46 protein-coding genes and 1 pseudogene are annotated in these 51,866 nt (G+C 44.6%); 26 read left to right on the top strand and 21 right to left on the bottom strand.

All coding sequences use genetic code 11. The annotated features are described in order from the left end of the window. Positions 1-167: 167 nt before the first annotated feature. Positions 168-677: an aminoacyl-tRNA deacylase gene (locus JUE95_RS10790; protein WP_203651470.1), complete on the bottom strand. Its 510-nt coding sequence runs from the start codon at positions 675-677 to the stop codon at positions 168-170. Between the two features lie 159 nt (positions 678-836). Between JUE95_RS10790 and JUE95_RS10785 the strand changes: the two genes are divergently transcribed. The 7 genes from JUE95_RS10785 to JUE95_RS10755 all read left to right on the top strand — a co-directional run bounded on the left by JUE95_RS10785 (position 837) and on the right by JUE95_RS10755 (position 10,592). Next, entirely contained in the window at positions 837-1,565 is a 729-nt protein-coding gene (locus tag JUE95_RS10785) for a GntR family transcriptional regulator (RefSeq protein ID WP_203651469.1), read from the top strand. Positions 1,566-1,698: 133 nt separating this feature from the next. Further along, positions 1,699-2,670 carry a nucleoid-associated protein gene (locus tag JUE95_RS10780; RefSeq protein WP_203651467.1) on the top strand — a complete coding sequence of 324 codons (972 nt, stop codon included), beginning with the start codon at positions 1,699-1,701 and terminating at the stop codon, positions 2,668-2,670. 355 nt (positions 2,671-3,025) lie between these two features. Further along, the gene (locus tag JUE95_RS10775) at positions 3,026-5,404 is read left to right on the top strand and encodes a phosphoketolase family protein (RefSeq protein ID WP_203651465.1); all 2,379 of its coding nucleotides are present in this window, start codon (positions 3,026-3,028) and stop codon (positions 5,402-5,404) included. Between the two features lie 447 nt (positions 5,405-5,851). Further along, a complete protein-coding gene (locus tag JUE95_RS10770; RefSeq protein ID WP_203651464.1) occupies positions 5,852-6,508 on the top strand; it encodes a MarR family winged helix-turn-helix transcriptional regulator in 657 nt (218 codons plus the stop codon). 24 nt (positions 6,509-6,532) lie between these two features. Further along, complete coding sequence (locus JUE95_RS10765; RefSeq protein WP_203651462.1) at positions 6,533-8,329, top strand: ABC transporter ATP-binding protein; 1,797 nt, start codon at positions 6,533-6,535, stop codon at positions 8,327-8,329. Between the two features lie 152 nt (positions 8,330-8,481). Beyond that, entirely contained in the window at positions 8,482-9,375 is an 894-nt protein-coding gene (locus JUE95_RS10760) for an ABC transporter ATP-binding protein (RefSeq protein WP_203651460.1), read from the top strand. After that, entirely contained in the window at positions 9,372-10,592 is a 1,221-nt protein-coding gene (locus JUE95_RS10755; protein WP_203651458.1) for an ABC transporter permease, read from the top strand. Before JUE95_RS10760 ends, JUE95_RS10755 begins: the two co-directional genes overlap by 4 nt. A 16-nt stretch (positions 10,593-10,608) precedes the next feature. Here JUE95_RS10755 and JUE95_RS10750 read toward each other — a convergent pair whose 3' ends face one another. Further along, on the bottom strand, positions 10,609-11,523 hold the full coding sequence (locus tag JUE95_RS10750; RefSeq protein ID WP_203651456.1) for an RluA family pseudouridine synthase: 915 nt from the start codon (positions 11,521-11,523) through the stop codon (positions 10,609-10,611). Between the two features lie 62 nt (positions 11,524-11,585). Continuing rightward, positions 11,586-12,056: a universal stress protein gene (locus tag JUE95_RS10745; RefSeq protein WP_203651454.1), complete on the bottom strand. Its 471-nt coding sequence runs from the start codon at positions 12,054-12,056 to the stop codon at positions 11,586-11,588. A gap of 265 nt (positions 12,057-12,321) precedes the next feature. On the opposite strand from JUE95_RS10745, the gene JUE95_RS10740 reads away from it, so the two are divergent. From JUE95_RS10740 to JUE95_RS10705, 8 genes are all read left to right on the top strand, one after another. Beyond that, a complete protein-coding gene (locus JUE95_RS10740; RefSeq protein ID WP_203651452.1) occupies positions 12,322-12,948 on the top strand; it encodes a helix-turn-helix transcriptional regulator in 627 nt (208 codons plus the stop codon). A 156-nt stretch (positions 12,949-13,104) separates the two neighbouring features. Beyond that, on the top strand, positions 13,105-13,380 hold the full coding sequence (locus tag JUE95_RS10735; RefSeq protein WP_203651450.1) for a hypothetical protein: 276 nt from the start codon (positions 13,105-13,107) through the stop codon (positions 13,378-13,380). 241 nt (positions 13,381-13,621) lie between these two features. Then, a complete protein-coding gene (lplA, locus tag JUE95_RS10730) occupies positions 13,622-14,632 on the top strand; it encodes a lipoate--protein ligase (RefSeq protein WP_203651448.1) in 1,011 nt (336 codons plus the stop codon). A 111-nt stretch (positions 14,633-14,743) separates the two neighbouring features. After that, positions 14,744-15,754 (top strand): lipoate--protein ligase, encoded by a 1,011-nt coding sequence (lplA, locus tag JUE95_RS10725; protein WP_203651444.1) that lies wholly within the window; start codon positions 14,744-14,746, stop codon positions 15,752-15,754. A 439-nt stretch (positions 15,755-16,193) separates the two neighbouring features. Then, a complete protein-coding gene (locus tag JUE95_RS10720) occupies positions 16,194-16,646 on the top strand; it encodes a hypothetical protein (RefSeq protein WP_203651440.1) in 453 nt (150 codons plus the stop codon). Positions 16,647-16,657: 11 nt separating this feature from the next. Then, positions 16,658-17,155, top strand: coding sequence for a hypothetical protein (locus JUE95_RS10715; protein ID WP_203651439.1), 498 nt, complete (start codon positions 16,658-16,660; stop codon positions 17,153-17,155). Positions 17,156-17,572: 417 nt separating this feature from the next. Next, the gene (locus JUE95_RS10710) at positions 17,573-18,385 is read left to right on the top strand and encodes a hypothetical protein (RefSeq protein WP_203651438.1); all 813 of its coding nucleotides are present in this window, start codon (positions 17,573-17,575) and stop codon (positions 18,383-18,385) included. A 12-nt stretch (positions 18,386-18,397) separates the two neighbouring features. Next, entirely contained in the window at positions 18,398-18,769 is a 372-nt protein-coding gene (locus JUE95_RS10705) for a DUF1304 domain-containing protein (RefSeq protein ID WP_203651437.1), read from the top strand. Here the strand turns inward: JUE95_RS10705 and JUE95_RS10700 are convergent. The 9 genes from JUE95_RS10700 to JUE95_RS10660 form a co-directional block, all read right to left on the bottom strand. After that, entirely contained in the window at positions 18,734-19,354 is a 621-nt protein-coding gene (locus JUE95_RS10700; protein ID WP_203651435.1) for an endonuclease III domain-containing protein, read from the bottom strand. The genes JUE95_RS10705 and JUE95_RS10700 overlap by 36 nt on opposite strands. Before the next feature lie 199 nt (positions 19,355-19,553). Continuing rightward, positions 19,554-19,982, bottom strand: a complete 429-nt coding sequence (locus tag JUE95_RS10695; protein WP_203651433.1) for a MarR family winged helix-turn-helix transcriptional regulator — start codon at positions 19,980-19,982, stop codon at positions 19,554-19,556. A 291-nt stretch (positions 19,983-20,273) separates the two neighbouring features. Next, positions 20,274-21,065, bottom strand: coding sequence for a tryptophan synthase subunit alpha (gene trpA / locus JUE95_RS10690; RefSeq protein WP_203651431.1), 792 nt, complete (start codon positions 21,063-21,065; stop codon positions 20,274-20,276). Next, entirely contained in the window at positions 21,058-22,272 is a 1,215-nt protein-coding gene (gene trpB / locus JUE95_RS10685) for a tryptophan synthase subunit beta (RefSeq protein ID WP_203651429.1), read from the bottom strand. Before trpB ends, trpA begins: the two co-directional genes overlap by 8 nt. A 17-nt stretch (positions 22,273-22,289) precedes the next feature. Continuing rightward, positions 22,290-22,868 carry a phosphoribosylanthranilate isomerase gene (locus JUE95_RS10680; RefSeq protein ID WP_203651428.1) on the bottom strand — a complete coding sequence of 193 codons (579 nt, stop codon included), beginning with the start codon at positions 22,866-22,868 and terminating at the stop codon, positions 22,290-22,292. A 4-nt stretch (positions 22,869-22,872) separates the two neighbouring features. Continuing rightward, positions 22,873-23,652, bottom strand: coding sequence for an indole-3-glycerol phosphate synthase TrpC (trpC, locus tag JUE95_RS10675; RefSeq protein WP_203651427.1), 780 nt, complete (start codon positions 23,650-23,652; stop codon positions 22,873-22,875). After that, a complete protein-coding gene (gene trpD / locus JUE95_RS10670; protein WP_203651474.1) occupies positions 23,649-24,671 on the bottom strand; it encodes an anthranilate phosphoribosyltransferase in 1,023 nt (340 codons plus the stop codon). Before trpD ends, trpC begins: the two co-directional genes overlap by 4 nt. Before the next feature lie 493 nt (positions 24,672-25,164). Next, positions 25,165-25,773, bottom strand: coding sequence for an anthranilate synthase component II (locus JUE95_RS10665; RefSeq protein WP_203651426.1), 609 nt, complete (start codon positions 25,771-25,773; stop codon positions 25,165-25,167). Further along, positions 25,757-27,232, bottom strand: a complete 1,476-nt coding sequence (locus JUE95_RS10660; protein ID WP_203651425.1) for an anthranilate synthase component I family protein — start codon at positions 27,230-27,232, stop codon at positions 25,757-25,759. Before JUE95_RS10660 ends, JUE95_RS10665 begins: the two co-directional genes overlap by 17 nt. A gap of 1,371 nt (positions 27,233-28,603) precedes the next feature. Here JUE95_RS10660 and JUE95_RS10655 point away from each other — a divergent pair. From JUE95_RS10655 to JUE95_RS10630, 6 genes are all read left to right on the top strand, one after another. Beyond that, the gene (locus JUE95_RS10655; RefSeq protein WP_203651424.1) at positions 28,604-29,470 is read left to right on the top strand and encodes a shikimate dehydrogenase; all 867 of its coding nucleotides are present in this window, start codon (positions 28,604-28,606) and stop codon (positions 29,468-29,470) included. Positions 29,471-29,481: 11 nt separating this feature from the next. Continuing rightward, positions 29,482-30,498: a 3-deoxy-7-phosphoheptulonate synthase gene (gene aroF, locus JUE95_RS10650; RefSeq protein ID WP_203651423.1), complete on the top strand. Its 1,017-nt coding sequence runs from the start codon at positions 29,482-29,484 to the stop codon at positions 30,496-30,498. 1 nt (position 30,499) lies between these two features. After that, complete coding sequence (aroB, locus tag JUE95_RS10645) at positions 30,500-31,576, top strand: 3-dehydroquinate synthase (protein ID WP_203651421.1); 1,077 nt, start codon at positions 30,500-30,502, stop codon at positions 31,574-31,576. A gap of 209 nt (positions 31,577-31,785) precedes the next feature. Continuing rightward, complete coding sequence (locus JUE95_RS10640; protein ID WP_203651419.1) at positions 31,786-32,748, top strand: LacI family DNA-binding transcriptional regulator; 963 nt, start codon at positions 31,786-31,788, stop codon at positions 32,746-32,748. 256 nt (positions 32,749-33,004) lie between these two features. Continuing rightward, entirely contained in the window at positions 33,005-34,420 is a 1,416-nt protein-coding gene (locus tag JUE95_RS10635) for an SLC45 family MFS transporter (protein WP_203651417.1), read from the top strand. Between the two features lie 51 nt (positions 34,421-34,471). Further along, the gene (locus JUE95_RS10630) at positions 34,472-36,730 is read left to right on the top strand and encodes a glycoside hydrolase family 65 protein (RefSeq protein ID WP_203651416.1); all 2,259 of its coding nucleotides are present in this window, start codon (positions 34,472-34,474) and stop codon (positions 36,728-36,730) included. Positions 36,731-36,787: 57 nt separating this feature from the next. On the opposite strand, the gene JUE95_RS10625 is transcribed toward JUE95_RS10630, so the two are convergent. After that, positions 36,788-37,636: an SAM-dependent methyltransferase gene (locus tag JUE95_RS10625; protein WP_203651415.1), complete on the bottom strand. Its 849-nt coding sequence runs from the start codon at positions 37,634-37,636 to the stop codon at positions 36,788-36,790. A 62-nt stretch (positions 37,637-37,698) separates the two neighbouring features. After that, entirely contained in the window at positions 37,699-38,139 is a 441-nt protein-coding gene (locus JUE95_RS10620; protein ID WP_168925263.1) for a helix-turn-helix domain-containing protein, read from the bottom strand. Between the two features lie 152 nt (positions 38,140-38,291). On the opposite strand from JUE95_RS10620, the gene JUE95_RS10615 reads away from it, so the two are divergent. From JUE95_RS10615 to queG, 4 genes are all read left to right on the top strand, one after another. Further along, positions 38,292-39,236, top strand: a complete 945-nt coding sequence (locus JUE95_RS10615) for an alpha/beta hydrolase (protein WP_235995453.1) — start codon at positions 38,292-38,294, stop codon at positions 39,234-39,236. A 45-nt stretch (positions 39,237-39,281) separates the two neighbouring features. Beyond that, the gene (locus JUE95_RS10610) at positions 39,282-39,959 is read left to right on the top strand and encodes a YoaK family protein (protein WP_203651414.1); all 678 of its coding nucleotides are present in this window, start codon (positions 39,282-39,284) and stop codon (positions 39,957-39,959) included. A 54-nt stretch (positions 39,960-40,013) separates the two neighbouring features. Continuing rightward, positions 40,014-41,609: a ribonuclease Y gene (gene rny, locus JUE95_RS10605; RefSeq protein WP_203651413.1), complete on the top strand. Its 1,596-nt coding sequence runs from the start codon at positions 40,014-40,016 to the stop codon at positions 41,607-41,609. A 175-nt stretch (positions 41,610-41,784) separates the two neighbouring features. Next, complete coding sequence (gene queG / locus JUE95_RS10600) at positions 41,785-42,942, top strand: tRNA epoxyqueuosine(34) reductase QueG (RefSeq protein ID WP_203651410.1); 1,158 nt, start codon at positions 41,785-41,787, stop codon at positions 42,940-42,942. Positions 42,943-43,038: 96 nt separating this feature from the next. Here queG and JUE95_RS10595 read toward each other — a convergent pair whose 3' ends face one another. Both JUE95_RS10595 and JUE95_RS10590 read right to left on the bottom strand, forming a co-directional pair. Beyond that, positions 43,039-44,625, bottom strand: coding sequence for a bifunctional metallophosphatase/5'-nucleotidase (locus tag JUE95_RS10595; RefSeq protein WP_203651409.1), 1,587 nt, complete (start codon positions 44,623-44,625; stop codon positions 43,039-43,041). 653 nt (positions 44,626-45,278) lie between these two features. Next, a complete protein-coding gene (locus JUE95_RS10590) occupies positions 45,279-47,519 on the bottom strand; it encodes a cation:proton antiporter (RefSeq protein ID WP_203651408.1) in 2,241 nt (746 codons plus the stop codon). A gap of 470 nt (positions 47,520-47,989) precedes the next feature. Between JUE95_RS10590 and spx the strand changes: the two genes are divergently transcribed. Beyond that, complete coding sequence (spx, locus tag JUE95_RS10585; RefSeq protein ID WP_203651407.1) at positions 47,990-48,388, top strand: transcriptional regulator Spx; 399 nt, start codon at positions 47,990-47,992, stop codon at positions 48,386-48,388. Positions 48,389-48,515: 127 nt separating this feature from the next. Here spx and JUE95_RS10580 read toward each other — a convergent pair whose 3' ends face one another. The 5 genes and pseudogenes from JUE95_RS10580 to JUE95_RS10560 all read right to left on the bottom strand — a co-directional run. Continuing rightward, complete coding sequence (locus tag JUE95_RS10580) at positions 48,516-48,848, bottom strand: ATP cone domain-containing protein (protein ID WP_159459475.1); 333 nt, start codon at positions 48,846-48,848, stop codon at positions 48,516-48,518. A 447-nt stretch (positions 48,849-49,295) separates the two neighbouring features. Beyond that, entirely contained in the window at positions 49,296-49,766 is a 471-nt protein-coding gene (locus JUE95_RS10575; RefSeq protein ID WP_203651405.1) for a C40 family peptidase, read from the bottom strand. A 325-nt stretch (positions 49,767-50,091) separates the two neighbouring features. Next, on the bottom strand, positions 50,092-50,976 hold the full coding sequence (locus JUE95_RS10570) for a linear amide C-N hydrolase (protein WP_203651404.1): 885 nt from the start codon (positions 50,974-50,976) through the stop codon (positions 50,092-50,094). 154 nt (positions 50,977-51,130) lie between these two features. Further along, the gene (locus JUE95_RS10565; RefSeq protein ID WP_203651402.1) at positions 51,131-51,523 is read right to left on the bottom strand and encodes an RNA-guided endonuclease InsQ/TnpB family protein; all 393 of its coding nucleotides are present in this window, start codon (positions 51,521-51,523) and stop codon (positions 51,131-51,133) included. Then, positions 51,480-51,866: pseudogene (locus JUE95_RS10560) on the bottom strand (RNA-guided endonuclease TnpB family protein); the annotation flags it as partial. The pseudogene JUE95_RS10560 and the gene JUE95_RS10565, both read right to left, overlap by 44 nt.

The raw sequence follows: 51,866 nt of genomic DNA, 5'->3' as shown, positions 1-51,866 counted from the left end.
TCTGCCTGATGTAGCCCAATTAGAACAAGGTGCGAAAGCAGGCGTTTAGAGAACGGAGTGTAAGACGACTCTGGTGGAAATCCTGGTTTTGGATTTATACCAGAGTTGACTTACATGCAGTTCTCTGCCTGATGTAGCCCAATTAGTCGATATAGAAGTCAACTGTCTCATTCTTCTTCCAGCAAATCCGTAAACTCACCGTTCACCAGCTTGCAGACTGCTTCAGCGTTCACTTTTACGGAACGGCCAATCTGACCAGAGGAAACAATAATTTCGCCCTGTTCTTTGGCAGTATTATCAAAGTAAATCGGGTACTTCAGTTTTTCCCAGATGCCGATAGGGGTGTTAGCACCGTGTTCGTAGCCGGTGGTCTTGACCAGTTCCTTTAAAGGCACCATGTTGACCTTCTTGTTGCCGGAAGCTTTGGCTAACTTTTTAAGGTCGAGGTGGGTGTCCAGTGGCAGCACACCGACAACAGGACCAGTCGTTTTGCCGGAAGCAACCAGCGTTTTATAAATTGTGTGCTGGTCAAAGGTACTTTCATCGACGTCCATTTGCTGAACGTCACCCGCTTCGTGGGTTGCAAACGATAACTGCTCGTAACTGATCTTGGCTTTATCCAAAATCTGTTCAACTAATGTTTTATGTAATTGACTTTTTTTCTTCTTTTTTGACATAATGACCATTCCTTACTTAAATAATTTGGTGCAGTCCAGAAGAACAATTAATAAGGACCAATTTAATTAATAGTGCGTTTCAATCTATCCGAACACTATAAAATCTGTTATACTCGATTTAATTATAAAATCAGTGAGTTAGTTGCAAGGGAGATTGGAATGACAGATTTAGTTTACAGAAGAGTATTGCACGACTTAAAATCGCGAATTCACGATAATCAGTTTCCAAACAAACGATTACCAGATGAACGCAGCCTAAGTGAAGCATACAACGTCAGTCGCAGTTCAATCAAGCGAGCACTTAGTGTTTTAGCAAATCAAGGTATCATTTTCAAGAAACGCGGTTCTGGCACCTTTATTAATCCATTATACATGAAGAACCAAACGATTTTTCATTACGAAGGTTCAAATTTAGGGATTACAGACAGTTTTAAGAGTGATGGTCAGACTCAGGGCATCAAACTGCTGTCCTTTAAAGTTGTTCCTGCTAATGAAGAAATGCAGCAAGACCTTTTCCTGGAAAAAGGCGATTTCGTGTATGAGATTTCGCGCCTACGGTTATTTGATGATCACCCATTCATGATTGAACGGGGGTTTATCCCAATCAAGATTGCGCCTGAACTATCACAAAAGGTGGTTTCAGGTTCCATCTTTAACTATCTGGAAGACGTTCAAAATAAGGTAGTTACTAAGTCGTTCATGACGATGAAGGTTGCACCTTCTAATGGAGAAGACCAAGAACTGTTGGGCTTAAAGCCTACCGAACCAGTTGCGATTATGGAAGGTATCTTCTTCTTGGATGATGGCACACCGTTTGAAGTTTCAAACATGCGTTTACGCTATGATTACTTCAACTACAATACGTTTGTGACGCTGGATGAAGAGTAGAAAGACGAATATTAAGTAGCTATAAGGGGTTAGGGGCACATGTTGCCACTAACTCCTTTTTGTACCCGTTTAGTTGTGTCAGGCTGATCATTCACGTATGATTGTAAGCAAATAATTAAGCGAAGGTGGTCCCATGAGAATATTAAAAGCAGTCGTCCACGTGATGGATAAGGATTCAGGCAACGTTGTTGTGTCGCATAAGGCAGTTGACCCTAGTGACGTGGTCATGGAGGAGTACCTTCAAAAGGTCATTGAAAAGTTAATGAAGACTGAGTATACGGAAACTAACCTCGATGATTGTCAGATTGTAAAGCAGCTGGTTGATCATCCAGATGATTTTATCGACAATTCAGCTCAAATTAGTCTGGATTTCTTTAATGCAATCAAAGGTGCAACAAAGATTAACGGCGGTGATCTGCTTTTCTTTCGTGCTCAAAATGATGACTTGGTTGAGTTAACTGGAATGGTCAAGCTGGACTACACCGCAAAGTATTTACATTCGATCGAGTACGACGATGACACATTGGTCAATACGATCATTCAAAACAAAACCATTTTGCCGGCTCCGGTTCAGACGGTTAAAGACGGGTTCTTAGTAATGGGAGATACGATTCGAGTTCAATCGAAGAAGTACGATAATAACGGTGAAGACTGGACCTTTGCGCAGAACGTTTTAAAGATGCCGGTGGTTAAAAAAGTTTCTGACGAAATTAAAGTGATTGAAAAAACGGTTAAGGAAACAGCCAAGAAATATACTGAAGCTGACGTATTAACGGTACCAGAGACACATAAAGCCGTGTATGAAAGTATCAAGAAGGACGAAAGCATTGATAGTGACCACGTTGCTGAAACGGTTTTCCAGAATAACCCGGAAGCTAAGATAGCGTTTAAAGAAAAGCTCAAAGAACGCGGCGTTTCGGAGACGGTTCGGGTACCCAACGCACCAATTTTTGAGAAGAAGTATCAAAAACAAAAAATTAAGCTTGGAAATGGCATTGAAATGACGGTTCCAGTGGACGTTTTGAAGAATAAAGACGTGGTTGAGTTTCGCACGAATCCCGACGGTACTATGTCGGTTATTGTGAAAAATGTTGAGCGTGATTAATTGAATTAAAATGGCCAGTTCCGTTAATACGAGAACTAGCCATTTTTGCTATTACTGTTCGTGTTGATCCTCCATTTTAAAAAGATTTTTCATTTTTTAACTGTTTTTGAAAGCAAACTGAGGGCCCTGCTATGATTGCTGTCATCAGCTTTTGAAGCCTTAAAAGTATTCACTTGATGAGGTCTAAGGATTGGACCGTATCAATTTTCAGAGCGGTTGACTTTTATGTAAATGGGACTATCATAAAGTATGTAAATTATCGATACATGTTGTATCTGGTAATTCACGCATCATATTCAACTGCATTGATTACGTCGTGCAGTTATCTTTAATCAATTAAAGGAGTGTTACTCTAATGGCAGAAGATTACGATTCCAAACAGTATTTGGAAGGCGTTGACACGTACTGGCGTGCCGCTAACTATTTATCTGTTGGTCAACTATATCTACGGGACAACCCATTATTGAACCGCGACTTGACTTCAGACGATGTTAAAATTAAGCCGATTGGTCACTGGGGAACAATTGTTTCTCAAAACTTTATCTACGCACATTTAAATCGGGTCATCAAGAAGTATGATTTGAATATGTTCTACATTGAAGGTTCAGGGCATGGTGGTCAAGTTATGGTTTCTAACTCATATCTTGATGGCAGTTATTCAGAAATCTACCCTAATATTTCTCAAGACGAAAAAGGTCTTCAGAAATTATTCAAGCAATTCTCATTCCCAGGTGGCGTTGCTTCACATGCTGCCCCTGAAACTCCAGGTTCAATCCACGAAGGTGGCGAACTTGGTTACTCACTTTCACACGGTACTGGTGCAATTTTAGATAACCCAGACGTAATTGCCGCTGTTGAAATTGGTGATGGTGAATCCGAAACTGGTCCATTAGCTACATCATGGTTCTCAGATAAGTTCATCAACCCAATCAAAGATGGTGCTGTTTTACCAATTATTAACATGAACGGCTTCAAGATTTCTAACCCAACCATCCTTTCACGGATGAGTGATGAAGACTTGACTAGCTACTTCAAAGGTATGGGCTGGGATCCAGAGTTCGTTGAAGTTAAGAACCCTGACGATCACGAACCCGTTCATGAAGACATGGCTAAGGCTATGGACAAAGCCATTGAAAAGATCAAGGCTATTCAAAAGAATGCCCGTGAAAACAATGATAATTCATTACCTAACTGGCCAATGATCATCTTCCGTTCACCTAAAGGCTGGACTGGTCCTAAGGAAGACTTCGATGGTAACCCCGTTGAAGGTTCATTCCGTGCTCACCAAGTTCCGCTACCAATTGCTGCAGGTGCAATGGAACATGCTGATAAGTTAGTTAGCTGGCTGAAGTCATACAAGCCAGAAGACTTCTTTAACGAAGACGGTACGATCAAGCAATCCGTTCGTGATATGGCCCCTAAGGGCGAACAACGGATGGCAATGAACCCTATCACAAATGGTGGGATCAAGCCAGAACCATTGAAACTGCCTGACTACAAGAAGTACGCTATCAAGGTTAAGACGCCAGGTGCTATCACTGCTCAAGACATGATTGTTTGGTCTGACTGGGTTGCTGACACCATGAAACTGAACCCTGATAACTTCCGTGCATTCGGTCCTGATGAAACGAAGTCAAACCGTCTGTACTCAATGCTTGATACTGGTAAGCGTCAATGGGAAGAATCTATCAAAGAACCTAACGATGAAAACATGGCTCCTCAAGGCCGTGTCATTGATTCACAACTTTCTGAACACCAAGCTGAAGGCTGGTTGGAAGGCTATGTCTTGACTGGTCGTCATGGCTTCTTCGCAACTTACGAGTCATTTGGCCGTGTCGTTGACTCAATGTTGACGCAACACATGAAGTGGTTACGTAAGGCTTCAGAACAATCATGGCGTAAGCAGTATCCATCATTGAACTTCGTGGATACTTCAACTGTCTTCCAGCAAGACCACAATGGTTACACTCACCAAGACCCAGGTATGTTAACTCACTTGTACGAAAAGAAGCCAGAGTTAATTCGTGAATACTTGCCAGGTGACGCTAACACCTTGCTTGCCGTTGCTGACGTTGCATTCCGCAGCTATCAGACAATCAACTTGTTAGTTACTTCAAAGCACCCACGTCCACAATGGTTCTCAATCGACGAAGCCACTAACTTGGTTCACAATGGTTTAGGCTACATCGACTGGGCTTCAACTGATCAAGGTCAAGAACCTGACGTTGTCTTCGCTGCCGCTGGTAGTGAACCAACTTGGGAAGTCTTCGCCGCCGTATCATTATTGCACGACGAATTCCCAGAATTGAAGATGCGGGTTATCAACGTTGTTGATCTGTTGAGACTTCGTTCACCAAAGAAGGACCCTCGTGGCCTGAGCGACGAAGAATTCGACCGTTACTTCACAACTGATAAGCCAGTCATCTTCGCCTTCCATGGTTACGAAGACTTGGTACGTGACATGTTCTTTGATCGTCACAATCACAACCTCCGTGTCCACGGTTACCGTGAAAACGGTGATATCACCACACCATTTGATATGCGTGTCTTGAACGAACTTGACCGTTATCACTTGGCAAAGGATGCTTTGTTGAGCATGCCAGAATACGCTGTAAAGGGTGCATACTTCGAACAACGCATGGATGACATGGTTGCTAAGCACACTGCTTACATTCGTGAATATGGTACAGATATGCCAGAAGTCACGAACTGGAAGTGGACACCACTTAAGTAATTTAATTGCTTAAAAGCATTTTAAAAGCACTCCGAGATTTAGTTCTCGGAGTGCTTTTTTGTTGAGTAAGATCGATATTAGGTAAGGGGATTGGTTAAGAGTTCATTTCGTTGCGTGAAACCAGGCAGCTCGTCGTGGCTTGCTCCGGAGCTAGCACTTCGCTTCGCTCAGGGCGGATCTCCTCCGTCTTCGCAAAGCAGTAACCTTCCAAAGGACGGAAGCTAACTGCTTTCGACACCACGAACTGCCTGGTTTCACTCCACTACATTTACTTCATCACGTTTAGTCAGCGGAACGGTTTGGTTGCTGTCGCAAATGGGGGAATATTACTACATAAAATAAATTGTTAGTTTTTATTGACACGGACTAACTAATGAATTATAGTTTAGATCGTTAGTTAATCTTGTATAAAACTAACTAAGTGTTCGGATAAAGGGGATCTTTAAAATGACATACAACTCACAAGATTTATTAAAACAATTTGGCGATTTCATGATGGCTTTTCGGCAACGTGGCTTTTCAACTTTCTCTAAGCGCGGTCAGCAGTTTTGGGCTAAACAGCCGCAACGTGGTCAAATGCGTGTATTGCTGTTGCTTAACGATAAAGATCAGTTAACCAACTCTCAAATCGTTGATGAACTAGACATTCGGCCAAGTTCCGTCAGCGTCATGGTTAAGAAGCTGGAAGAAGAAGGCTTAGTTGAACGCCATGACTCAACTGAAGATAAGCGCGTTAGTTTGATTTCGTTGACTGAAAAGGGTAAAGAAACGATTACTTCATCTCATAACTTCAAAACAGAATTTTCCGATGAATTGTTTGACTCACTCACCAAGGAAGAACAAGAGACCTTGGGCAAATTACTGAATAAACTTACTACTAGTTTAAACGAAAAGTTTGCTAAGTGGGACGACGGTGAAGAACGACCAGACTTTTTGGATAATATGCCAAACGCCTTCTTTAAAGGTCAGAAGCCTCAAGGATGGGGTGGTTTTAAAGGTAATGGGTTCGGCGGCAAAGACCCACGCAACGGTCATTTTGGTCCACGCCCCGATGGTTTTGACCCGCATCAAGGTGGCTTTGACCCAGAACGTAATAACTACTAAATCATAAAAACGAGGCAAATAGATATGCAACGACAAGCTCCACAGGGCGGAAAAGACCCACAAGCAGGCGGCGTTCCTTTCAAACGTCAAAAATTTAACTTCAAAGATTTTGCACAGTTGGTCGTCAAAATCAAACCGCATTTTTGGCAGCTTGGTGTTGGCTTACTATTCGGCCTGATTGCTACCGGGATTCAATTGACCGTGCCGCAGTTAGCGAAGCAGCTGATCAACCAACTTGGTCACGCGATGAATTTTCAGTTAATGTTCTTAGTCATTGCCGCTTTCATTGGCAGTGCCTTGATCAGTGCTTTTTCTGGCAGTATTCTTGGCTTCTTTGGTGAAGACGTTGTCAGCAAGCTGCGTCAGTTTTTATGGGACAAAATTCTGCGGTTACCCGTTGGTTACTTTGATGAGACTCGTTCAGGTGAAATCTCATCACGGCTGATCAACGATACGTCTCAGGTTAAGGATTTACTGGCAAACTCCGTTCCTAACATGGTGACTTCAATTCTGCAGCTGGTTGGTGCTTTAGTTCTGATGTTAGTGATGGACTGGAAGATGACCCTGATCATGTTCATTGCAGTACCTCTAGTGCTAGCCTTGATGCTGCCGGTTATCAAGCAGTCACACAAGATTTCCATTGCACGGCAGGATGCATTGGCTGACTTTAACGGTCAATCCAGCGAGATTCTCAGTGATATTCGGTTGGTAAAATCTTCTACTGCCGAAGACGTTGAGCGCGAAGACGGCCACCAGAAGATTGATAAACTATATCAGATTGGCTTGAAAGAAGCGATTTACGACTCCGTTGCCAGCCCCCTGATGCAAATGATGATGATGGGCATGACGATCGGTATGCTGATCTATGGTGCTAGCCGAGTTTCTCAAGGAACTATGACCTTTGGCACTTTAATCTCATTTCTGATGTACCTGACTCAAATGATCGGACCTTTCACTCAGTTAAGCCAGTTCTTCACTGATATGGCTAAGACGAGTGGTTCGACAGCTCGTATTCAAGAATTACTGCAAGCTGATGAAGAGGACCAGACTTCGGGTGAGAATATCAACATGGATGGTCAAGCACTATCCGTAGAACATGTTGATTTTGAATATGAAAAGGATCAACCGATTTTGCAGGATGTTTCCTTCAATGCCAAGCCAAATAGCGTCATTGCCTTTGCTGGTCCTTCAGGTGGCGGTAAATCAACGATTTTTGGTCTTCTGGAACGGTTCTATAATCCAGATAAGGGTCAAATCAAGATTGGCGATACCGAAATTGACGATGTGAACATGAATAACTGGCGCAGTCAGATTGGTTTAGTGAGTCAAGATGCCGCCATTATGGCAGGAACGATTCGCTATAATCTGACTTATGGGCTGGACGGTGACTATACGGATGACCAGCTTTGGAACGTGTTAAAGATGGCTTATGCCAAGTCCTTTGTTCAAGATATGCCAGACGGTTTGGATACCCAAGTTGGTGAACGTGGGGTTAAGGTTTCTGGCGGCCAACGGCAACGGCTGGCAATTGCCAGAGCGTTCCTCCGGGATCCAAAGATCTTGATGCTAGATGAAGCGACGGCAAGTCTTGATTCCGAATCAGAGATCATGGTTCAAAAAGCACTGGAAAAGCTGATGCATAACCGAACGACCTTAGTGATTGCTCACCGGTTGAGTACCATTGTTGATGCAACCCAGATCTACTTTATCGAACACGGTAAGGTCAGCGGTCACGGGACGCACCAAGAGCTCGTTAAGAATCACCCGCTGTATCGCGAATACGTGGAAAATCAATTTGAGAGCGTGAAACAGGGCGCTTAAATCGTAAACAGCCTGGAAGCTGACGAAATTCTGATTGTAGAATTTTGTCAGCTTTTTAATATGAAATTTCGAACACATTCAAGCATTTACTTCCCCAAGCCATTTGGTATGATTAACTCAACGATGAGCAAGCCAAAATGGGGAGGCACGTTATGCTAAAAATCGAACATTTATCTAAACGGTTTAGCGATCTGACGGCTTTAAACGATGTGACTTACAACGTTAAAAAGGGTGAAATACTGGGATTGATCGGGCAAAATGGGGCTGGTAAATCAACCACTTTCCACAGCATACTGAGTTTTATTCATTACGACGGTCAGATTAGTTGGGACGATCAGCCAATCAATGAACAGGTTTTTGATCAAATTGGCTATTTACCTGAGGAACGCAGTTTGATGCCCAAGATGACAGTTGAACAGCAGGTTCTCTACCTAGCGAGATTGAAGGGTAAGTCCGCTAAGCAAATTAAACCGGCGATTGATCAGTGGATGAAACGGTTTGAAGTTAAGGGCAAGAAGACCGATAAGATTAAATCGTTGTCCAAGGGGAACCAGCAAAAAATTCAGCTGATCTGTACGCTGATCCATCGACCATCGCTGATTATCTTGGACGAACCTTTCAGTGGCTTGGATCCGGTGAACGTGGATATTTTGGAGCAGGCGATTTTAAACGCAAAAAAAGAGGGTGCGGCGATTATTTTTTCCAGTCATGATATGGGAAATGTGGAAGCCCTTTGCGACGAACTGGTGATGATGCGGCAAGGTGAAATGGTACTGCATGGAGAGATCCGCGCGATTCGTGATGAGTTCGGCAAAAATGAAATTTTCGTGACTACTGACTGGTCTACCGCGGCGTTATCGCAATTACCACACGTGGTGGAAGTAACGATGCTATCCCATAACCGGTATCGGCTACGGGTAGACGACCCAGCTGCTGGTAAGCAGATCTTTCAGCGGCTATCAAATGGCGAATACATTGAAGAATTCAGCCAGCAGCCACCGACCCTTGATGAGATTTTTCGATTGAAGGCGGGTGACCCCAGATGAAAAAGATGTGGATCGTAACGCTGACCACTTATTTGCGTCAGGTTAAATCGTGGAGCTTTGTAATTTTGGTGCTGTCACCATTTATCATGTTGCTGGTTTCATTTGGAGTGGGCTTTATTTCTGCTAATTCAGCCACTGATAGTAACGATATTGCGGTCATAGCCAAGCAGCCAACGCTTCGAAAAGGCTACATTCAGGTTGCTGGCAAAGATAATGTGGCTGCCAAACTCACAACCGTGAAAGCAGCTAGGCATGCGCTGAAAGAAAACGACATCAGCGGCTACGTTGTTTTAAGCCAAGGTAAGCAGTACGGTGCAGTTTATCATGGTAAGGAGGCCATGTCAGCTTCCGATAAAGCACAGTTAACGGGTTATCTAAGTAAATTGCAGACACAAAACAACGTTGCTCAAGCTAAGCTATCACGTCAGCAGCTTAAACGGCTATCAGTGCAACCGACCTTTAAACAGGTTGTACAGAAACGTGAGGGGTTAGTTAAGATTGCCCGAATGGTTTCATTTTGGATCTTAGTCTTCATGGTTTACATGATTTTAACGACTTATTCATCAATTACCGCGCAGGAAATTGCCTCTGAGAAGGGCACTAAGGTGATGGAAATGGTCTTTTCCAGTACCACAGCCTCCAAGTATTTCTGCGGTAAGATTCTGGGTGTCCTAATGGTGATTGCAACACAATTGCTAGTGTATTTAATTGGCGGTTGGGCAAGCCTTGTAGCTGCTAAACGAATGAACATGGCGAAACCGTTCTTTGAACAATACGGCTCATTAGTTGATCAAGTCGTGCATAATCTCGTTAATGTCAATCTGCTGTTCCTCTTCTTAGGAGTTATCGTTTATACGATACTAGCGGCGTTTAGCGGGGCGTTAGTTTCGAAAGCTGAAGATGCTTCGAAAGCCGCGTATCCAGCCGTTTATCTGAGTATGATTGCCTTTTTCGCCACGTTTCCATTTCAAAATAACGCGGATGCGTTGTTGGTGAAGATTATGTCCTATGTGCCGTTCTTCTCGTCGTACTTCATGCCGCTGCGGATCATCAATCAATCGGCAAGTCCGTTAGAAATCGGTATTGCGCTGGCAGTGTTGATTCTTACGATTATTGGGCTAACCTGGTATATTAGCAGTATCTATAAGGGACTGATCCTGCAGGCGGATGAAAGTAATTTCTGGCATCGTTTACGTCGTGGATTAGCCTATAAATAAACAGCTTTTCTGATGTTTAATTAAAATATTGCTGTTCAAATTGATGAAAAGTTTCCGGCAAATTCGCTGTTAGCATGATGTGTTTAAACGAAAATGGTAATGGCAAACGTAATTGCCAGCTATGCAGCAGTAAACGCTGCTGTGGCGGATCGCTGGCGTACAGCGGATCGCCAACGATTGGATGGCCCAGGCCGGCGAAGTGGACCCGAATTTGGTGAGTGCGGCCGGTTTGCAATTGAACGGCGACTAGGGTTGCGTTTGGCAGGTGTTCCATCACCTTGTAGTGAGTGATAGCCATTTGCGGCTGATCACCGTATAGTTGCCGCTTTCGTTTATCATTTAAACTGCGACCGATTGGCATGGCAATGATTCCCTGTGGCTGATTGAGCTGGCCATGGACGCAGGTCAGATAAGTGCGCTGAACTAATTTTTCCTTCACTAGTCGAACCAGAACCGGAACGACAGCGGGATTCTTAGCAATCAGCAAAGCACCGCTGGTTTCCTGATCCAGCCGATTAATGACGTAGGGCTGTTGATCCTTGGAGGCTAAATAAGCGGCTACGTGATTCAGCGTTGTACCGACTTCACCAGGCTGATTGGGATGAGTTTTGCTGCCTTGAGTTTTGTTCACCACCAGTAAGTTAGCATCTTCGTACAGCACACTGACAGTGGCAGCACTGTCGGGGGTGACGTTTGAGTACGGGTGTTCAAAATCAGTTGCCAAAAACTTTAGTGTGATCTGATCACCTGGATGCACGTCGAAATTAACCGGCAGGTATTGACCATTCACTAATACCCGTTTACCGCGTTTTAAACTAAAAACTAAGTGTTTCGGCAGGTACCAGTCTGCCATCAGCAGTTGCCGTAATGATTTAGGTTGAAAATTTCGTGGCAAACGTGCTGCAAACTGCCACTCTGTAGCTTGAGCCATTACAATACCTCCAAAAAACACCCTTACCCGATAGTGGGCAAGGGTGTTTAACGTTTAAAAAATTATTTCTTATTTAACTTAGCTAATTCAGCTGGCTTAACGATTAAAACATCGCAGACAGCAGAACGGCTAACGTAGTTGGTAACAGAACCAATCATCAAACGTTCAACGGCTGTTAAACCAGTTGAGCCGATGACAATCAACTGAGTATCATGGTCAGCTGGAAATTCACGGGCAATAACTGGTTTGGGATTACCAAACCGAACGTGAATATCAACTGACTTCACTCCTGCGTCCAAAGCTTTTTGCTTTAATTCAGCCAAGCGTGCTTGCACGTCTTCTGAAAGTTTGTAAATGACATCACCGCTAACAGCGCCACCGTAAGTGTCACTGAATTGGTTAACTTCCAAAACGTTTAAGATATCCAGATGGGTATCGTTTAACTTTGCGACTTCAATTGCTTTGTCTAACACCGGATCAGTGGCCTTTGATCCATCAACCGGTGCGAGAATGTTATTGTATTGCTGGTCCATATACGCCACTCCCTCACAAAATAATAAGTACATGAAAAACCCTTTTCGTAAGCACGCCATGGTTTTGCCCAACAAAACGAACCACTAGTACTCCACACTTTATTTTACCATAATTTAGCCGTTAGTATTAGGAAAATGAAAACTTGTTATCCGTATTACACTTGAATCTTTTAGTTTAAGGAAATCACTTAGAAGTAACTAAGTTAGCGGAACTTTCATAATCACTAACTTTCCTGTAAACTATTTTGCAGGAGGTAAGCGTAGGATGGAACTAAATGAAAAGCTTAAACGGGGAAGAAAGAACAAGGAGTTAACGCAACAGCAGGTTGCTGAGCAGCTTCATGTTTCTAGAAAAACAATTTCGGGCTGGGAAAATGGACGGACGTATCCTGACATTTCGACCGTTGTAAAATTGTGTGATCTTTATCAGGTTTCTTTAGATGATTTACTGCGCGATGATCATCTTTTGGAGCATTACGCTCAACAGGATCAACGAGATACATTAGCGCAAAAACTGTCACAGTTTAGTTATTATTTTGGCTTCGTACTTCTGATGATGTGTTACATGAGCTTCTTTGTTAACTGGGGAGTTTTGACCCAGTGGATTCCTACTCTTTTGCCCATTGATCTCATTATTTTCTATGCCACTTTTTTGGATTGGGCACGGTTTAAGAAAAAGCGCAAACTGATTCTTGCCATTATTGTGTTTATTGTGATCTTACATTTAAATTTTTTCATTGAATTTGGTAACCCTAGTATTTATTCGAAATTTAGCGGCCAAGATACGGCCTATATACTCAGCTTTTCGTTTGCTCGAATTTCACTGATTTTTGTGATGTCCTTTTGTGCGGAAATGCTGCTCTTTTTCCGGCATAAGCGAAGGAAAAAATGAGCGATTTGTCAGCTAATTTAACCTTAATTAGCTGGTTTTTTGATATGTCTTCATTTTAGAGACCGCCCTTGTCTTCGCATTGTAGCTTGTGATTGCACTCAATTGAGATAAATTGACAGTGAAAGCAAATATTTCAATCAAGACAGGAGAGATCTTATGACACAGGAACGGAAAGTAAAATTTGAATGGCTGACGTGGATCACGCTTATTTTATCTACGATAGTAATTAGTTATAGCATAGCCGCATGGGTCGGCTGGAAGCCTTTCGGTGATCAAGAAGCACTGGTGAATTGGATACTATTGCCGCTGGCTGTTGGAATCGATATTTGGCGGGACTTTATTATCGATAGTTATTCGAAGTTAAGTCAGAAAGAGAAACACAGTTATATTTTAACCAACATTATGATCATTGTAGCGGTGCTGATTGGTTAAGGCAAACATGGTTAAATCTAGTTACATAGCTGGCATTTAGGCATAGTCATTAAGACCATTTTTTAAGCAAATTGGTTGCCATTTTACTGTGTTGGCGACATAATATAGGCGTAGAAATGATTGGCGACCAAGGCCGTCATTAAGAGACCGCTGTAATTGGCGTTAAGCTGATTACAGCGGTTTCATTTTGCCTATAATGCGGTAAACTTAGAGTAAACACATTTGAAGGAGCAGCGGGATCATGTACTATTACAACATGGAAACTGAAGATATTGGCTATAATCTGGCCACCGAACAGTATTTAATGAATAACAAAGATTTCGATGAACCGATTCTATTATTTTATTACCAAAAGCCCTGTATTATTGTTGGCCGGAATCAAAATACTTTGGAAGAAATTAATCAGGACTACGTTGCCAAGCACAATATTCAAGTGACGAGACGGCTTTCGGGCGGCGGTGCCGTCTATGATGATCTGGGTAACGTTTCGTTTAGTTTCGTAGTCGATCGTGACGATGAGCGGTTCGGTGACTTCAAGGCGTTCACCAAACCGATTGTTGACGCGCTTAAAGAGATGGGAGCAGCATCTATCAAAGTTTCGGGCCGTAACGATATATTGGTTAATGGCAGGAAGTTTTCTGGTAACGCGATGTACGTGAAGGATAACAAGATGTTTTCTCACGGTACGCTGATGTACGACGTCGATCAGAGCGTGATTGCCCATGCCTTGAACGTCCCAAAGGATAAGATTGCTTCAAAGGGGATCAAGTCTGTGCGTTCACGGGTGACTAACCTGAAGCCGTACTTGAAGCCGGAATATCAGAACCTCACGATTGCTGAATTCCGCGATGCAATTTTGAGGAAGGTGTACGGCGTAGACGACCTCGCAAAGGTTGCCGATAAAGCATACCACCTGACGGATGACGATAAGAAGCAGATTCAAAAGCTTTACGATAATTACTACAATAACTGGGACTGGGTTTATGGCACTTCTCCAGAATTCACGGTTAAGAGGCGTCAGCATTTTGACTCAGGGACGATTGACGCACGGGTATTGGTTGAAAAGGGCCACATCAAGCAAGTGACCTTCTTTGGCGACTTTTTCGGTGAAAAGTACGCGGTTGATTTAGCTAAAAAGCTCAAAGACGTTCGCTACGATCAGCCGTCGTTACGAAAAGCACTGGCCCATGTCAACGTTGGTGATTATTTTGCGGGGATCACCCTCGATGAGTTTGTGCAGTTCTTGGGTTAAAGCCGAAATCAGTGTTTTCCAAGTGCACAAGCTGTAACCCCTTACATGATTATGTTAAAATGAAAACCGGTTACAAGATTGGTTATTAATATTTGGAAGGGAAGTTTGGACATGCGGTATGTTTCAATGACGGCCCATGATATCGGTCGTAACTTAGCTACTGAACAGTATTTAATGAACAATAAAGATTTTGGTGAACCCCTGGTGCTTTTCTACTATGAAAAGCCATGTATCATCGTTGGCCGAAACCAAAATACATTAGAGGAAATTAACCAGAAATACGTTGAAGAGCATAACATTACGGTTACTCGTCGTCTTTCTGGCGGTGGCGCGGTTTATCAAGATCTTGGTAACCTGTGCTTCAGCTTTGTGCTGGACAGTAATTCCGAACAGTTCGGGGACTTCAAGTCCTTCGTTCAACCAATTGTTGACGCCTTACATGATATGGGCGCGAAGTCAGTTGAAGTTTCTGGCCGTAACGACATCTTAGTCGATGGCAAGAAATTCTCTGGTAACGCGATGTACACCAAGAATGGTAAGACTTTCTCACACGGTACTTTGATGCTGGACGTGGATCAAGACGTTATTGCTGACGCCCTGAACGTCCCAGAAGATAAGATTGCTTCAAAGGGTATCAAGTCAGTCCGCTCTCGTGTAACTAATTTGAAGCCATACTTGGCACCTGAATATCAAAACATTACGGTACCCGAATTCCGTGATAAATTATTGAAGGAACTGTTCCATGTTGACAGCTTGGATGAAATCAAGGATAAGGAATACGTGGTTACCCCTGATGAACAAAAAGAAATCGACAAGATCTACGAACAGTACTACAACAACTGGGACTGGGTCTATGGCACTTCACCAGAATTTACGGTTAAGAAGCGTCAGCATTTTGATTCAGGAACCATCGATGCCCGGATCTTGGTAGAACAGGGTAAAATCTCAACAATCAAGTTCTTCGGCGACTTCTTCGGCCCGAAGGATGTCAGCGAACTAGCTGATAAAATGAAGGGTATCCGCTATGATCGTGAAAACCTGGAAAAGGTTTTGGATGATGTGGATATAAGTCAGTATTTTATGGGGATTACGAAGGATGAGTTGGTGGATCTGTTAGCATAAGGTGCGGAACCAAGCGGTTAGAGAGCGGAGTGTAAGTTGACTCTGGTAAAAATCCCGGTCTTGGATTTGTACCAGAGTTGACTTACATGCAGCTCTCTGCTTGGAGTAGCCTGATTTATTCAAGGTGCGTAAACGGGCGTTTAGAGAACGGAGTGTAAGTTGACTCTGGTAAAAATCCCGGTCTTGGATTTATACCAGAGTTGACTTACATGCAGTTCTCTGCCCGTTGTAGCCCGATTCGGCTATGTAAAAGTTGAGTAGCTCTCTGCCTGTTGCAGCCTGATTCGGCTATATAGAAGTCGAGCAGTTCTTCAGCCATCCAAACTCAAAAATCAAAATACAGGGTTGCGCCCAGCACACATTGCCGGACGCAACCCTGTATTTTTTACAGCGAACTATGCTACAATTTGAACTATTAATAACGATTAAGGAGATTTAAATGTTAAAGCAGAAATTAATCACATATGGCATCGTATCGTGGGTGCTCTTCTCCGCTATGAATCTATTGCTGTCCTCTAAGCTGGTCGCTTTAGGGCATAGCTTTGAAATGACAGCGGTAATACGTTCAATTATCATCTCACTGGTACTGTACGCACTGCCAATGATTTGGGGTGCTTTGGGCCATAATTCAGGGTACTATCTGTTGGCTGTGGTGATCGTCATCTATTCATTTGGACTGTTTAATGGTATTGTAACGGTGATGGCGAGTTCAACCGCAATCATGAGCATTAAAGCAGCCGTTATCCTAGCTAATGTTTTAGTGATCGTTTTTAATGGCTACTGGATGGTATTGGCACTGCGGTACCGACACTGGCTTGATAATAAACGCGATAATGATAAGCTGGAAGCACTTAAAAAGATGCAGCAGGACAGACTTAAACAAAATAAGTAATCGAGGTAACTATGGAAAGTTTAGTAAAGGACTTCTTTGAAGAAGTTGAAGCTGAAAAATATGAAACGCAAAATTTCGGCAGCAGTTTAGCTGAAATCAAAAAAAATGGTGCAACTAAGTCGCTTGAACCAATGGTTAATATGATGGTTAAGGCAATTGATGGTAATCAATTAGCCCAAGCGACGTTAACCCTAACGGATACGGATATTCAGGTGCACTTGGAAACCAGTATTGTGAATTTACCGCTGCGTTATCTGAACGCCATGAAGAAGATGTTAGCAGATGATGATACACTGCCTGTCAGCATTTACAGTATTATTGAATCACCGGACATTAATTCGTCTTCTTTGCGAATCGATAAAGTTGCCTCTGCGGATGATTTTGTCAGCCACAAAGGGGATATGGCAGCAGCCATTGCAACCTGGTTAGAGAAACAGTTAGACCAGATCAAGGAGAACCAGGAAAAGAAGGATGAAGACGGCGATAAAGACACCCAAGCTGCCAATTAATGCCTCGTTGATTTGCTTCTGGCTTCGATCCGTGCTATGATGTTTTACATGCGATGAGTCGAGAATATCACGTCGCTAGCAATAGCGGTTTGCGCAAGCAACTAGGTGATTTTTTTGCACAGCAGGCAATGTAACACCGCCGGATTTGCGGCTGCCTTGGTTCAAAGGAAATGTGGATTTTTGAGAACCCATTTAGTTTCGGCTAAGTGGCTGTATGGGCGCCCCAGCAATGGGGCGTCTTTTTATTTGGTCATTAAATGAGAGAAACCCGCTTATCAGTGATTGAACTGATAGACGGACTCTTTTTGAATTTGAAATTGATTCCACGAATAAAATGAAGTATCCCCCTTGCGACCAACGTTTACCTCTGCTACATTTGAGACAAACGTATCATGTATCCGAATGGGGGAGTGTCCAATGAAAAGGGTAATTATGGCATTAACAACGGGACTTATACTAGGTGGTTTAGGAGCAGCTGCAATACCAACGGCTGTGAACGCGGCCACGACTTGGAAAGTAGTGAAGACAAAGAATTATAGTGATGTCGCCTACTACGTAAAAACGACGAAAAACGAATATATGTGGGATTTGAAGCATACTAAGAAGATCCATAATCTGAAACATTATCCGCGAACAACCTGGTACGTCTATAAGCGAGTGAAGCTTCAGCAGGGCAAGAAATCGGGCTATTATTATCAGGTGACGAATAATAACGGTAAAATTAAGGGCTTAGTTTACCGTTCGTATCTAACTAAGGGAGATAATCCTGATGACGCCTTTGCCCACAGTATAATAGTGAAATCCTATGGCGGTGGGCTAGCGGGAATTAAATCAGTGCGTGAAGGCGCTAAACTGCAAGCGGATATTCTCGCGCTGTTTCCAGGAACGATACTGAATACCAGCTATTCTAACGATGCCCGTAATGATCTGAATGCAGGTGTCAGCAAGACGGCCACGTATTCAAAACTCAATAAAAATGCTACAGCAATCGGTATCTTTACGCCGTATAACTGGACTGGCACGACGAGTAAAACGGATTATACCAAATTAGCCACGTCGGTTTTGAATGCACAGGGATATACAGCTTCAAAGCGGGTGAAGTATAAGGGGTATCAAATCGGTATTTATGCAACACCGCACGGGTATACTTCTGATTATCATACTTGGCCAAGCGGCTACGGTTCATTTGGAATTTATCTCGTACCGACTGGGGACTCAAAGCTGTTTTAGGGGGAATTTAGGATGTCAGTGATCAGTACGGTCTTAGTAATGATTGTCGCAGTGGAAGCACTGTTGATTTTAATTTTAGAAATGTTTGGTTCTCAGTCAGCGGCTGCTCAGAAAGCCTTTGGTTTTTCCGCCGAATATCAGCACCGACCTGAAACGAGAACCACGATGGCCAACATTGGCTTATATAACGGTTTTGTGGGTGTCGGCTTGCTGTTCATGCGTTTCGGATTGCCTGCGGATGCAATGACCGCCGGGTGTTTGCTGTTTACTGGATTTGTATTTATTGCCGGTATCTTTGGCAGTCTAACGGTTAACCGTCAAATCATGTGGACCCAGGGAATTCCTGGATTATTTGCCTTTTTGAGTTTGCTGTTTTTCAAGTAAAGCACGGGCTAGAAAGCTGTCATCAAAGGTATCTTCACGTTGGAGGTATTGTTTACCAAATTCATCCAGCTGACCGTGAAAATCCTGTGCCATTTTGAAAGTAAAATTACGGGGTAAAGTGATTTGTGACTTCAGGTGCTGATAGGTGTCAGTTCGCTGGTAGCCCAGATGTTTGAACAGCCGGCGAGTATATGAATCGGCGATGAAAGCTGGCAGATCAAAAATGTAAACTAGGTAGACGTCGGCGGTTTCCTGGCCAACGCCAGGCAGCGCCAGCAGCTGTTTACGAAGCTCAGCTTGAGATGTACTTGAAGCCACGCCAGAATAATCCCAGTGACGGTCATTAAACCACTGGAAAACGTTATGGATAGCTTTAGCTTTATTACGGTAGAAACCGCTGGCTCGAATCAATTCAATTAATTCAGTCTGTGATAACGACAACACCGCTTCGGGATCTAACCCGGTGCGGTGTTTTAAGTTATTTAGACCCACATCAGCATTTTGCCAGGCGGTGTTTTGGACTAAAATGGCGCCAACGATAATATCGCGCTTATCATCTGCAGGCCACCATCCTGATGGTCCCATATGGTTAAGCAAGGTCTGGTATAGCCAATTGATATCGATTGAAATAATGAAGGCCTTCTTTCTGCAAGAATAGTGCTATACCCATATTTTAACTGATTTAAGCAGTGGCGACTAAAAAATACCTCCTTATTCCGGTTATTTCGGAATAGGGAGGTAAATTATTTAAGGTTAATGTTACCCCGGCTGTACACCTGAAAAATCACTCTTGGTTGGCATCGATTTCCTTCTGCACGGTATTAAGTAACTGCGTTAACTTAGTGGCTTCAGCGTCTGACAAAGGGTCTTCTAACAGAATATTCATCTGCGTAAATGCTTTCTGAATGTTTTCAACTAAATCGGTACCCGCCTGTGTCAGTGAGAGAAGTTTCGTTCGTTCGTTTTCCGCTGGAATCGTACGGACGATTAGGTTACGACGAACTAATCCCTTTAATAGGTTGGTGACACTGGCTTCTTGACGGTTGAGGTAGTGTGCAATGTCACGTTGCATACTATCAGGGTGACTAGAAATAAAATTGATAGCCCGCGCCTGATCTGAATTAAGGTCTAACGAGCGAAGTTCTTGGTTCAAATACTGGGTCTCAAAACTTGCAATACGATGAATTAAACTAGCAGTAGTTTTACTATTCAAGGTTGCCCCCTCCTCTGATATTATAATTCTATAATTCGACTGTAGAATACCAGTATATGCTTGCAATCACAACCATAAAGACTTGATTTTGACAAATAAATATCAATCTGTTGACGTTACAACGCTTTAAAAGCCTTAGTTTTAGCGGGTATTAAGCGAATACTGATTATAATATTACAAAAATATTACATTCGAATAAACAGTTCCAACTAAGTGTCTGATTCCCAAAAAGCAGGAATCACAACCCCAATTGTTTGGAAGTGTGATTCCTGCTTGCTCAAACAGTTGTGCTTATCTCACTGGATTAGCATTAACAGCTGTCTTCATTTGTTTGGTGTAGTCAGTTAATTTTGCGGGTGCTTGACGACCGTATTCGGCTACGATGTTGACGCAGGCACTGCCGACGATGGCACCGTCAGCAATTTGCGCCATTTCAGTGGCTTGTTCTGGTGTATGAATCCCAAAACCAATGGCAGTTGGCACATCGGTAACCTTACGGATCCGGTTAACTAGGTCAGCTAAGCCGTTAGCAAATTCGCTTCGTTCACCAGTAACGCCCAATGATGAAACCACGTAGATAAAGCCGGTAGCAGCAGCGGCAATTTTTTCGATCCGGTCACCAGAAATTGGGGTGACCAACGGAATCAGATCCACGTTATGTTTCTCAGCAATTGGCGCTAATTCACCCCGTTCTTCAAGTGGCATATCCGGGATGACTAAGCCGTAGATGCCGAGCTCTTCGCAGCGAGCTGTAAATGCCTCATACCCATAACGGAAGACGATGTTTAAGTAGGTTAAAAAGACTAGCGGAACGTCAGTCTGCTTACGAACTGCTTTGACCATGTCGAAAATCGTGTCCATCGGTAAATCAGGATCTTCCTTTAAGGCCCGCAGATCAGCAGCCTGAATGACCGGACCATCAGCGATTGGATCTGAGAAAGGGATTCCTAATTCAACAATGTCTGCTCCGCCATTAGCCAGGGCAACCACGTTATTGACGGTGCCGTCAAAGTCCGGGTCGTTAGCAGCCACGAACGGGATGAAAGCTTTTTGATTTTTAAAGGCATCAGTTAATTTACTCATCGATATCCACTCCTCTGTATTTAGCAATTGATGCGACGTCTTTGTCGCCCCGACCGGAGAGGGTGCAGACAATGATTTGATCCTTACGCATCTTTGGTGCAATTTTTTCAACGTAGGCAACGGCATGGCAGCTTTCGATAGCAGCGACGATGCCTTCCGTTTTGGCGATGTATTCAAAGGCCTGAACGGCTTCGTCATCAGTGATACCTACATATTGGGCACGGCCAGTCTTAGCCAGGTAAGCGTGTTCTGGACCAACACCTGGATAATCAAGACCAGCTGAAATTGAGTAGACTGGGTTGATTTGACCAGTTTCGTTTTGCAGGAACATGGACTTCATGCCGTGGAAAATTCCATCGGATCCCCGTTCAACGGTAGCGGCGGTGAGTTCAGTTTCAACACCCTTACCAGCAGCTTCAGCACCGACTAATTGAACGCTTGGATCATCGATGTAGTTAGCGAATGAGCCAATGGCGTTTGAGCCGCCACCGACACAGGCAACCACCATGTCAGGTAATTTACCGGTCTTTTCCTTGAGCTGCTTCTTTGATTCTTGACTGATCACCGATTGAAAGTCCCGAACCATCAGTGGGTAAGGATGCGGACCAGTAGCTGAACCCATGAGATAGAAGGTGTCATCCACCCGCTTAGTCCAGTCCTGCAGTGCCGCGTTGATGGCATCTTTCAAGACCATAGAACCACTGGTAACGGGGTGCACCTTGGCACCTAACAATTCCATCCGGTAGACGTTTAGCCGTTGACGGTCAGTATCTTTCTTCCCCATGAAGATTTCGCATTCCATCCCGAAGTAAGCGGCAATCGTAGCAGTCGCCACACCGTGTTGGCCAGCACCAGTTTCAGCAATCAAACGGGTTTTACCCATGTGCTTTGCCAGTAAGGCTTGACCGATCACGTTGTTGATCTTATGGGCACCAGTATGGTTGAGGTCTTCACGTTTTAAGTAAATTTGAGCACCGCCAAGGTCTTTGGTCATGCGTTCTGCGTAGTACAGCAACGAAGGCCGGTTAGCGTAGTCCACTAACAGATCATGGAGTTCGGTTTTGAATTCTGGATCATTCTTGTAATGCTCGTAAGCTTTAGTCATGCGATCCAGTTCGTTCATCAAAGTTTCAGGAATATATTGACCACCGTATTCGCCGTAGCGACCGGAAGTATTTTTGTTAAGTTTCAAATTAAGTTCAGTCATTGATAAGTTTCCTTTCATTAATTAGCATGAGTAGTTGCAACGATTGCGCGAATCTTGTCGGGATCTTTTTGGCCGTTGGTTTCAACACCGCTGGAGACGTCAACAACATCTGGATGAACGGTGGCAATGGCCGTGGTAACGTTGTCAGGGGTAAGACCCCCAGCAAGGATAAATGGTCGCGGTGCTTTTGGTACTCGTGTCCAATCTAGGGCGATCCCAGAACCATTCCCGCTATCCAGCATCACGTAATCAGCTGCAGTCGGGGTAATTTCGGCATTTGGTTTAAAGACTTGAAAGACGGTTGCGCCAGCTGCTTTTAGTGCTTTCACCGTATCTTCGGATTCATTGCCATGCGTTTGGACGATTTGAATCGCACCGCTGCGATAAATGGCTAACATGTTTTCAAGCGGTTCATTAACGAACACGCCAGCAGTAGGAATTGACGGATCAAGCAGTTGCCGGAATTTTAAGGCAGTTGCCAGTGAGATCTGACGGCGACTTTTCGCAAATACAAAACCAGCGAAATCCGGGTGCACTTCATTAACTACCCGCGTATCTTGTTCTCGCATTAACCCACAGATTTTGATTTGCGTCATGTCATCACACTCCCAACAATTGCGTAATTTTGTCAGCTTTATCAGGTGCAGTCATCAAGGCTTCGCCAATCAAGATACCGTTCATATGGTTTTCTTCCATTACTTTCACGTCGTCTCGGGTATGAATCCCGCTTTCGGCAACGAAGGCAATGTTATTAGGAACCAGTTTACGTAGCTTGATGCTGTTATTCAGTGATACGTCAAAGGTTCTAAGGTCGCGGTTATTGACCCCAATCAACTTAGCACCCACATCTACGGCACGTTGCAGTTCCTGTTCATCATGTGCTTCAACCAAAGCGGCTAAGCCCAGTTCATGTGCCAGTTTAAAGTAGTCTTTCAGCTGCTGATCACTGAGAATTGCTACTATTAATAGTACGATGCTGGCGCCGGCTGCTTTAGCTTGATAGAGCATGTACGGATCAATAACGAAATCTTTTCGCAGAACAGGAACACTGACGTTGGCTGCAATTTCTTGCAGGTAGTGAATGTCACCCTTAAAGTAATCGGGTTCGGTGAGCACTGAAATGGCGCTGACACCGTGCCGGTCATAATCTTCGGCAATCTCTAAGTAGGGGAACTGTTTTGCAATCAGTCCCTTAGATGGCGAAGCTTTTTTAACTTCACCGATCAAATGAATACCAGGTGCATTGAAGCGGTCGTATACCGCTTGTGGATCCTTAGTCGGCGTTGCGGCTGCTTTAGCTTTCATGTCGTCAACTGAAACAACTTCTTTTTCACGTTGGAGGCGGCGTTTTGTGGCTGCCACAAGGTCGTCTAGAATCATGCTACCTGTGCTCCTTTCGTTAAGTCGATTAATTCGTTTAATTTCTTTTCAGCGGCGCCACTGTCAATCACTTCAGCGGCTTTCTTAACGGCACCTTCCATGGTTAACTCTGGATGAGCAGTGTAGAGTGCCAAGCCGGCGTTCAAGAGAACGATATCGCGCTTTGGACCAGGCTTGCCAGCCAGGACATCGCGAGTGATCTGCGCGTTGTCAGCAGGTGTGCCGCCAACGATGTCTTGCTTTTCAGCACGCTTCAAACCAAATTGTTCTGGGGTGATGGTGTAAGACTTGAAATCGTCACCACGAACTTCAACCACGTGGGTTGGTGCGGAAATGGAAGCTTCATCTAAACCATCAGTACCATGAATAACTAAAGCATTTTTAACACCTAACTCGTGAAGTACGTGTGCCATTGGTTCTAGAAGCTCATCATCATAGACACCCAGTAGCTGCATTCCTGCGTGAGCTGGGTTGGCTAATGGCCCAAGGACGTTGAATAAGGTTCGAATACCCAGCGTTTTACGAACGGGAGCCACAAAGCGCATGGCCTTGTGATATTCCTGTGCGAATAAGAAGCAGATGCCGATTTGATTTAAGATATCTTCACTGGCTTCTGGTGTGACGTTGATGTTCACACCTAAGGCTTCAAGCACATCAGCGGCACCGCTCTTAGATGAAGCGGCCCGGTTACCGTGCTTAGCAACTGGCGTACCAGCAGCTGCGGCAACTAATGATGAAGTGGTTGAAATGTTGAATGAGTTGGCGTGATCACCACCAGTACCGACGATTTCAAGAACCGGTTCCCCGGCTTTAAAGGTTAAAGCGTGATCTCTCATTGAGTTGGCGGCACCAGCAATTTCTTGCACGGTCTCGTGTTTGACTGTTAAAGCGGTCAGTAAACTTGAAATTTGAATGTCATTAGCTTTGCCATCCATGATCTCGTTCATCACGTCGTTCATTTCGTCAAAGGTTAAATCGGTACGGCCTGCTACTTTAGTAATTGCGTTTTCAATTGTCATTGTCATGGTAAATTCCTCCAGTTTATTGTCAGTTCGTGTTCATCAATTGAGTTGATTCAGCTGAGAGGCTTTGCCATCGTTTCTGGTTATTAGTGTTTGTCATTTTTAAGATCTCCTTTGGGAATAGAAAAATCCGCCCATAACATGAACGCTACGAATAGCGTTTATATTAAGGACGGAGTTTATTTCCGCGGTGCCACCTTAATTTGATGCAGGGACTTTACCCTCGCATCACCCTTAGCGAAATGCGTAATCACATTTCCGACAACTGACGTATGTCTGTACGTGCTCCCGTACTCGGAATCTTTCGGGGCGCCCCTCCGTGGTCCATTTAATTACCTGCGTTCGGTCGCACTCTCAGCTACGGCGGCTCTCTTTACGTGCACGATAATCTTGATCTCCACATCATTGGTTTGTATGAGCGAATTTGTTTGATTGACAATAGATTAAAACTTTATGAAAATATTGTCAACACTTTTTCTTAAATTTAATTTTATGCAAGCTTGCCAAGCGCCATTGCAACGCGAATTTGAGCTAAATAATTTTTTATAATCTGTTTGCCAACTTCAGCGTCAGTCATGATGGATTCGGGATGGAATTGCACACCGTAAACTTGGTTAGCTTCATCAGCCACGGCTTGGATCGTACCGTCGTCAGCTGTTGCTGTTACGGTTAAATCTTCCGGCATGGTCGATGGCTCAATTACCAGCGAGTGGTATCGGGCTGCTTCAAATTGAGTGGGGCAGTCTTTAAACATTTCAGCATGGCCTTGTTGGGTCATGAGTGACGGCTTGCCGTGCATCAGTTTTGGTGCATGAACCACTTGGGCACCATAGGCTTCACCAATGGATTGGTGACCAAGACAAACACCTAGGATGGGTACTCGGCCAATAAAGACGCGAAGAATCTGCATCATATTACCGGCGTCTTCTGGCCGACCGGGACCCGGAGAAAGAATGATACCGGTCGGATGCTTAGCTATCATGTCATCAGCTGTGAGTTCATCGTTTTTAACTACGGTGATGGGCTCCTCACTGAGAGTTCCAATGAGTTGATACAGGTTATAGGTGAAACTATCGTAATTATCAATTAGATAAAGCATGAGCGACGCCTCCTTGATCTGCTGTGTTGATGGCATTAACCACCGCGCGGGCCTTGTTGTTAAATTCCTGATACTCGTATTTGGCGATACTGTCAGCCACGATACCGGCTCCGGAATGAACCACGATTTGGTTACCCTTCCGGTAGGTCAGCCGGATACCGATACAAAGGTCCAAGTCACCGCTGAAATCCAGGTAACCTAGGCAGCCACCGTAAACCCCACGTTTGCGGTTTTCCAGTTTGGAGATGATCTGCATAGCGGATATCTTCGGCGCGCCTGATAAGGTACCGGCAGGTAGAACCGCGTTGACGATGTCCATGGCGGATGCTTTGGGATTAGCGGTACTTTCCACCGTTGAACCTAGGTGCATGACGTTGGCGAACTTCAATAGGTTACGGGTCTTCGTGACCTTTACAGAACCGAATTGACTGACAACGCCTAAGTCATTGCGCCCGAGATCGATTAGCATGTTATGTTCGGATTTCTCCTTCTCGGAAGTTTGCAGTTCATGGGCAAACTTATCGTCTTCTTCTTTGGTAGCACCCCGCCGGCGAGTGCCAGCTAACGGATAAGTGAAAAGGGTGTTGCCACGTTTGGTGATCAGTGTTTCTGGGGATGCGCCCAGCGTTTCAAAATCGCGGTGGTGGAAATAGAACTGATAGGGGCTTGGACTATCCCTAAACAGCGTTGGCGCAACGCCCAGCAAGGAACCGCTCATTGCAGCCTGTTGCGGATTTGAAAAAATCAGCTGGAAAATGTCGCCGTCCACAATGTGCTTTTGGGCAGTCGCCACCCGTTTTGAAAATTCTTCAAGACTGAATTGGAAATGGAAAGGTTCTGTTAGCGCAAACCGTGGTAATGGTTTCGGTTGAGCGTTGAGAATTAATTGCTGCAGTCGTTTTAAGTCGGCCATGACGCCATCATAGCGCTCAGCGAGTTCGTTAGTCGGAACGATCTGACTGATGGTGACCTTTTGCTGGCGATGGTTGTAGGCAATTACTCGGTCGACCAGCAATAAATCTGCATCATCTAGGTTCATTGGATCAGCCACCTGCTGTTTAAGTGCGGTGGTGGCATACTTGGCATAATCGTAGCTGAAGTAGCCGATCAAGCCACCGGTAAATGGTGGTAAACCAGGAATAAGGGGTGCTTGATGCTGCTTTAAAATATTTTCCAAGATTGGTTTTAAATCCGCTTTTTTAGTGGTTGTTTCGCCACCTTCAACCGTGGTGGTCAGGACACCGTCACGGTAGGTGAAGGTTTGCTTAGGGGCTAAACCAATGAAGGTGTAACCATCTTCGGTCTTCTTGGGCTTCCCGGTCAATAGGAAACCGGGTTCTTGAGCTTTCTTTAAGGCGTTGAATAAGGTTACGGCGTCAAAGGTTGGCAACTGAAACTCTAAAGTAACTGGTGCAGCTGGATAACCTTTAGCGGCGGTGAGCAGTTCGTTTAATGTCATAGTGAATTCCTCCAAATTTTAGTGTTTACTAAGGTCAGATACATTTAATTTTGGAGTTTGCCATCGCTTTTGAATGCGGGTAGTCATGGACAGGATCCTCCTTCGTGAATACATTGCTGAAACGCGTTCGAGAAAACTGAGACCTGCATGTAAGGAACTTAAAACATAAATCCAAGACCGGGATTTTTGTTCCAAGTCCCTTACACTCCGGTCTCAAAACGTTTTTTCTCACGCTCTGCAACAAAAAACTCCGCCCATAACATGAAACGCTACAAATAGCGTTTAAGTTAAGGACGGAGTTTAAATTCCGCGGTGCCACCTTAATTTGATGCAGGGACTTCTCCCTCGCATCACCCTTAGCGAAATGCGTAATCACATTTCCGACAACTGACGTATGTCTGTACGTTTTCTCGTACTTGCCGGCTTCTATAGCCGAAACGTGTTCCAGCTGGCAGAGAGCTATGTGTAAGCTAATTTAAGCATAAATCCAAAACCGGGATTTTCGCTTAAACTAGCTTACACGCCGCTCTCTAAACGCCAGCCTTCACACTCTGATCTTTCAGAGAAACCCTCTGTGGTCCATTTAACTACCTGCGTTCGGTCGCACTCTCAGCTACGGCGGCTCTCTTTACGTGCACGGTAATCTTGATCTCCACATCATCGGTTTGTATGGACGGTGTTTAATTGGCACTTACATTACGCAATAATTTAAAATTTGTCAAGTTGATAGATGAAGTGACTTACGAAATTCTCATAATCATTAATAAAAGATCGTTGCTTTTATCATAAATGCTAAGCATCCCTTTAATGTAAGAATGCATATTCACCTTTATTCATTTAGGAGTTTTAACGGATACATTGCCAGCTAATAAGGAATCATTCATCAGGATACCGTAAAATAGGCGATATCAGCCCTGGATAATATTTTAAAAATTAATTAATGTGTAAGAAAGACCGCTAATATGCAGTTTTAGACGACTTCTTGAAAATTAAATGAGATTAAAATCGGATTAATACTTGACAGAATAATTCTAATAGTTTATTGTTCTATACAACAAATCAAAACAGCAAAGGGAGTTTCAATTATGATACTGAATACGAAAGCATTAAACCGACAATTAAATCGATTTAGCTACTATTGGTCAATGTAGTGTCTACACCGGACAGGTTGCAGGCACGCATCACTGCAATCTGTGCGGCCAATAGTTTTTCAAGTATCATTGCCGGTCACACAGAAAGTTTTCAAAACACTGTGTGACACGGAAAGCTCCGTTGTTATAAATTAGACGTCAAAACGTCTCGCAGTGTTTTGTGAAAACAAAACATTACGAGACGTTTTTATTTTGGTTAGAACTTTAAGAAGGTGACAAATTGGTTGATGCACACACAAGTTTATACGGCTTTATCGCTAAACCCGCGCGGCACAGTTTGTCGCCGCTGATTCACAACACGAGTTTTCAGACGCTAGGCCTCAACAGCGTTTACCTCGCATTCGACGTTGAACAGTCACAGTTCAAAACCGCTGTCCAATCGCTGCGAGCGCTGCCGATTCTCGGTATTAACGTGTCGATGCCATATAAGCAGCAAATTATTGAATTTCTCGATGAGCTGACCCCGGTGGCTAAACAACTGGGGGCCGTTAACACCGTCATTAACCAAGAGGGTCATTTAGTTGGTGACAGTACGGACGGTGAGGGGTTCATTCATGCATTACGGGATGAGCAGATCAATGTGAAAGGTAAGCAAGTAGCGGTATTAGGCGCTGGCGGTGCCGGGCGAGCAGTTATCCTGGCAACGGTCAACGAAGGCGCTGAAGTGACAGTCTTTAAACGGCAAAACAGCACGTTTAATGAATTGCAGCAACGGCTTACCAGCTGGTCAGATCGAATTCGGGTCTTACCCTATGAAGATGAGGTTCAAATGGCAGCAATTCTTCAGGAAGCGGACGTTGTCGTCAATACCACTAATCTCGGTATGGCAGATGATAAGCGTAGCCCAGTTTCACCACCGGTAATGAAGGTCCTTCATTCTGGGCAGATGGTTGCCGATGCAATCTATGCACCGCTTGAAACACCATTTTTAGCCCAAGCTAAACAGCAGGGCTGCCGCACGATGAACGGCCTTGGCATGCTGGTACAGCAGGCAGCGGGTTCATTTAACCGCTGGACGCACCAGCAAATGCCAATTGATAAAGTCAAAGACGCAATTACACAACAACTAGAACACACCAAAAAGTGAGGATGATAATTATGATTATTGTATTAAAAAATGACGACCAAACTACTATTGCAGAACTTCAGCAGCACTTCGGTAACGACCATGAAGTGTTCGTCCATAATAACCGGGTAGCTGTTCAAGGCATCAAGGAAGACGAGTTAACGGCTGGCGAACGAGCTGCTGCCGTGGAATTAATCGACAGTGCCCCAAAGGCGGTTCAAGGCAGCCGAGAGTTTCATCCAGAAGATACTGTAATTAAAACAAAACACAGTATTATTGGCGGCGACAACTTCACCATGATGGCTGGCCCATGTTCCGTTGAGTCGGAAGAACACGTAATGAAGATGGCGGCCGTTGCTAAAGCTAACGGCGCAACGATTCTCCGTGGCGGCGCCTACAAGCCGCGGACTTCACCATATTCATTCCAAGGATTGGGTGAAGATGGCCTGAAGTTCTTGCGCAAGGCTGCCGACCAATACAACATGGATGTTCTGACCGAGGTTATGGATGACGAGCACGTTAAACTGGTCGCTAAATACACAGATATTTTCCAAATTGGTGCCCGTAATATGCAAAACTTCTCACTATTAAAAGCAGTTGGTAAAACCAATATCCCTGTCATGCTGAAGCGGGGGATGTCAGCAACGGTTGACGACATTTTAAACGCTTCTGAATACATTGCTGCTGGTGGTAACCACAATATTATGATTGCTGAACGCGGTATCCGAACATTCGATAACAAATACACCCGGAACACCTTGGATGTTGGCGTTGTTCCTGTTCTCCAGAAGTTGACCCACTACCCAGTAATCATCGACCCAAGCCATGCTTCAGGTCACACTGAGTTTGTGACACCATTAGCTTTAGCTGGTGTTGCAGCGGGTGCTTCAGGATTAGTTGTTGAAATTCATGACGATCCAGCTCACGCGCTTTCAGATGGGCCTCAAGCTTTGAAACCAAACGAATTCAAAGAATTGTCTGATAAAGCATTTGCTATTCGTGAATTATTAACGGAAATGCCACAAGAACAAGCGGAAGCGGGGCGCTAGAATGACAACTGTTTCTGTGACGTTACCAGAGACAAAGTATGATGTATTAATTGACCGCGGCCTGCTAAAACAGGTCGGCGAACTGGTTTCAAAACAGTGGTCAGCACGAAAAATTGCGCTAGTCAGCGATGATAATGTGGCACCGTTGTATCAAAAACAGGTTGCTGAGTCGTTAACGTCGGCTGGCTTCGATGTTCACCGCTACGTTTTTCCAGCTGGTGAAACATCCAAATCACTCACAGTCTTGGCGGATCTAGCGCGTCAAATGGCTAGTGATGCTTTCAACCGTGATGACAGTGTTATCGCGTTAGGCGGCGGCGTTACAGGTGATTTAGCGGGTTTATTGGCTGCGTCATACATGCGCGGGCTGTCCTTTATCCAAATACCGACATCACTGCTGGCGCAGGTAGACAGTTCAGTAGGCGGTAAGACCGCGGTTGATCTGGATAACATTAAGAATATTATTGGCGCTTTTTACGAACCAGATTTAGTGATTGTTGACCCGGATACCTTAGCCACTATGAAACAGCGTGACTTGGTTGAAGGCTACGGCGAAATTGTGAAAACGGCCGCACTGGAAGGTGGTGACTTTTGGCAACTCATCGAGACCATTAATAGTCCAGCTGATTTGATTACCCACTCGCCAGAATTGAGCGCACGTTCGATTCACTATAAGGCGTCGGTGGTGATGGCTGACGAAACGGAAAGCGGTACTCGTCAGTTATTGAACTTTGGGCACACGATTGGCCACGCGGTTGAAGCGTTGGCTGATGGCGGCTTGCGTCATGGCGAAGCAGTCAGCATTGGAACCGTGGCAATTATGCGGGTGTTTGAAAACGCTGGTTTAGCGGAAAAGGGCATCACCGCAAAATTACGCGATCGCTTTGCGGCTGTTGGTTTGCCGGTAACGGATGAGTTATTGACCTCACCGCTTGTGTTAGACAAGGTCAAAAACGATAAGAAGAACCGGCATGGGCACTTGAATTTAGTTTATCTGACGGCCATCGGACAACCTAAGATCAAGTCGATTCCAAGTAGTGAAATTGCATCATTTTTACATTTATCAGTGGCTGATTAGTCGTTGATAACGCGTGGTGACAATGTTTGGGAAGGCATTGTTACAGCGTGAAGGACATTTTGTGAAAATTTGAAATAGTTTAAAAAAATTCTGGGGACTAAATGCCTCAGAATTTTTTAGTGCGCTTGAAAAATGTGAGTTCACCATTCCGCTCAATACGAATCGTTAGTTTTCTGATACAATGGAGAAAAGTGAAGGGAGGGGTCGCCATGGTTACAATTCGAGATATTGCTAAGCGTGCCGGCGTGTCAGTGTCGACAGCGTCCCGTGCGTTGAATAACCATCCCAAGATCAGTCAGAAGACCAGGGATAAAATCAAAGCAATCGCTGATGAAATGGGCTACTTGCCCAACTACAACGCTAAGAATTTAACCAATGGTGTCTCTAACGCGATTGGAGTCGTGTTTCCACCTGGTGAAATGAGTTCAGCTGCTAATCCGTTCTATGTTGATATCTTAATGGGGATTAACCGGGAATTACGGCCGAGAAACGGTGTGCTGTCAGTGGCGATTGCCAATACAATGGCCGAATTATCGGCTAACGTGACGGCGTTAATCACTCAGGGATTGATCCGTTACTTCGTGTTGCTTTATTCCAAGAAAAACGACCCAATCATTAAGCTATTAAGAGCCCAAAAAGTGGCCTACGTAGTCATTGGGGATCCCAACGCTGACGACGAGAAATTTGTTAATAACAATAATCAGTTAGCGGGGCAAAAGGCCGGTGAATATATGCTGAAAAAGTTTAACGCCAGTCGGACGCTGTTTGTAGAATCTGAACCAGAGCAAGGATTTGAGCGCAAGCGGCGATTAGGGTTTCAACAGGCGATGGCAGCGGCAAATATTCCCTCTGAAGTGCTAAAAATGTCCGAAAAAGGTCAAATGAAGCTGGATGATGCCGTGGCACAATTCTTGATGACCAGACAGACCATCGATGGTATCGTGACCACTGATGATACATTGGGACAAATGATTTATCAGCTACTGTGGCGACACCTTGATCGGAGTGTTCCCTTGATTTGTTTTAACCGGAATCGAACCAATAATCTGCTGATGGGGCCTTCGGTTCGCTTTGTTGAACTCTATCCCCAAAGTATGGGGGCAGCAGCTGTTCGTGTGCTTATGGATCCAGATAAAAAATCGGAAATAATCCCCTTTACGATTGAACGGTAAGTTGCCTGAAACAACTAATGCAGCGGGGTTAAGCGTGTTTGTGTAGTTAGCAGTGTAAAGTACATTAAACGTCAATTTTTTTGAAAAAAAGTGAAATTGGATTGAAGCCCACCAGAATAGGCTAGGGCGGAATTTCTGATTTCGCTTTTCTTTAAAAGTTTAATGCAACCGGTTGCATTAAAGCGAAAACGGTTGCATAATAATTTTTGTAGAAAGCGTTTGCAATTATTTAATCTATTTTGAGGAGGAATTCAATATGGCACAATCAGCATCTGATGTCACAAATGGGACGACCAAAGCGGCTGCACCCAAAAAAGATTTATTGCCATCATTACCCACAAGCACTATCTTCCTGATCAATTTCGGGTTTCTGGGCGTGCAAATGGCGTTTCAACTTCAAAGCACTAACATGGGGCGGATCTTCCAAACCATTGGTGCCGACCCTAATAATTTAGGTTTCTTCTTCATTCTGCCACCGCTGGCTGGGATGATTGTTCAGCCGTTGGTCGGCTATTTCTCAGACCGGACTTGGATGCCTAAACTAGGTCGTCGAATTCCTTATTTATTGATTGGTGCCGTAGTTGCCATGATTGTCATGTTCCTGCTGCCAAATGCTGGTAGTCTTGGTTTCGGTTATGGATCGCTGGCCGCACTTTGGTTTGGTGCCATTACGTTGCTGTTCATGGACCTTTCATCTAACGTTGCGATGCAGCCATTTAAGATGATGATTGGTGACATGGTTAACGAAAAGCAAAAGGGTTTTGGTTACTCGATTCAAAGTTTCGCATCAAACGCCGGTGCCTTATTAGCAAGTATCTTTCCATACGCTTTGACCGCGTTGGGAATTGCTAACGTGGCTAAGAAGGGGACCGTTCCTAACTCAGTTGTTTGGTCGTTTTATGCCGGTGCCATTATTCTGTTACTCTGCTGCTTACTAACGGTTTTCCGGGTTAAAGAATACGATCCAGTTACCTATGCTAAGTATCATGGTATTGCTGATGACAGCAAAAAGAAGGGTATCTTTGAAGCATTAAAGACCGCGCCAAAGATTTTCTGGACCGTTTCCGTGGTTCAATTCTTCTGCTGGATGGGCTTCCAATACCTTTGGACTTACTCAACTGGTGCCATTGCCGACAACGTCTGGCACACAGCCAATGTTGCTTCAGCAGGTTATCAAGCTGCTGGTAACTGGTACGGTGTGATGTCAGCCGTTCAAGCCATTGCTGCCGTTATCTGGGCACTGGTTCTTTCACGGGTTGGCAACAACCACCACAAGCTGTACTACTCACTGAGTTTAATCATGGGTGGTATTGGTTTCGGTTCGATGTTCTTTATTCATGATAAATATACGTTGGTCATTTCATTTATCCTGATTGGATGTGCTTGGGCTGCTATGAACGCTTTCCCATTCACTTTCTTGACCAATGCCATCGAAGATTCAGAGAACATGGGGACTTACTTGGGCCTGTTCAACAGCAGTATTTGCTTGCCGCAAATCGTTGCTTCGATTGCTAGTTTCGCTCTGTTCCCATTGTTAGGTTCACACATGCCAACGATGTTGCTGCTCTCAGGAATCTTCATGATTCTCGGTGCTTTAAGTGTTGGCATTGTGAAGGAAGTTTGGGCTCGCAAGTCTGATGCTAAAGAAGAACCAGCAGATGCCGAAGACTAATTTGAAGAAATTTTATCACACACAATACGTAAGTAATCAAGGAGGACTAATATGAAACGAACATTTGAAGTCACCCCCTGGAATATTGTTACTCATCAATTAGATCCTGAAGACAAGCGTCTTCAAGAATCCATGACTAGTTTAGGTAACGAATACATGGGAATGCGCGGCTTTTTTGAAGAAGACTACTCAGGAGACACTTTAAAGGGAATTTATCTTGGCGGTGTCTGGTTCCCAGATAAAACCCGGGTGGGCTGGTGGAAGAACGGCTACCCTAAGTATTTTGGTAAAGTTATTAACGCCATCAATTTTATTAAACTAAACGTTTTGATTGATGGCGAGCCCATCGATTTAGCAAAGGATAAAGTTTCGGACTTCGAATTAAACCTCGATATGAAGCAGTCCAAGCTGACCCGTTCCTTTACAGTCACCAAGAACGGTCACGCCATTGCGTTAAACTTTGAACGGTTTATCAGTGTCGCTAACAAAGAGTTAGTTGGTATTCGCGTCACTGCTGCCAACAAGAGTAGCGATGCCGTCAAGATTACCTTTAAGTCAGCGATGGATGCGGACGTTCAAAACGAGGACGCTAACTATGACGAACGGTTCTGGGACGTTCTTAAAACGGAACAGAATACAACCGATGGCGCAATCGTTGCCATTACCAAAGAAAATCCATTTGGCACGCCGCGGTTTACCGTTGGTGTTAAGATGACCAACGAAACCGGCTTAGCAGCGGAAAAAGTTGATCAGCCAAACGACAAAGAAATTGTCAACCAATTTAGCGGTGAACTGAAACCCAACCAAAGTACCACGATCATTAAGCGTATCACCATTGTGACTTCTCGTGACTACGATACGCAAGCTCAACTGGAAGCAGCGATGAATGATCTTAGTGCAAAGGTAACGGCCACTTCTTACGATGATTTGTTTGCTGCCCATGCTAAGATCTGGGCTGACCGTTGGGAAAAGTCGGACGTTGAAATCGATGGCGATACTGAATCGCAGCAGGGGATTCGCTTCAATCTTTTCCAGCTATTCTCCACTTACTACGGTGAAGATAGCCGCCTGAATATCGGGCCTAAAGGCTTTACCGGTGAAAAGTACGGTGGTGCCACATACTGGGATACCGAAGCATTTGCCGTTCCCGTTTACCTGGGAATTACGGATCCAAAAGTGACACGCAGTTTGCTGATGTATCGTTACCAGCAATTAGATGGTGCCTATGTTAACGCTAAGGAACAGGGTCTTAAAGGTGCCTTATTCCCAATGGTGACCTTCAACGGGATCGAATGCCACAACGAGTGGGAAATCACGTTTGAAGAAATTCACCGGAATGGCGATATTGCGTTTGCTATTTATAATTACACTCGCTACACGGGCGATAAGAGCTATGTCTTAAATGAAGGCAGCAAGGTCCTCACCGAAATTTCTCGGTTCTGGGCTGATCGGGTTCACTTTAGCGAACGTAATCAAAAGTACATGATCCACGGTGTTACTGGTCCTGACGAGTACGAAAATAACGTTGATAACAACTGGTACACGAACTACTTGGCTAAGTGGACGCTGAAGTATACCTTGGAAATCTTGCAGGAAGTTTCACCAGAAGTTGCTAAAAAATTAGCTGTTACTGGTGATGAAAAGAAGCACTGGCAAGACATTGTTGACCGCTTCTATCTGCCAGAGGATAAGAAGCTTGGCATCTTCGTCCAGCATGATGGCTTTTTGGACAAAGACATTAAGCCAGTTTCTTCCATTCCAGCTGATCAGTTACCAATTAACCAGCACTGGTCATGGGATAAGATTCTGCGCTCACCTTATATCAAGCAAGGCGATGTTTTGCAAGGTGTCTGGGACTTCATCGATGACTTTACGCCGGAACAAAAGAAAGCTAACTTTGATTTCTATGAACCATTAACGGTTCACGAATCAAGTTTGTCTGCCGCTATCCATTCTATTTTGGCTTCGGATCTTCACTATGAGGATAAAGCCGTTGAAATGTATGAACGGACTGCTCGTTTGGATCTGGATAACTACAATAACGATACGGTCGATGGGTTGCATATTACCTCCATGACCGGTGGCTGGTTAGCTATCGTTCAAGGGTTTGCTGGTATGCGGGTCCGTAATGATCAATTACACTTCGCACCCTTCCTCCCTAAGAAGTGGAACAGTTATCAGTTCCGGATTCAGTTCCGGGGCCGTTCAATCCAAGTTCGAGTCGATCAAAATGGGACAAAATTAACGCTCTTGTCAGGTGACCCAATTACCCTTGATTTAGCGGGTAAGCAGGTTGAACTGAAAGCTTAATTTGAATTTACTCATACGAACGAATAAAGAAGCTGAGAATTAATTTCTCAGCTTCTTTTATTTCACTAGATAAATTTGATCATGAATCAGATCGAACTGATTGAAGTGCTTATTCAGTGCCTTAACCTCAGGCGTATCTAGCAGTTTAGCGTTCTGCCAGAAGGCCTTTGAGTCAGTTGCGCCATCCTTTTCGCCAATGACGATAAAGTCGTAATCTTTGTCGGCAGCCCGAATCTGCTGCAGCAGTTTCCAGTCGATTTCCAGCCCATCTGGCGACCAAACCATGATGATAACATCGACTTGACCCTGGTATTTGGTAAATGCTTCACTGGCGGTCAGCGGTTCGACTTCAGTTACGGGGTGTTTGCCGGTTTCGTTTTCCTTGGTCCAGTCCTTGGAATCGGTAGTGATCACAGTTTGGCCATTATCGCGTAGGCCTTTTGAGACGTAGCCGTTACCAGCCATCACTTCCAGTGCTGGTCGGCCGTTAACAAAGTCAGCCAAATCTTTGGCAACCGGTGCCGAAATGTAGGCCCACATGCCATAAGTGTCTTCTAAGTAATCGCGAAAACTGCGTAACTTCTTGTCCAGATCGGGCAGCGCGTCGGATAATTGGTTCCAGAGCTTATCGCCTTCAGGATCACCAACTGGAAATGTCTCGTTGAGTTGTTTGAAAATGACATCTTGAGTATCATCAGGCAGCAAAAGTTTCGGTAGGGTTTGCGGTAAAAGGCCCTGTTTAAGCAGCCGGTCAGCTTGCAGAACGTTATTGATCAGCAGTTTAATGGTTGGAAATTTAGCAAATAAATCGTTGTATCGCTCCATGGCAGCAATGTAGCCGGATGGTTTAACAAGGTGCTGGCTGCGTGCGCGCTTCAGCAGTTTCTTTTTTTGCTTTGGATTCAAAAAGGGGTCCCCCAGACACAAACGCGTCATTCGACCGAAAAAACCGAATGACGCGTTTCAAATTATTGTTGTTTATCGGTATCAAGCCCAAGTTCCAGTGATTCTTGATGGGTAATGGGCGTATCTTCATCATCGGTAGTTAAGCGACGAGAACGGCCATGAATATAGCCGTTCATCAGCTGGTAAATCGCGTAACGGTCATCGGAAGATAACGTTTTGTCACCAAATTTCAGTTCCTTACCGGACAGAAATAGGCGGTCCAAATCGTATTCATCACGTTCGGATTTTCCGGCAAGGTAGTCCATTGTAACGTCAAAAAATTCGGCTAACTTACGGACTTCCATATAGGAAGGCACACGGATGCCACGCTCCCAATTACCAATTTGAGCCGCGGTATTCTGGTGTTCTTTATCTGGTTTAAATAATTGATTTAAGGCGGTTGCCAACTGGCCCAGCGTTAAATCCTGACCACGGCGCAACGCCCGGAGTCGTTCGGAAAACATGCACATCACCTCTTACCATCTATTGTATACCTAACGGAGCGTTTTGTGGGTTTGAGTTTTTATTTTACGCTGGAACGACGCTTAATTTAAGAGGGGCGAACCATATGGTATGATATACCCCGTATACTTTAGAAGAATGGGGTGCAGGGAAAGTGAATAAGCATTTAAAGCACTGGCTAATTGGGATTTTGATCGTAGTCGGTGTAGTTTGTATCGGAATCGGTTCAGCGGGATATTACTTCTATAATATGGCAGTTGCCCGCGGTAAAAAAACGTTTATTAATAATAGTAATGCCATTAAGAAGAGTGACCCGTTATACCATGAGAAGGTTTGGTACCGCGGGACGAAGAAGCTGGTCTGGCACGAAACTTCAGCGACTAAGCACCTCAAACTGGTTGCTCATTACGTACCAGCCAGCAAGCAGACCAAGAAAACCATTGTTATTGCTCACGGGTTTGGCGGCAGCAGTGACAAAATGGGGGAATACGCAGGGTTGTTTCACGAGTTGGGTTACAACGTACTGTTACCAGATGATCGTGGTGCAGGTAAGAGTCAGGGGAACTACATCGGCTACGGCTGGCCTGATCGGTTAGACTATTTGAAATGGATCAAGCAGGTTATTCGGAGAAATGGTTCCCAATCACAAATAGTGATGTTCGGAACTAGTATGGGCGGTGCTACTACCATGATGGTCAGCGGTGAAAAGACGCCTAAACAGGTGAAAGCCTACATTGAAGACTGCGGCTATACCAGTGTGTACGATGAAATTAAATACCAGGCTAAATCAATGTACAATATTCCTGAATACCCGTTAGTACCAGTGGTCAGCGGTATTAATTACCTCAAAAACGGCTATACCTTTAAGCAGGCCAGCGCGCTGAAACAGGTTGTCAAAAATCACAAGCCGATGCTGTTTATTCACGGGACTAATGATACGTTCGTGCCGACCCGGATGGTTTATCCGCTGTACCGAGCAGATAAGGGGCCAAAGCGGCTGCTATTAGTCAGTGGCGCGAAGCACGCCAAATCATATGAACACGCGCCAGCACTGTACCGAAATACCGTTAAAGCGTTTCTAGACCGGTACTTTCATTAGTTGATGATATAATCTAGCCAGAAACCTTTTCAAGGGGATGTTACGATGACCACCAATCGTCAATCGTTTAGCTGGCTCACATTTCTAGCCACCTTCTCTATGGGAGCTGTTGATGCGTACACGTATATCGCTCATAATGAAACCTTTGCCAGCGCGCAGACTGGGAACCTGATCGTTTTCGCGGTGAAGTTTGCCCGTGGCGGCATTAGTGAAGCCTGGGTATGCCTGCCGATTTGGATTGGGTTTGCACTGGGCTGTTTTGTGGCGCAGGCTGCTTTAAGCTGGCTAAATCATAAACCCAATTTAAGGCAGCGCTACCTATGGATGATGGGTGTCGTGGTCGTGACACTGCTCATTGTTTCGCTGGGACAGGAATGGTTCAGTGAACTGGTAATGATTTTTATTTTGGGCTGGCTTTCCGGGTATGAACTGACCAGCTTTCGCGAAGTAAAGGGTACCACGGTCAATAATGGTATCATGACGGGGAACACTAAGAATATGATGGTGGCACTGTATCATTGGCTCATCGATCATGAGCGTAGCGGCCGGTCACAGTTTTTGTGGCTGGCTGCAACAATGGCGATGTTTATTGCGGGCGCCGGCCTATCAGCGATGACCTGCATATTAATTAGCTCGGATTTGGTCTTGTGGGCCGTTCTGGTTATCAACGCGGCTGGTTTAGTGGTTATTTACCTGACCAGTCGCTTTAGAAATGACGCGTAATAGCGTATAATAACAAACGTATATCGAAACTATAAATTGAGAGGAAGTGCCGACATGATTGAAACGATCATCGTGGCTGTTACCCTCGTGATTGGACTGCTGGGCGGATTTCTTGTTCGCCGTCAAAAGCACCAGCGCGAAGTTGATGAAGCAACCCGACAGGCAGCGGCACTTCGGGAGTCCGCGCGTAAAGACGCGGAACAGCAAGCAACAAAATATCTCACTGAAGCGAAAGCAAAGATTCAAGCGGATCGGCAATCAACAGAAGCCGAGCTGGCAGATCAGCAGACAGAGACTGAGAACCGTCAAAGACGGACTGAACAGCGTCAGGTTACTTTGAAGCAGATGGAAGAACGGCTAAATCAGCGGCAGGCAGCCATTGAAGAAACGCAGTCTGTGCTGAATGATGACCAGACTCATCTAAACGAGACTAAGAGTCAGGCGCGTCAGTTATTCGTTGATCGTCAAAATGAAGTCGCTAAGCGAGCTGAGTTAACCACCAGCGAAGCGAAGGATCACATTCGGCTAGAAACTGCTCGGAACCTTGAGCAGGAAGAGGATGTCACGGTCCGTGAGTTAACTGATAACGCTGAGGCATCGGCGGACAAAGCTGCTCGTAATCTGATTATTGAATCGATTCAGCGCGGACCAGTCGACTGGCCTCGTGAGCACGCAGAACACTCAGTTCTGGTACCGACCAATGAGACTAAGAGCAAGTTGATTGGCCGTGATGGTCAGCATATTCGCTTATTGGAATCACTGACTGGTACCGACTTGGTCTTTGATCCTGAGCAGCCGAACTTACTGCTGATCAGCACCCATGATCCGATTCGGCGTGAGACGGCGCGCATCGCTATTGAGAGCTTGCTGGCTTCCCGTAAAATTACGGCCGCTGCAATTGAAAAACAGGTGCAAACTGCCCAGTATGATGTGCTGAAAGATCTTCGCCAGACCGGTGAACGAGCTGTCAGCATGCTGAAGGTCGGTTTCATGCATCCCAACTTTATGAAGATTATTGGTCGTTTGAAGTTTAGAACTTCGTACGGTCAAAACGTTTTGAATCACTCCATCGAAGTGGCTCAGATGACGGGTGTCATGGCTGCTGAATTAGGGCTAGATGTTCGGTTAGCTAAACGAGCAGGCCTATTGCATGATATTGGGAAAGCCATTGACCATGAGATTGAAGGTACCCACGTGGAAATTGGGGTGGCGTTAGCCAAAGCCTATGGTGAAGATCCGGTCGTGGTTAATGCGATTGCCTCTCACCACGGGGACGTTGAAGTCACCTCACCGATTTCATCACTGGTTGCCATCGCGGATGCCGTTTCAGGTTCCCGTCCTGGTGCTAGAAGCGAGTCGGTTGAAGAATATATCAATCGGCTGCACAGTCTGGAAAAGATTGCTAACGATCAAAAAGGTGTGCAGGAAAGTTATGCCATCCAAGCTGGTCGTGAAATCCGAATCGTGGTTCAGCCAAAGGTTCTGGACGATAAAGCCAGTGCTGAATTGACTGAAAACGTGAAGAACCAGATTGAAGACGAACTCACTTATCCAGGTAAAATCAAGGTAACAACGATTCGTGAACTGCGAGCCGTTGAATACGTTGGTGATAAGCCAAGTAAGGGTAAAAAGAAGAAAAAACGCGCTTGAGATAGAGTGTGAAAACCACCGTTTAGAAAGTGGAAAATAAGGCACAGACAACGGAAATCCTGGTTTGGATTTCCGTTGTCTGTGCCTAAATTATTAGGGAAGTTTTCGGAATTGTATCAACAAAAAGGTGTTACAATCATTAGAAAATCGGTTGCAACGAAGGAAGGGACGCGTGATGTTAAGTACAACTTTAAAGCAGCAAATCATCGCTGCCAGCCAACGAATTGGCATCGATAAGATTGGCTTCACAACTGCAGCAGATTTCGAGTATTTACGAGCTGAGCTGGTGAAGCAGAAGGCGGATGGGCACACTACCGGCTTTGAACACCAAAATCTCGATGAGCGGCTGAATCCAAATTTAATTTTTGATGAACCGAAGACGTTGATCTCAATTGCGTTAGCTTATCCGGCCAAATTAAAATACCGGGCATCACGAACTGGTTTGAAACGCGGTCAATTCGCGCGGGCGTCGTGGGGTGAGGATTACCATTTTATTTTGGACGACTACTTGGCGGCGCTGATCGGCGCAATCAAAGACTTGTTACCGGAAGATAATGACATTCGGTTTAAACCAATGGTGGATACCGGCGAATTGATTGACACGGTAGTTGCGCAGCGAGCGGGCGTTGGATTCATTGGTAAGAATGGACTGCTGATTACGCCGGAGTTCGGCAGCTATGTTTACTTAGGCGAAATTGTGACTAACTTAGAGTTGGCACCCGATGAACCAATGATGTGTCAGTGCGGTGATTGTACCCGCTGCGTCGATGCCTGTCCACCGCGGGCGCTGATGGGAAATGGTCAGTTAAACGGGCAACGTTGCCTGTCCTACCAGACCCAAACTAAGGGACAAATGCCGGATGAGTTTCGGCCCCTGATCCGTAACGTGATCTACGGCTGTGATGTTTGTCAGGTGGTATGCCCGTTTAATCGGGGCGTGGATAATCATTTGCACGAACGGATGGAACCAGACGTTGAACGGGTACAGCCAGAGTTAACGCCAATGCTGACGCTGACGAACCGGGAGTTCAAAGCGAGCTTTGGTTCGATGGCGGGGGCATGGCGGGGGAAGAAGCCGCTGCAACGAAACGCCATTATCGCGTTAGCAAACCTCAATGACACCAGCGCCATACCTAAGCTGTTAGCAGTGATCGAAGCCGATCCGCGGCCGGTGATTCGTGCTACTGCAGCCTATGCGGTGGGGCGTTTGAGTCAACCTGGTAATACTGCCGTGGTCGATTTTTTGCGGGAAGCTTATGCAACGGAGCAGGCTAATGGAATGGAGACTGAGTTGTTGCAAGAGTACGTACAAGCGATTAATCGAATTTCATAGAGCTGGATACAAACTAAAAAGCATCACCAGCCAATTCAAAGTGACGACTCATTTGAATTGGCTGGTGATGCTTTTTAATGTAAGAATAAGAAATCGCTATTTCGTATCGGGCTCATTGACAACTTCAAAATTATGGTTAACCGTTGCTTTAATCACTGAATGCGCTCTGAGATAATCGGCGATCAGCTGACTCATAGGGGTTTTATTTTCGGCAATAATTTTATCGGCGTGAAACATGTCGTAGTGGCCGCCACCACCGGCACGGTAACGGTTTAAAGTAATTTTGAAAGTCTGATCATTGCTGACGGGCTGACCCTTGTATAGCAATCTATCAATACGGTGACCAACCGGTTTAGCCACGTTGATCCGGTAATTGATGCCTTCGTACATATCATAATTATAATGGCGTAATTTCGGTGAATAAAAGGCCGGATTAACAACGATTTGATTTTTCAAATTAAGTGTAAAGTAAGTGGCGGCTTTTTCCAGCGCTGCCTTAAGCTCTCTGCCGGTGATTAACTCTAGTGCCAGACCGTCTGGATAGACGTAGTTAGTCATAATATTGCGCATGGTAATGGGATTTTCAAACCCGTGTCCTTCATTGTTAAATAACGAAGTCGCAGAGATATCAGCCTTCATCGTGGTCATCTGAACCCGTTGAATGAATTCCGTGTACGCTGTTTCCTTCATTCTGGCTTTCTGAGCGCTTTTGAAAGTTAAATCACCATCTATCTGTGCAAGCGGTTCAGCGAGCCAATGGTCCACCTTTTTATCAAGCTGATGGCTATAAATGGCGATGTTGCGATCAAATTCAGCGTTTTTGGTTTCAATTAAATGGGCACTTTTATCGGTAACGATGTAGCCGCCGGCCCTTGATGGTTCTAATTTGAGAACGATTTTTCCAACGGCTTCGCCACGGTAACCAGGTTGCGTCACGGGGACACCAAACACGCTAGTTGCAATTTTACGGTGCTGGTGGCCAGTGATCAGGGCATCGATCCCTTTGACCTCAGAGAGCAGCTGATAGGCTTCATTTTCACCGTTACTCAGTGATTCAATCAGTTTACCCGTCTTTAAGTTCCGTTCGAAACCGCCGTGGTAGGAAACAATCACAACATCGACAATCTTTTTCAGTTTTGGAACCAGTTCCTTGGCAATCGAAACTGCTGTGTGAAAGTGGACATCATCGCTCACATTATCATGATTCTTCCACTGCAGCACGGCTCGGGTAGTTAGCCCCACGATGGCAATTTTAACGCCATTGCGTTCAATAATTCGGTACTGCTGACCAAATAATGGCCGACCTGCACCATCCAAAATATTTGCATTCACAACTGGGCGATCACTGGCATTCAGTGCCCGCTCCAAATAGTCGGTGCCATAATCAAATTCATGGTTCCCCAAGATTTCGGCATCATAATGAATTTGATTATAGATTCTGACCAGCGGCTGCGGATCTGAGTGCGGCTGTACCTGAGCGACATAGTAGGCTAAGGGCGAACCAGCTAAAAAGTCACCATCATCAATGGTGATTACAGGTCCCGGTGCTGACTGCTGTTCTGCAGAAAGTACCGTAGCGGCACGAATAAGGCCAAAGGGCATATGCGCTCTGGGCTTGACGTAATTAGTTGGAAAAATAAAGCCGTGCGTATCGCTGGTTGAAAGAATCGTAAGTGTGAGCATGTCGTTTCCTCCAATGCGGTTAGTAATATTATAGAAAATTATAAGTTTTTTCTGGTGGGATAGCAACCGGGGAAGGGTGATTGGTGAGGTATGTAGGTAGTGGGGTGCGTGGGGAATCTGGACGCTTAGTTGGGTACAACAGATAGATTGTCGCTGGGTATGTTACATTGCTTAGTCGGGCTACACGAAGCAGAGACTTGCACCTAGTGGGTATCCAGCACAAATCCAGACCCGGGATTTATACTGAACACCCACTAGGCTCCAGTCTCTAAGCGCTTCGTTTCGCACCTATCCTAGTCGGGCTACAGCAAGCAGAGAGCTGCACCTAAGTCACTTCCGACATAAATCCAAGCCCGGGATTTTTGTCGGAAGCGCCTTAGGCTCCGCTCTCTAACCGCTTGCTTTCGCACCCTGGATATAAAAAAAGATCCACCCGGGGGAGGGTAGATCCAACATAGGAGTAGGCATTTTCGTGATGGGGTTCACGGAAATATTATTTTACTTTGGAGGAGTAAAATGAAAAAGCTTATTACTTAATATCAGCTAAGATATTAGGCTATGAGTAATATAAGACTAAAATGTGAAGAAAGTGTGAAGATAGTATAACAGTTCGGTAACCAAATTGTATTTTTTTGGGTGGTTAAACCCCTTACCTAATTGCCGTTTTGCATATAAACCATCTGATCCATTGAGATTTTCTTGTGGAGCTCATCGACTAATTCAACTGATAAATGTTCGTGCTGGCTGACATTTTGCACGTAACTGTACTCAAATTGGAAGGCCATCAGGAACAGTTCGTTTTCTTTCTCGCTGGTTTCTTCACTCTTTGTGATTCGTGAACGGCGGACGTTGTAATAATGACGAATAACGTCCACTTCTTGGCGATTATCATCCGTTTCGATGGAATCCAGGTAGCCGATAACTCTGTCGTAGCCAACTTGACTGAGTTTGCTAAAGGCTTCCTGAGCTTCTGGGTTTATCTGTCGCTGCCTATGTGATAGACGTCCGCGCCGACGCCCACGTGATTGAAGCTGATTTGAAGCCTTGTTTTTTCGCTTATCTATGACTTGCGGCTGTTCTGTAGACTGTACTGCAGGCAACATTTTTGCTTGAGTAGCCGGTAAAGCCAGCTGTTTTTGTTCTTCAGCTTTCTTTGTTTCAGTCGTGGGCAGCTTGTCATCTTTATGTTCAAGGTAGAATTTTTGATAATCGTTAAACTTTTCGGTTTGCCCATGATCTTTGAGCCATTTCATCTTGGCTTCTCGGGTTCGCTGGAAGGATTTATTAAAGTGGTTCCGGGAAGTTTTTGGAAATAAGCGGAAACTAAACATTTTAAGCCACATTTTAAGCCGCGCCCAAGGGCTGAGAAAGGCGAATTGTGACTGGAAAATAATTGCCCGATTATACTGCCAGCCAATGGAGGCCTTAACTTCACCGTTATCGATCATTTCGGTAACGGTGGACTGTTCCACGTCCTCGGTCTGTTCCAGTAATTGATGGACTAGTTTAGAATCAGCGTTCTTTCGATACTGTTTTTTTTGACTATTTAAAACTTCGATGACACCTGGAAGAGCGCCGGATTGATTATTTAAACTTCGTAGCTGGTCAATTGCGAAGTTCACCATCTTAACCAGTTGATCACTGAATTCATCAGCGGAGTACGGCGCCTGCTTATTTGGCAGTAGAAACGGCAATACCAGCGTTGGCACGATCATACTCAACAGGATGATGATGCCGGCAATTAAAATAATGGCGCTACGGAATGGAAAAGCGTGGCCAGCAACTGCTAGTGGCAGTGAAAACGCCATTGACAGTGTAATGGTACCGTGGACACCACTGAGGCCCATAATCACACTGTCTTTGAAACGGGTTTCTTTAGACGGCATGGAGACCAGGTTAAACATGCACCATAGAAAGCGCATAATGGCCATCAGCAAGTATAAGCCAACTGCAGTTATGAGTAATAGCGACAGGCTGTGAACTGCGGTTGTGGTCAGGGCGTTCCAAACACTCGGGATGGAGGCACCCAGTAACACAAAAACGAACCCGTTGAGCAGGTTAGTCACCGTTTCCCAAGTGGTTTTGGTCACCACTTGAGTTTGCGTTGAAGTGAGCCGCAGTCGCTGCCCCTGAATACCATGGACGATTCCGGCAGCCACAACCGCTAAAATACCGGAGAAGCCGAAGTGTTCCGCCGTTAAATACACGATAAATGGTGTCAGCAAACTAAATGGCAGAATAACAGCAATGGTGTCCAGCGTTTTACGCTGGAAAAGGATGCGAATCATGACGATGATCATTCCAAGAACGACCCCGATGGCAATTCCGCCTAAAAAGACAACAAAAAAGTGTTCGGTTCCCTTGGCTAGTGAAAATTCCCCCGTACTAAAGGCCGTTAACGCCAGATCCATGGCAACGATGCCGGAAGCGTCGTTAAACAGCGATTCGTTTTCCAGCGCGCCCATCACGTGCTCAGGGACTTCAATCCCTGAAGTAATTGAGGTAACCGCCACGGCGTCCGTAGGGGTGACAATGGCTGCCAGCGCGAAACAAAGGGCCAGCGGCAATGCGCTCCACAAAACGTGGGTCAGCGTGCCACCCGCTAGAATCGTGACTAATGCTAAAACGACCGCTAGTGATAATGTGGAGCTGATGTTTTTGCGTAGCCGGTGCATGTTGGTATTTTGACCGTCATTGAACATTAGCGGTGCAATGATAACCAGCATAAAAATTTCTGGCTCCAAATGGAAGTTATTGAAGAGCGGCACTAACGATAGTAGTACCCCGGCAATAATTTCGTAAAAGGCTAACGGAATTTTTGGATAAATTGCAAAGACAATATTAGCAGCGATAGCAGCAACCACTAATAGCAGAATTAAGAAAAACGAAGTCAACGCAAACACTCCCCCAAATTAATTAAACAAATTGTAACTCATGTTTCCGTTGAATACTATAATCTGAAAACTTAAGCCGTGATAACAATTTCACTGGTCAATAAACCTAAATACGAGATGTGAATTTAACTTCCAAAGAGTAAGTAAACCCAGATAAATCAGGTGTTTTGCCACGTTATAACAGTTTCATAATTTGATAAATCAATTTTATAAACGCACACAAGTCTAGATTGTTATAACAAGCCGTGGTTATAACAATCTCATCAAATTTTACCGGGGATTATAAATATCTTTTCACAAGGGAAAAACTATAAAAACAGCTTGAATTATTCTAAATTTGATGGTATTATAATGTTGTTCGTGATGAAGTGTTGGGGACTTAGTAATGAATGAATTAAGATGCACCTTTGCTTTTGTTTTAGTTTTTTGTTTGTTACTAGGAGAAAGCGAAATGAAGGAAGTGCTTATATATGATTAATTTATACGTTGCACCGAGCAGCGCGTCAAGTCGTAAAGCTCGTGCATGGTTAGAGGATCATCACATTCCGTTTAAGGAACGTAATATTAAGTCCAATCCACTTAATGCCGATGAAGTTAAGCAGATTTTACGTTTAACTGAAAATGGCAGTGAGGACATTATCTCTACGCGTTCAAACGTCTTTAAAAAACTGCATATCAACTTAGATGATCTGGCAGTTAGCCAGTTAGTTGACCTAGTTGTTAAGTACCCTGACTTAATTAAACGGCCAATCATTTTCGATGATAAGCGATTGGAAGTCGGCTACAACGAAGAGGAGATTCGCCGGTTCTTACCACGCGAAGTTCGGGTGGCTGAATTACGCGATCTAGAATCACAGCTCAGTTCATAATTTAACGTTAAACTTGCAGCAGCATCTCACTTTGAGATGCTGCTTTTTATCTGGAATCAAAAAATCAGCCTGACTGCTAGATAATCCTATCTGGTAGTCAGGCTGATACTATTTTAAAGATGTAAGGTTAAAGGTTGAAAAATGATAACTGTTTAAACTGATCCTGTTTGGTAGCAGATGGCCGATATTCGTCATACCGTTTTGCCAATTCTGGATGGTCTAACAGATTTAGAGTCGAAATGATCAGCTGACGAATAGTCGCAGTGTCAATCTGAGAGTAGCCGGCAATTTGAGCAAGAACAAGGGCGTTGATACGGCGGATGAGACGGTCATCGTGTGTTAAGTGGTTTAAGCTACGTAAGATTTTACGCGCGTCAAAGAGCGCTTTTTTCCCGTTTTGCTTCTCCACAAAGCGAACCGTAATCTGAATGTGTGATTGTTGCGGTTTTTGTTTGTTCACGGCTAGGACTCCTTTTTTCTCGATATGTTAATCGTAGAACATCTGTTTGAAAAAAGCAACAATATGTGGCGTAACTTTATCATTTTTCTACTAGATGTGGTACACAATCCTTTTTAGCACACAACGGAGCGTTATGTGCTCTTTTTTAGCGGGAAAATGATTGTACCAAAAAGGGCTAAGTCTATATTGACAAGGATTTAATTCAATTTCTTGAATCACACACGTCCTAAAATTTGCTTTAGTTCATTACTTAAATATAGCCTTAACCTGTTCCACAACACAGATTCCGACCATATAACACCAAACAACGCCATCCCGATAAAACCCATCGGAATGACGTTGTTTGGCCTTATATGGCTGGAATCTACCGAGTTGTTCCACAGCCTCACCAAAAAACCTGACCATCAGTTAGATAGTCAGGTTCACGGGGTATTCTTATTATGATGATTAATCTAAGTCGGTTACTCGAGCGGTACCAACGTGGTGCCACCAAGGTGCTTTAACGGATTCAACAATTACACCGCGGTTTTGAGAATCAATCATCTTACCGCCGCCAATGTACATCCCCACGTGGCTAATACTGTGTCTGCTGCCACCGAAGAAGACCAGGTCACCCTTTTTAGCGTGGGCGTAAGAAACTTTCTTAAGTTTGTTGTATTGTGCTTGGGCAGTACGTGGAATGGCCTTTGAAGCGCCCTTTCTGTAAACGTACGAGGTTAGGCCTGAGCAGTCAAAACGTGAAGGACCAGTTGAACCCCAGCCATATGGTTTACCAAGTTGGTTTTTAGCAACCTTGTAAATCTTTGAGTAAGAAGGTGTGTCAGCTTTTGCTGTTGTGCTGCTGGCCATATTAGTGGCAACCGTAAAACCAAATACTGCAATTGCTGTTAGTGCGAGTTTAACAAACCATTTCTTCATAATTTTAAATATCCCCTTTTTATGTAGTGCAACTTTTTCAAAATTTAAATTTTCCTTAATCAATTCAACGAGACTAAGTGTATCAATCGTAAGTTACAGTAGTGTTTCATTGAATTATCGATTAGGTTAATGAAAACGACAGTGACGTAATCTTTCGGTGAAATCGGGTGTTTTTTAGCGCCTCGAATGCCGTTATAACAAGCTCTACTTGTTTATTTCAAGGTTGTAACAAACGCTGGAAAATCGGGGAAATTTTTTGCAAATTAAACCAAAAAACCCACGATTTAAGTTAAAATCGTGGGTCAAAAAGGACTTTTGCAGCAATTTAAAGGTTAATTTCAGACTGCGGGACATCGTCAGTTGGCAATTGCAGATAGCGTAAATGAGACATATCAATGATACTAATATAGTGGGTAAAATTATGGTTGGCAGGCTGTTTACCAGTTTGTCTGGGAATGACGACCTGATCAAGAATTGATTTGGCGCGTGAAATGGCCGTGTCCGCTGTTGCTGGTTGCGGCCGCCCCCAACGATTGATTACTGTTCTGATAAAGCGGTTAGTGGGGATCGGTCCCTCTGGCAACGGCTTGTTATCAGCCAGCCATTGAGTGGCTGCGGCTGGTAAGTGAGCTTTATCAGTATCCAAGAAGCGGTTAACCCGGTCGACGTGATCTGCCAGTTCTGGTGTGTTAGTCAAAACCTGCAACGGGTCGGCAATCAGCTGCAGTGAGTGGGCGGTTGGTTCCAGGACAGCTGTTGCGCCAGTTTTGTCCGCTAATAACCAATGGAAGGGATAGACCTTATTTTCTGCGTACCAGACCTGACCAACCAGGGCAACGTTTTGCAAGTCAGCAGCAACTTCTGCAATCGTATCGTGCTGGCTGAGAACCCACATGATGAAATCTTGTGGCGTGAGGTTAGTCATCCCAGTTTGCGATTCAGCATAGTAGTGGACCCGGTTTGGAAAATACAGTTCAGCACAGCTTAGGCCGGCACTATTTAGGCCATCGCCAAAAAGGTAGTGGCCGTTTAAATGGCGCGCTGAGCCGACGATCCGGTAATGAGTGACGTGCTGTTCGCCTAAAATTGGCCGCCAGTTAGTACCGGATTCAAGAACTGTCGGTTGCCATGGATCAACGTTTGGAAAATCCATCGTTCTGGCCAGTAGGTGGGTGCCATCAGCCGCGTTTAAGGTAAGACTGGTACACATTATAAAAGCCTGCTACTGATAACTTATAAAAAAGTTATAGATTGTTCTTGCTTCTCCCTATCCTGCCTCGCACGAATCTCGCTAATACAGTTGGTATGATAGTCCACAAGCGTTAATTCCCGGCTAGCCACCGGTACATGCTTTGATGCCTGTTTTAGTAGGCTAATTCAAAGTTTTCAGTATCCCTGATATTCAGGGCTGCATTAATATCCCGATCTTCGGTATAATCACAGCTTTTACATTCATACACCCGATCCTGCAGTTTTAAATCAACTTTTTTATAGCCACATTGGTGACACACTTTAGAAGTTGGTTCAAAACGGTTAGTCAAGTGTACTGGAATGCCTAATTGCTGACATTTAACGATTAATTTGATTTTGAAATTATAGAAGCTTTGATAACTAATGGCTTTAGCTAAATGCCGATTTTTCATCATACCTTTAACATTCAGGTCTTCTAAGGCTACCCACCGCGGCTTGGTTCTCACCGTGGTGGCAATGATCTTATTTTGATAGTCGGACTGAATGTTGGTTAATCGTTGATACAAGTGTTGCACCTTCCGCTGAGTTTTTTCTAGCTTTCAGTGCGTGATACTGACGGGACATTTTTCTTTGCAGTCGGCGCAGCCGTTTTCTGATGCGTCTTACCCGACTACTTTTATTCTGATTATGATACAAAGTACCATCATTTAAAATGGCAAATTCTTTTAGGCCAAGGTCAATGCCAATGGGCTCACCGGTCAGTTCTAACTTTGGTAGTTCAGCTTGTTCCACTAAGCAAGTCAAGTAATACCGGCCAGCCTTGAATTTGATCCGGCCTTGTTTGATAACGAAGTGTTCTGAGTCTGTAGGGATGTAGCCCAGCTCTTTCAAACGTACCCAGCCAAGCTT

The organism is Secundilactobacillus yichangensis (assembly GCF_016861565.1).
Classification (GTDB): domain Bacteria; phylum Bacillota; class Bacilli; order Lactobacillales; family Lactobacillaceae; genus Secundilactobacillus; species Secundilactobacillus yichangensis.
This window is presented reverse-complemented; position numbering and strand designations above follow the sequence as displayed.

Coding starts and splice junctions, on each gene's coding strand:
- trpD (WP_203651474.1), bottom strand. CDS start 24,671: ATGACAATTGAAAACGCAATTACTAAAGTAGCAGGCCGTACCGATTTA.
- JUE95_RS10640 (WP_203651419.1), top strand. CDS start 31,786: ATGGTTACAATTCGAGATATTGCTAAGCGTGCCGGCGTGTCAGTGTCG.
- JUE95_RS10750 (WP_203651456.1), bottom strand. CDS start 11,523: ATGGCTCAAGCTACAGAGTGGCAGTTTGCAGCACGTTTGCCACGAAAT.
- JUE95_RS10610 (WP_203651414.1), top strand. CDS start 39,282: ATGACCACCAATCGTCAATCGTTTAGCTGGCTCACATTTCTAGCCACC.
- JUE95_RS10595 (WP_203651409.1), bottom strand. CDS start 44,625: ATGCTCACACTTACGATTCTTTCAACCAGCGATACGCACGGCTTTATT.
- JUE95_RS10740 (WP_203651452.1), top strand. CDS start 12,322: ATGGAACTAAATGAAAAGCTTAAACGGGGAAGAAAGAACAAGGAGTTA.
- JUE95_RS10720 (WP_203651440.1), top strand. CDS start 16,194: ATGTTAAAGCAGAAATTAATCACATATGGCATCGTATCGTGGGTGCTC.
- JUE95_RS10700 (WP_203651435.1), bottom strand. CDS start 19,354: ATGGGACCATCAGGATGGTGGCCTGCAGATGATAAGCGCGATATTATC.
- JUE95_RS10760 (WP_203651460.1), top strand. CDS start 8,482: ATGCTAAAAATCGAACATTTATCTAAACGGTTTAGCGATCTGACGGCT.
- spx (WP_203651407.1), top strand. CDS start 47,990: ATGATTAATTTATACGTTGCACCGAGCAGCGCGTCAAGTCGTAAAGCT.
- JUE95_RS10635 (WP_203651417.1), top strand. CDS start 33,005: ATGGCACAATCAGCATCTGATGTCACAAATGGGACGACCAAAGCGGCT.
- JUE95_RS10790 (WP_203651470.1), bottom strand. CDS start 677: ATGTCAAAAAAGAAGAAAAAAAGTCAATTACATAAAACATTAGTTGAA.
- trpC (WP_203651427.1), bottom strand. CDS start 23,652: ATGATTCTAGACGACCTTGTGGCAGCCACAAAACGCCGCCTCCAACGT.
- JUE95_RS10770 (WP_203651464.1), top strand. CDS start 5,852: ATGACATACAACTCACAAGATTTATTAAAACAATTTGGCGATTTCATG.
- JUE95_RS10715 (WP_203651439.1), top strand. CDS start 16,658: ATGGAAAGTTTAGTAAAGGACTTCTTTGAAGAAGTTGAAGCTGAAAAA.
- JUE95_RS10570 (WP_203651404.1), bottom strand. CDS start 50,976: ATGTGTACCAGTCTTACCTTAAACGCGGCTGATGGCACCCACCTACTG.
- JUE95_RS10735 (WP_203651450.1), top strand. CDS start 13,105: ATGACACAGGAACGGAAAGTAAAATTTGAATGGCTGACGTGGATCACG.
- queG (WP_203651410.1), top strand. CDS start 41,785: ATGTTAAGTACAACTTTAAAGCAGCAAATCATCGCTGCCAGCCAACGA.
- JUE95_RS10780 (WP_203651467.1), top strand. CDS start 1,699: ATGAGAATATTAAAAGCAGTCGTCCACGTGATGGATAAGGATTCAGGC.
- rny (WP_203651413.1), top strand. CDS start 40,014: ATGATTGAAACGATCATCGTGGCTGTTACCCTCGTGATTGGACTGCTG.
- aroF (WP_203651423.1), top strand. CDS start 29,482: ATGATTATTGTATTAAAAAATGACGACCAAACTACTATTGCAGAACTT.
- JUE95_RS10710 (WP_203651438.1), top strand. CDS start 17,573: ATGAAAAGGGTAATTATGGCATTAACAACGGGACTTATACTAGGTGGT.
- JUE95_RS10765 (WP_203651462.1), top strand. CDS start 6,533: ATGCAACGACAAGCTCCACAGGGCGGAAAAGACCCACAAGCAGGCGGC.
- JUE95_RS10665 (WP_203651426.1), bottom strand. CDS start 25,773: ATGCTTTATCTAATTGATAATTACGATAGTTTCACCTATAACCTGTAT.
- JUE95_RS10775 (WP_203651465.1), top strand. CDS start 3,026: ATGGCAGAAGATTACGATTCCAAACAGTATTTGGAAGGCGTTGACACG.
- JUE95_RS10575 (WP_203651405.1), bottom strand. CDS start 49,766: ATGAAGAAATGGTTTGTTAAACTCGCACTAACAGCAATTGCAGTATTT.
- JUE95_RS10705 (WP_203651437.1), top strand. CDS start 18,398: ATGTCAGTGATCAGTACGGTCTTAGTAATGATTGTCGCAGTGGAAGCA.
- trpB (WP_203651429.1), bottom strand. CDS start 22,272: ATGACTGAACTTAATTTGAAACTTAACAAAAATACTTCCGGTCGCTAC.
- JUE95_RS10745 (WP_203651454.1), bottom strand. CDS start 12,056: ATGGACCAGCAATACAATAACATTCTCGCACCGGTTGATGGATCAAAG.
- trpA (WP_203651431.1), bottom strand. CDS start 21,065: ATGAGTAAATTAACTGATGCCTTTAAAAATCAAAAAGCTTTCATCCCG.
- JUE95_RS10785 (WP_203651469.1), top strand. CDS start 837: ATGACAGATTTAGTTTACAGAAGAGTATTGCACGACTTAAAATCGCGA.
- JUE95_RS10660 (WP_203651425.1), bottom strand. CDS start 27,232: ATGACATTAAACGAACTGCTCACCGCCGCTAAAGGTTATCCAGCTGCA.
- JUE95_RS10630 (WP_203651416.1), top strand. CDS start 34,472: ATGAAACGAACATTTGAAGTCACCCCCTGGAATATTGTTACTCATCAA.
- JUE95_RS10620 (WP_168925263.1), bottom strand. CDS start 38,139: ATGTTTTCCGAACGACTCCGGGCGTTGCGCCGTGGTCAGGATTTAACG.
- JUE95_RS10680 (WP_203651428.1), bottom strand. CDS start 22,868: ATGACGCAAATCAAAATCTGTGGGTTAATGCGAGAACAAGATACGCGG.
- JUE95_RS10755 (WP_203651458.1), top strand. CDS start 9,372: ATGAAAAAGATGTGGATCGTAACGCTGACCACTTATTTGCGTCAGGTT.
- lplA (WP_203651448.1), top strand. CDS start 13,622: ATGTACTATTACAACATGGAAACTGAAGATATTGGCTATAATCTGGCC.
- aroB (WP_203651421.1), top strand. CDS start 30,500: ATGACAACTGTTTCTGTGACGTTACCAGAGACAAAGTATGATGTATTA.
- lplA (WP_203651444.1), top strand. CDS start 14,744: ATGCGGTATGTTTCAATGACGGCCCATGATATCGGTCGTAACTTAGCT.